The organism is Neobacillus sp. B4I6 (assembly GCF_050434045.1).
In the GTDB taxonomy this organism is placed as follows: Bacteria; Bacillota; Bacilli; order Bacillales; family Cytobacillaceae; genus Neobacillus.
The window spans coordinates 115,344-173,014 of record NZ_JBNPWB010000002.1 but is presented as its reverse complement, the minus strand read 5'-3'; the positions used below and the strand labels follow the sequence as shown (position 1 = coordinate 173,014).

At 40.4% G+C, this 57,671-nt stretch carries 42 protein-coding genes, 22 tRNA genes, 3 rRNA genes and 1 other annotated feature (2 of these 68 cut by a window edge); of the genes, 13 read left to right on the top strand and 54 right to left on the bottom strand.

Going from position 1 to position 57,671, the window contains the following annotated elements:
• Positions 1-216, top strand: partial view of a membrane protein insertion efficiency factor YidD gene (gene yidD, locus QF028_RS02645; protein WP_214717689.1) — the 3' portion only. Its footprint begins 12 nt before the window's first position; 216 of the gene's 228 nt are visible here — the last part of the coding sequence; the start codon falls outside the window, past its left edge; its stop codon occupies positions 214-216.
• Here the strand turns inward: yidD and QF028_RS02640 are convergent.
• Positions 213-785, bottom strand: coding sequence for a beta-class carbonic anhydrase (locus tag QF028_RS02640; RefSeq protein WP_429463963.1), 573 nt, complete (start codon positions 783-785; stop codon positions 213-215). The genes yidD and QF028_RS02640 overlap by 4 nt on opposite strands.
• Positions 786-998: 213 nt before the next feature.
• Here QF028_RS02640 and QF028_RS02635 point away from each other — a divergent pair, with 213 nt between their 5' ends.
• Positions 999-1,934, top strand: coding sequence for a metal ABC transporter solute-binding protein, Zn/Mn family (locus QF028_RS02635; RefSeq protein WP_429463961.1), 936 nt, complete (start codon positions 999-1,001; stop codon positions 1,932-1,934).
• 239 nt (positions 1,935-2,173) lie between these two features.
• Here QF028_RS02635 and menC read toward each other — a convergent pair whose 3' ends face one another.
• The 6 genes from menC to QF028_RS02605 form a co-directional block, all read right to left on the bottom strand.
• Positions 2,174-3,280 (bottom strand): o-succinylbenzoate synthase, encoded by a 1,107-nt coding sequence (gene menC, locus QF028_RS02630; protein ID WP_429463959.1) that lies wholly within the window; start codon positions 3,278-3,280, stop codon positions 2,174-2,176.
• Complete coding sequence (locus QF028_RS02625) at positions 3,280-4,773, bottom strand: o-succinylbenzoate--CoA ligase (protein ID WP_215007654.1); 1,494 nt, start codon at positions 4,771-4,773, stop codon at positions 3,280-3,282. Before QF028_RS02625 ends, menC begins: the two co-directional genes overlap by 1 nt.
• A gap of 90 nt (positions 4,774-4,863) precedes the next feature.
• Positions 4,864-5,682 carry a 1,4-dihydroxy-2-naphthoyl-CoA synthase gene (gene menB / locus QF028_RS02620; RefSeq protein ID WP_429463956.1) on the bottom strand — a complete coding sequence of 273 codons (819 nt, stop codon included), beginning with the start codon at positions 5,680-5,682 and terminating at the stop codon, positions 4,864-4,866.
• 18 nt (positions 5,683-5,700) lie between these two features.
• On the bottom strand, positions 5,701-6,513 hold the full coding sequence (gene menH, locus QF028_RS02615) for a 2-succinyl-6-hydroxy-2,4-cyclohexadiene-1-carboxylate synthase (protein WP_429463954.1): 813 nt from the start codon (positions 6,511-6,513) through the stop codon (positions 5,701-5,703).
• The gene (gene menD, locus QF028_RS02610; RefSeq protein ID WP_429463952.1) at positions 6,514-8,262 is read right to left on the bottom strand and encodes a 2-succinyl-5-enolpyruvyl-6-hydroxy-3-cyclohexene-1-carboxylic-acid synthase; all 1,749 of its coding nucleotides are present in this window, start codon (positions 8,260-8,262) and stop codon (positions 6,514-6,516) included. It abuts the gene before it with no gap.
• A 1-nt stretch (position 8,263) separates the two neighbouring features.
• A complete protein-coding gene (locus QF028_RS02605; protein WP_429463950.1) occupies positions 8,264-9,664 on the bottom strand; it encodes an isochorismate synthase in 1,401 nt (466 codons plus the stop codon).
• Positions 9,665-10,021: 357 nt separating this feature from the next.
• Between QF028_RS02605 and QF028_RS02600 the strand changes: the two genes are divergently transcribed.
• A complete protein-coding gene (locus tag QF028_RS02600; RefSeq protein WP_429463948.1) occupies positions 10,022-10,957 on the top strand; it encodes a 1,4-dihydroxy-2-naphthoate polyprenyltransferase in 936 nt (311 codons plus the stop codon).
• 36 nt (positions 10,958-10,993) lie between these two features.
• Here the strand turns inward: QF028_RS02600 and QF028_RS02595 are convergent, their stop codons facing one another.
• The 29 genes from QF028_RS02595 to QF028_RS02455 all read right to left on the bottom strand — a co-directional run bounded on the left by QF028_RS02595 (position 10,994) and on the right by QF028_RS02455 (position 26,560).
• Positions 10,994-13,390 carry a glycogen/starch/alpha-glucan phosphorylase gene (locus QF028_RS02595; RefSeq protein ID WP_429463946.1) on the bottom strand — a complete coding sequence of 799 codons (2,397 nt, stop codon included), beginning with the start codon at positions 13,388-13,390 and terminating at the stop codon, positions 10,994-10,996.
• Positions 13,380-14,831, bottom strand: a complete 1,452-nt coding sequence (gene glgA / locus QF028_RS02590; RefSeq protein ID WP_429463944.1) for a glycogen synthase GlgA — start codon at positions 14,829-14,831, stop codon at positions 13,380-13,382. The genes QF028_RS02595 and glgA overlap by 11 nt, the downstream gene beginning before the upstream one ends.
• Complete coding sequence (locus QF028_RS02585) at positions 14,828-15,859, bottom strand: sugar phosphate nucleotidyltransferase (protein WP_214717704.1); 1,032 nt, start codon at positions 15,857-15,859, stop codon at positions 14,828-14,830. Before QF028_RS02585 ends, glgA begins: the two co-directional genes overlap by 4 nt.
• Positions 15,860-15,881: 22 nt before the next feature.
• Positions 15,882-17,027, bottom strand: a complete 1,146-nt coding sequence (locus QF028_RS02580; RefSeq protein WP_214717705.1) for a glucose-1-phosphate adenylyltransferase — start codon at positions 17,025-17,027, stop codon at positions 15,882-15,884.
• On the bottom strand, positions 16,975-18,918 hold the full coding sequence (gene glgB, locus QF028_RS02575; protein WP_429463941.1) for a 1,4-alpha-glucan branching protein GlgB: 1,944 nt from the start codon (positions 18,916-18,918) through the stop codon (positions 16,975-16,977). Before glgB ends, QF028_RS02580 begins: the two co-directional genes overlap by 53 nt.
• Positions 18,919-19,507: 589 nt before the next feature.
• A tRNA-Glu gene (locus QF028_RS02570) sits at positions 19,508-19,579 on the bottom strand.
• A gap of 8 nt (positions 19,580-19,587) precedes the next feature.
• A tRNA-Ser gene (locus QF028_RS02565) sits at positions 19,588-19,678 on the bottom strand.
• A gap of 3 nt (positions 19,679-19,681) precedes the next feature.
• Positions 19,682-19,756 (bottom strand) — tRNA-Asn (locus QF028_RS02560).
• Between the two features lie 31 nt (positions 19,757-19,787).
• Positions 19,788-19,864, bottom strand: a tRNA-Ile gene (locus tag QF028_RS02555).
• A gap of 6 nt (positions 19,865-19,870) precedes the next feature.
• Positions 19,871-19,944 (bottom strand) — tRNA-Gly (locus QF028_RS02550).
• A gap of 17 nt (positions 19,945-19,961) precedes the next feature.
• Positions 19,962-20,037 (bottom strand) — tRNA-His (locus QF028_RS02545).
• Positions 20,038-20,064: 27 nt separating this feature from the next.
• A tRNA-Phe gene (locus QF028_RS02540) sits at positions 20,065-20,140 on the bottom strand.
• 22 nt (positions 20,141-20,162) lie between these two features.
• Positions 20,163-20,239 (bottom strand) — tRNA-Asp (locus QF028_RS02535).
• A 2-nt stretch (positions 20,240-20,241) separates the two neighbouring features.
• Positions 20,242-20,315, bottom strand: a tRNA-Met gene (locus QF028_RS02530).
• A 31-nt stretch (positions 20,316-20,346) separates the two neighbouring features.
• Positions 20,347-20,439: transfer RNA gene (locus QF028_RS02525), tRNA-Ser, on the bottom strand.
• A gap of 19 nt (positions 20,440-20,458) precedes the next feature.
• Positions 20,459-20,535, bottom strand: a tRNA-Ile gene (locus QF028_RS02520).
• Positions 20,536-20,561: 26 nt separating this feature from the next.
• A tRNA-Met gene (locus QF028_RS02515) sits at positions 20,562-20,638 on the bottom strand.
• Positions 20,639-20,656: 18 nt separating this feature from the next.
• A tRNA-Ala gene (locus QF028_RS02510) sits at positions 20,657-20,732 on the bottom strand.
• 17 nt (positions 20,733-20,749) lie between these two features.
• A tRNA-Pro gene (locus QF028_RS02505) sits at positions 20,750-20,826 on the bottom strand.
• Between the two features lie 6 nt (positions 20,827-20,832).
• Positions 20,833-20,906: transfer RNA gene (locus QF028_RS02500), tRNA-Arg, on the bottom strand.
• Between the two features lie 22 nt (positions 20,907-20,928).
• Positions 20,929-21,017 (bottom strand) — tRNA-Leu (locus QF028_RS02495).
• 10 nt (positions 21,018-21,027) lie between these two features.
• A tRNA-Gly gene (locus QF028_RS02490) sits at positions 21,028-21,102 on the bottom strand.
• A gap of 14 nt (positions 21,103-21,116) precedes the next feature.
• Positions 21,117-21,201: transfer RNA gene (locus QF028_RS02485), tRNA-Leu, on the bottom strand.
• A gap of 14 nt (positions 21,202-21,215) precedes the next feature.
• Positions 21,216-21,291, bottom strand: a tRNA-Lys gene (locus QF028_RS02480).
• A gap of 145 nt (positions 21,292-21,436) precedes the next feature.
• A tRNA-Thr gene (locus QF028_RS02475) sits at positions 21,437-21,509 on the bottom strand.
• 32 nt (positions 21,510-21,541) lie between these two features.
• A tRNA-Val gene (locus QF028_RS02470) sits at positions 21,542-21,617 on the bottom strand.
• A 9-nt stretch (positions 21,618-21,626) separates the two neighbouring features.
• Positions 21,627-21,743, bottom strand: a 5S ribosomal RNA gene (gene rrf, locus QF028_RS02465).
• A gap of 126 nt (positions 21,744-21,869) precedes the next feature.
• Positions 21,870-24,806: ribosomal RNA gene (locus QF028_RS02460) — 23S ribosomal RNA — on the bottom strand.
• A gap of 204 nt (positions 24,807-25,010) precedes the next feature.
• Positions 25,011-26,560, bottom strand: a 16S ribosomal RNA gene (locus QF028_RS02455).
• Together the 16S, 23S and 5S rRNA genes with 21 tRNA genes alongside form the textbook arrangement of a ribosomal RNA operon.
• Before the next feature lie 566 nt (positions 26,561-27,126).
• Here QF028_RS02455 and QF028_RS02450 point away from each other — a divergent pair.
• The 4 genes from QF028_RS02450 to QF028_RS02435 all read left to right on the top strand — a co-directional run bounded on the left by QF028_RS02450 (position 27,127) and on the right by QF028_RS02435 (position 30,184).
• The gene (locus QF028_RS02450; RefSeq protein ID WP_215002370.1) at positions 27,127-27,822 is read left to right on the top strand and encodes an MgtC/SapB family protein; all 696 of its coding nucleotides are present in this window, start codon (positions 27,127-27,129) and stop codon (positions 27,820-27,822) included.
• Between the two features lie 81 nt (positions 27,823-27,903).
• Positions 27,904-27,976 (top strand) — tRNA-Ala (locus tag QF028_RS02445).
• 343 nt (positions 27,977-28,319) lie between these two features.
• Positions 28,320-28,646 carry a DUF485 domain-containing protein gene (locus QF028_RS02440; RefSeq protein WP_168245418.1) on the top strand — a complete coding sequence of 109 codons (327 nt, stop codon included), beginning with the start codon at positions 28,320-28,322 and terminating at the stop codon, positions 28,644-28,646.
• The gene (locus QF028_RS02435) at positions 28,646-30,184 is read left to right on the top strand and encodes a solute symporter family protein (protein WP_429463938.1); all 1,539 of its coding nucleotides are present in this window, start codon (positions 28,646-28,648) and stop codon (positions 30,182-30,184) included. Before QF028_RS02440 ends, QF028_RS02435 begins: the two co-directional genes overlap by 1 nt.
• A gap of 53 nt (positions 30,185-30,237) precedes the next feature.
• Here the strand turns inward: QF028_RS02435 and QF028_RS02430 are convergent, their stop codons facing one another.
• Positions 30,238-31,578, bottom strand: a complete 1,341-nt coding sequence (locus tag QF028_RS02430) for a DEAD/DEAH box helicase (RefSeq protein ID WP_429463936.1) — start codon at positions 31,576-31,578, stop codon at positions 30,238-30,240.
• Positions 31,579-31,792: 214 nt separating this feature from the next.
• Here QF028_RS02430 and QF028_RS02425 point away from each other — a divergent pair, with 214 nt between their 5' ends.
• Together QF028_RS02425 and QF028_RS02420 are read left to right on the top strand one after the other, a co-directional pair.
• Positions 31,793-32,365 carry an RBBP9/YdeN family alpha/beta hydrolase gene (locus QF028_RS02425; protein WP_215002374.1) on the top strand — a complete coding sequence of 191 codons (573 nt, stop codon included), beginning with the start codon at positions 31,793-31,795 and terminating at the stop codon, positions 32,363-32,365.
• A gap of 136 nt (positions 32,366-32,501) precedes the next feature.
• Positions 32,502-33,413 (top strand): selenium metabolism-associated LysR family transcriptional regulator, encoded by a 912-nt coding sequence (locus QF028_RS02420; protein ID WP_429463934.1) that lies wholly within the window; start codon positions 32,502-32,504, stop codon positions 33,411-33,413.
• 37 nt (positions 33,414-33,450) lie between these two features.
• Here the strand turns inward: QF028_RS02420 and QF028_RS02415 are convergent, their stop codons facing one another.
• Genes QF028_RS02415 through QF028_RS02405 form a run of 3 tightly spaced genes read right to left on the bottom strand, consistent with a single transcriptional unit; the run spans position 33,451 to position 35,189 of the window.
• Complete coding sequence (locus QF028_RS02415) at positions 33,451-34,587, bottom strand: zinc-dependent alcohol dehydrogenase (protein ID WP_429463932.1); 1,137 nt, start codon at positions 34,585-34,587, stop codon at positions 33,451-33,453.
• An 18-nt stretch (positions 34,588-34,605) separates the two neighbouring features.
• Positions 34,606-34,965, bottom strand: coding sequence for a spore coat protein (locus QF028_RS02410; protein ID WP_215002380.1), 360 nt, complete (start codon positions 34,963-34,965; stop codon positions 34,606-34,608).
• 14 nt (positions 34,966-34,979) lie between these two features.
• A complete protein-coding gene (locus tag QF028_RS02405; protein ID WP_215002382.1) occupies positions 34,980-35,189 on the bottom strand; it encodes a spore coat protein in 210 nt (69 codons plus the stop codon).
• A gap of 137 nt (positions 35,190-35,326) precedes the next feature.
• Between QF028_RS02405 and QF028_RS02400 the strand changes: the two genes are divergently transcribed.
• Both QF028_RS02400 and QF028_RS02395 read left to right on the top strand, forming a co-directional pair.
• Positions 35,327-35,533, top strand: coding sequence for a hypothetical protein (locus tag QF028_RS02400; RefSeq protein ID WP_429463929.1), 207 nt, complete (start codon positions 35,327-35,329; stop codon positions 35,531-35,533).
• The gene (locus tag QF028_RS02395; RefSeq protein ID WP_429463927.1) at positions 35,530-35,847 is read left to right on the top strand and encodes a spore coat protein; all 318 of its coding nucleotides are present in this window, start codon (positions 35,530-35,532) and stop codon (positions 35,845-35,847) included. The genes QF028_RS02400 and QF028_RS02395 overlap by 4 nt, the downstream gene beginning before the upstream one ends.
• 35 nt (positions 35,848-35,882) lie before the next feature.
• Here QF028_RS02395 and QF028_RS02390 read toward each other — a convergent pair whose 3' ends face one another.
• The 10 genes from QF028_RS02390 to QF028_RS02345 all read right to left on the bottom strand — a co-directional run bounded on the left by QF028_RS02390 (position 35,883) and on the right by QF028_RS02345 (position 47,650).
• The gene (locus QF028_RS02390; protein ID WP_429463925.1) at positions 35,883-37,382 is read right to left on the bottom strand and encodes an acyl-CoA synthetase; all 1,500 of its coding nucleotides are present in this window, start codon (positions 37,380-37,382) and stop codon (positions 35,883-35,885) included.
• Positions 37,383-37,495: 113 nt separating this feature from the next.
• Entirely contained in the window at positions 37,496-38,392 is an 897-nt protein-coding gene (phaZ, locus tag QF028_RS02385; RefSeq protein WP_429463923.1) for an intracellular short-chain-length polyhydroxyalkanoate depolymerase, read from the bottom strand.
• Entirely contained in the window at positions 38,385-39,407 is a 1,023-nt protein-coding gene (locus QF028_RS02380; protein WP_429463921.1) for a 3-oxoacyl-ACP synthase, read from the bottom strand. Before QF028_RS02380 ends, phaZ begins: the two co-directional genes overlap by 8 nt.
• 18 nt (positions 39,408-39,425) lie before the next feature.
• Positions 39,426-39,605, bottom strand: coding sequence for a hypothetical protein (locus QF028_RS02375; protein ID WP_215002393.1), 180 nt, complete (start codon positions 39,603-39,605; stop codon positions 39,426-39,428).
• Between the two features lie 12 nt (positions 39,606-39,617).
• Positions 39,618-40,616 (bottom strand): branched-chain amino acid ABC transporter permease, encoded by a 999-nt coding sequence (locus tag QF028_RS02370; protein WP_374102991.1) that lies wholly within the window; start codon positions 40,614-40,616, stop codon positions 39,618-39,620.
• A 7-nt stretch (positions 40,617-40,623) separates the two neighbouring features.
• Positions 40,624-41,484, bottom strand: a complete 861-nt coding sequence (locus QF028_RS02365; RefSeq protein ID WP_168245429.1) for a branched-chain amino acid ABC transporter permease — start codon at positions 41,482-41,484, stop codon at positions 40,624-40,626.
• A gap of 18 nt (positions 41,485-41,502) precedes the next feature.
• Positions 41,503-42,210: an ABC transporter ATP-binding protein gene (locus QF028_RS02360; protein ID WP_214730895.1), complete on the bottom strand. Its 708-nt coding sequence runs from the start codon at positions 42,208-42,210 to the stop codon at positions 41,503-41,505.
• A complete protein-coding gene (locus tag QF028_RS02355; RefSeq protein WP_215002398.1) occupies positions 42,188-42,961 on the bottom strand; it encodes an ABC transporter ATP-binding protein in 774 nt (257 codons plus the stop codon). Before QF028_RS02355 ends, QF028_RS02360 begins: the two co-directional genes overlap by 23 nt.
• A 104-nt stretch (positions 42,962-43,065) precedes the next feature.
• Complete coding sequence (locus tag QF028_RS02350) at positions 43,066-44,247, bottom strand: substrate-binding domain-containing protein (RefSeq protein WP_429472159.1); 1,182 nt, start codon at positions 44,245-44,247, stop codon at positions 43,066-43,068.
• 154 nt (positions 44,248-44,401) lie between these two features.
• Positions 44,402-47,650: a BTAD domain-containing putative transcriptional regulator gene (locus tag QF028_RS02345; RefSeq protein WP_429463917.1), complete on the bottom strand. Its 3,249-nt coding sequence runs from the start codon at positions 47,648-47,650 to the stop codon at positions 44,402-44,404.
• Positions 47,651-48,069: 419 nt separating this feature from the next.
• On the opposite strand from QF028_RS02345, the gene QF028_RS02340 reads away from it, so the two are divergent.
• Positions 48,070-50,619 (top strand): bifunctional diguanylate cyclase/phosphodiesterase, encoded by a 2,550-nt coding sequence (locus tag QF028_RS02340; RefSeq protein WP_429463915.1) that lies wholly within the window; start codon positions 48,070-48,072, stop codon positions 50,617-50,619.
• Here QF028_RS02340 and thrB read toward each other — a convergent pair.
• Complete coding sequence (gene thrB / locus QF028_RS02335) at positions 50,612-51,529, bottom strand: homoserine kinase (RefSeq protein ID WP_429463913.1); 918 nt, start codon at positions 51,527-51,529, stop codon at positions 50,612-50,614. The genes QF028_RS02340 and thrB overlap by 8 nt on opposite strands.
• A gap of 98 nt (positions 51,530-51,627) precedes the next feature.
• Entirely contained in the window at positions 51,628-52,923 is a 1,296-nt protein-coding gene (locus tag QF028_RS02330) for a homoserine dehydrogenase (RefSeq protein WP_429463911.1), read from the bottom strand.
• 286 nt (positions 52,924-53,209) lie between these two features.
• Positions 53,210-53,422 (top strand) — a binding site (T-box leader).
• A 63-nt stretch (positions 53,423-53,485) separates the two neighbouring features.
• Here QF028_RS02330 and serA point away from each other — a divergent pair.
• Complete coding sequence (serA, locus tag QF028_RS02325; RefSeq protein ID WP_429463909.1) at positions 53,486-55,129, top strand: phosphoglycerate dehydrogenase; 1,644 nt, start codon at positions 53,486-53,488, stop codon at positions 55,127-55,129.
• Between the two features lie 45 nt (positions 55,130-55,174).
• Here the strand turns inward: serA and QF028_RS02320 are convergent, their stop codons facing one another.
• Both QF028_RS02320 and QF028_RS02315 read right to left on the bottom strand, forming a co-directional pair.
• Complete coding sequence (locus tag QF028_RS02320) at positions 55,175-56,299, bottom strand: HAD family hydrolase (RefSeq protein WP_429463907.1); 1,125 nt, start codon at positions 56,297-56,299, stop codon at positions 55,175-55,177.
• A gap of 290 nt (positions 56,300-56,589) precedes the next feature.
• Positions 56,590-57,671, bottom strand: partial view of an NAD-dependent succinate-semialdehyde dehydrogenase gene (locus QF028_RS02315; protein WP_429472157.1) — the 3' portion only. It continues 340 nt past the right edge of the window; only the last 1,082 of its 1,422 coding nucleotides appear in the window; the start codon falls outside the window, past its right edge; the stop codon is at positions 56,590-56,592.

The following is a 57,671-nucleotide window of genomic DNA, read 5'->3' as shown; positions in this document are numbered from 1 at the left end:
GCCTTCCTAGCGATTATACGTTTTTATCAAATTGTTATCTCACCTATAAAACCACCGACCTGCCGTTTTTATCCTACTTGTTCCCATTATGGTCTGGAAGCGATTGGGCGGTTTGGTGCTTTAAAAGGCGGCTGGCTCACTATCAAAAGGATATCAAAATGTCATCCCTTTCATCCTGGTGGCTTGGATCCTGTTCCTGAAAAAGAGAAGCTTTAATTCTTATTGCCATCAACAATTAGATCAAGCTTTCCTGTCTTTGGGTCGATGACCAATCCATGAACAGGAACACCCTTTGGCATTAATGGATGATTTTTTATGATACCTACACTGTGCTCAACACTCTCGGTCACATTATCAAATCCATGAAGCCATTTTTTAATGTTGATGCCAGAATATGTAAGCGTATCAATCGTTTCTTCTGATATTCCACGCTCCATCATACTCTCGATCACTGGTTCAGCTTTAAGACCGCTCATGCCGCAATCATAATGGGCAATGACTAAAACCTCTTGAGCCTTCAATTGATAAACAGCAATCAGTATACTTCTCATCACACTTCCAAAAGGGTGTGACACTAGGCCGCCGGCGTCTTTTATGAGCTTCGCATCACCATTTCCCAAATTCAATGCTTTCGGCAATAATTCCAATAGTCTGGTATCCATACATGTAAGAATCACCATGCGTTTATTAGGGAATTTAGTTGTTTCATACTTTTCATATTCGTGGTTCTCCACAAATTTTTTATTATAGTCTAACAGCTCATTCAATAATGTAGGGTTACTCATGATAACCATCCTTTCTATTGTTTCTTTCTAAGCATACCTAATTTTTAATGATGAAACAAAATTTTATACTTGCTTTTAAGGAATTTTTTTTGTAAGATACAAATGGAAATCGGAATCGTTCCGTATTATACATTCGTAATCATTCAGAATTCAAAAAAAATTTCGAAAATAAATCGTAATTAATCCGATTTAATTATATATAAAGGAGTCTTTATGAAAAAAATCATCCTTTTCCTTTCTTTTCTGTTACCATTAAGTCTTCTATTGTCCGCGTGTTCAAATGGTAAAGACCATGTACAAAAAAGGAAGGACCAGTTAACTATTTATACAACAGTATTCCCACTTCAATATTTTACTGCACAAATTGGTGGAAAATATGTAAATGTAAAAACGATCTATCCACCTGGGGCAGATGAACACACATTTGAACCATCCCAAAAGGATATGATGAATTTAGCCGATTCCGACTTATTTTTCTACATTGGACTTGGACTTGAAGGATTTGTGGAAAAAGCAAAGGGAACATTGAAAAATGAACATGTCACATTAGTCCCAACGGCTGAGGAACTAAAACTCCCAAAAAGCGACGATTCACATGAAGAAGAACATGACCATAGCAATTCGGATGTCAACCCACATGTATGGCTTGACCCCATTTATTCTAAGGAAATGGCTGCTGTCATCCGTGATTCATTAATTAAACAAATGCCGCAGCACAAAGAACTATTCAATGAGAATTTTAAACAACTTGCCCAAAAGTTAGATGAACTAAATACTAAATATAAGCAGACAATTACACATGCGAAGCATAAAAAGATTATCGTTACACATGCGGCGTTCAGTTATTGGGAAAAACGTTATGGGATTGAACAAATCAGCATATCTGGTCTTTCGACTGCTAATGAGCCAACCCAAAAGGAATTAGAAAAAATTATTTCTATAGCTGAACATGATGGTATACACTATATGCTTTTCGAACAAAATGTCCAATCAAAACTCGGAAAAATTGTTCAAAAAGAAATTGGGGCAAAGGCATTACACATTCATAATCTTGCTGTTTTGTCTACCGACAACATCAAAAACAAAGAAACCTATTTTTCATTAATGAATAAAAATCTTGAATCATTAGAGATAGCGTTAAATAACTAAATTTGAAGATGAAATGAACCAGGCCGCTTTTGACCTGGTTCATTTTTATATATTCTCTTTTAAATTTGGATGTTGATTTCCGCTTCAGACGCTTCGCTTTCCGCGGGCGGTCAGGGGAGCCTCCTCGGCGCTAAGCGCCTGCGGGGTCTCCCCTGCCCCGTCCTCCCGCAGGAGTCTTCGCGCCTTTCGCTCCAATCAACATTGTTCCAAAATTAACTATGAGCTGTATAATAGCATTTTTATAAAACAAATGTTTCTTTCAGTAGCAAGGTTTCCTGTAATCTTTTTTCGTTTATTTCAAATCCAATCCCAGGACCGGATGGGACTTTGACAAAACCGTTTTTAACGTTTACTTCTGGGGTAATAATATCTTCCTCCCAAAAGCGATTAGAAGCAGAGATATCTCCTGGGATCGAAAATCCTGGTAATGAGGCGAGTGCAATATTATGGGCCCTAGAAACCCCAAACTCGATCATACCCCCACACCAAACCGGTATGCCCTTTTCGAAGCAATAGTCATGAATTCGTTTCGCTTCATACAAGCCCCCTACCCTGCCCACTTTAATATTTATTACCTGACAACTTCCGAACTCGATGGCTTTTCGAGCATCATCATAGCTGACAATGCTTTCGTCCAAACAAATAGGTGTTTTAATTTCTTTTTGAAGCAAGGCGTGTTCAAGAATATCATCATATCCCAGCGGCTGCTCGATCATCAGCAACTTAAAGTCATCAAGAGCTTTTATTCGTTCTATATCCTTAATCGTATAGGCAGAATTCGCATCTGCCATGATTGGCAGTTCAGGATAAAAACGGCGAATTTCAGAAAGAAAAGCATAATCCTGCTGTGGATTTATTTTAACTTTAATCCTTTGATAACCGTCCTCTAGATATTGCTCAATTTGCTGGAGTGCATTTTTAGTGGAATCTGTGGCCACTACAACCCCTGACGCAATCAAAGATCGTGTTCCCCCAAGCAGTTTTGATAGTGGCAGCGAATGACTCTTCGCAAATAAATCCCATACAGCTGTTTCTAAGGCAGCCTTAGCCATATTGTTCCTTCTTACCGAGCTAAACAGCTGAGAGACCTCCTCAGGATGGTTTAAAGGTGCTTTTTGAAGGAGTGGAATCAAAACATCAGTTAACATATGTAAACTTGTTTTAACCGTTTCTTCTGTGTACCACGGAGTAGAAAAGGCAACGCCCTCTCCAAACCCTGATACACCATCGGAATTGGTTATCTTAATGATTATTCCCTCACGGTTCTTCACGGCTCCTAAATGGGTCAGAAACGGGTCATTTAAGGGCATTTGAATGACATTTAACTCTACTGCTGCTATCTTCATTACCGGATCTCCTCTTTCACCCACTCTCGGAGCTCTCGGCGGAGTATTTTTTTCGATGCGTTTCTAGGCAGTTCCTTAGTAAAATAAAATGCTTTAGGGACTTTATATTTGGCTAAACGCTCTTTACAAAATTGCTCAAGTGCTCCAACCGAAGGATTTGTTCCTTCTCTTTTTACAATATAAGCAATCGGCACTTGTCCCCACTCAGTATCCTCTAAACTTGTCACACCAGCCTCTGAAACATCCGGATGGGCTAACAAAACTGCCTCAATTTCTGCAGGGTAAATATTCTCTCCCCCTGAAATAATTAAGTCAGAACGCCGATCGAGTACATATAAGAAGCCATCTTCATCTAAGTAGCCCACATCTCCCGTGTGGAACCAGCCATTAATAAACTTTTCTTCAGTTACTTCAGGAAGGAATAAATACCCTGGGGTAACATTGGGTCCTTTTATGACAATTTCACCTGGCATACCTGAGGGAGCCAGACCACCATCTTCTGCAACTATTTGAAGCTGCGAGGTGAACAACGGCTTTCCTGCCGAGCCTAGCTTCGTCAGACTATATTCTGGAGCAAGCGTCACGATTTGCGAGGAGGATTCGGTCATTCCATAGGTTTGGAATACAGGAATTTCTTTTTCTATACACGCTTGGAGTAATGGTAATGGTGCAGGTCCTCCTCCAAGAAGCATACAGCGAAAATGATTAGGCAGGCGCCTCTCTCGAAGAGCATCAACTATTCGTCTCAGGGAAGTACCAACCACTGACATGATGGTCACTTTTTTATCATGAATATCATAAATGGTTTCTTCAACATCAAAATGGTCGTGGAGAACGATCGGCATTCCATATATGACACTGCGCATTAAAATTGAAAAGCCGCTAATATGAAAAAGCGGAACGTTACAAAGCCAGGAATCCCCTTCAATAAATCCTAAATTTAAGGCTGAACCAACGGAACTCCACCAGTGATTTCCATAGGTTTGGATTACTCCCTTGGGATTTCCTGTGGTTCCGGACGTATACATGATCGTACAAATTTCTGATAAGCTGATTTCTTCCTGAATATTGGGCGCGTTCTGACTGCCGAAAAATATCTCGGCCTTTGTCAGCGTACAAATTGATGGAATTTGATTATTTATGAAGGTTTTTGTTTCAGAAAAGGTATCTTCAATAATTAAAGAGACGGCCTTTGCATCAATTAGCTGCCATACTAGTTCCGACGGAGAAAGGCGGTTGTTCAAAATTACAGCCCTAACTCCTAACAGTTGAAGGGCAAATAATATTACAACTGTATCTAGGTTGCTATTTAATAACACACCAACATATTGGTTTTTATGCATTCCTAACCCTTGTAACTGTCCTGCCACTTGATAAGAACGTTGGTAGAGTTCGCCGAAGGTTATGGTTTGTTCCTGAAAATAAACAGCTGTTCGTTCAGGGGTTAGAAACGCTCTTTTCTTCAAAAAATTAGGCATCATTTCGCTTTGCATAATTGTCACCTTCCTAATCTGTCTTGCTTTTTCCCCGCTTTTCTATTAAAAACAGCCTGATGGAAACCATCAAGCTGCTGGTAAAAACTATCAAGGAAAACGAGGGAATTTACCAAAATCAGGCTTCCGCTTTTCTTTAAATGAATCACGGCCTTCTTTGGCTTCATCGGTTGTATAGTAAAGCAGGGTTGCGTCGCCAGCAAATTGTTGAAGACCAGCTAATCCGTCTGTATCAGCATTCATGGCTGCTTTCAAGAAACGAAGGGCAGTTGGACTTTTCTCAAGTATTTCACTACACCATTGAATCGTTTCTTCTTCTACTCTTTCAAGCGGAACAACCGTATTCACTAAGCCCATATCAAGTGCCTCCTGGGCATTGTATTGACGACATAGGAACCAGATTTCCCGAGCTTTTTTATGTCCAACAATTCTAGCTAGGTAGCCTGAGCCGTATCCAGCATCAAAGCTTCCAACATTCGGTCCAGTTTGTCCGAAAATAGCATTATCAGCTGCAATCGTTAAGTCACACACAATGTGCAGCACATGACCACCACCGATGGCATATCCTTTTACCATTGCGATAACAGGTTTTGGAATAACACGAATGAGGCGCTGTAGGTCAAGAACATTTAGACGAGGAATTTGATCCTCTCCAACATATCCCCCATGACCACGAACTTTTTGGTCACCACCTGAACAAAATGCCTTATCTCCTGCTCCAGATAAAATAATAACTCCTACACTAGAATCATCTCGTGCGAAGGCAAAAGCATCAATTAATTCCGAAACAGTTCTCGGTGTAAATGCATTATGTACATGTGGACGATTAATGGTAATTTTCGCAATACCATTATATGTTTCATATAGAATTTCCTCATATTTGCGTCCTGCAATCCATTCTACTGTCAAAATGATATCCTCCCTTATTTATTCTTTTGACAAAAAGTCACTTACTATTGTACCAAACTTTTCTGGTTCTTCCACATGAATTGCATGCCCACTACCTTCAATAACCACCCAAAAGCCATTTTTTAGCTCTTTCATCATTTTATCCGCTATATCACAAAACTTTTTATCTTCTTCACCCGTTAAGAGCAGAACCTCGCAAGTTAGTTCGTTTAATTTCGCCCACCAGTTAGGCTGAGATCCGGTTCCCATCCCATGCAGGCTGTTCGCGAGCCCAGTAGGCGAATTGTTTAAACGCTGTTCCCTTATGACCTGCTTTTGTGCTGAAGGCAGTCGTTTCATCGTTTGAAAAAGGGGGATCCCTTCCCAATAATCTACAAACGAGCTTATCCCCTGTTCTTTAATAAATTTAGCAAGTTCCGCATCTTTCATACGGCGAAATTGACTTTCATTTTCTGTTTCCAGACCTGGTGAGGCACTTTCAAGTATTAATTTACGGACCCGCTCAGGAAAAAGCAGGGCAAAAGTAAGGGCAAGTCTTCCACCCATTGAGTAACCAAGTAGATCTACTTGCTTAACATCTAAATGTTCAAGGATCGTTTTTAAATCCTTCGCAACTGACTCTATTTGATATCGACTAAGTACATCGGGTGATTCCGTTTTTCCATGTCCAATGATGTCAGGATTAATTAGATTCATTTGCTTCCCCCAAGCATCATAGAAAGGAGTCCATGTCGAGCTGTCCCCGGTAAATCCATGTAAAAGAACAAGCGGGATAGATCCTTCCCCGTAAACTTCGACATGATATTGAATCCCGTCACTAACAATCTTCATTTACTGTTCACCTTTGACAAAGTTCGATATTTCCCGGGAAACAAAGTTCCAAAATCCGCGGTGCTCGTCACGGTTAACGTCTCTGTTTGTCCTAAACTCAAATACTTTTAACCCCGTTTGATTCGTAGCCTTCATCATTTCTGACCCCAAATGGTCCCAATCTTCAATCTTCGTAAATTCACCCTTAAACATCTTAACCGCATGCTCAAATTCTAGATCTAGTGGAGTTCCAAACAGCAGTTCAAAATTCTTAGAATGCTCCGATTGAGGAAGGAAGGAAAAAATTCCGCCACCATTATTGTTAACCAGAAGAATATTAATATCTATATTGTACAACTTTGCTGCAATCAGACCATTTAAGTCGTGGAAAAAAGTTAAATCGCCAAGGACAAGGTATAAGGATTTTGAGTATAAAGCTGCACCTAAAGCGGTCGAAACAGTACCATCGATCCCATTGGCTCCCCTGTTCGCCATTACTTTGATTGCTTTATTATTGTTAATAAAAAAACTATCCAAGTCGCGAATTGGCATACTATTGCCAACAAAAAGGGTAGCACCATCTGGCACCAAATCGGCTAATTGATAAAATAGTTTGCCTTCACTTAATTCTTTTATATCTCTTAGAGAATTCATATTTTCTTTGGTTAGCCCGTTTACCTTTTTCCATTTCGATAAAAATTGGGATGAGGGGTTCTCATTCATATATGACAATAGCTTCTTGCAGAATACCGATTCATCACAAAAGATCATACTGGTTGACAAGGATGAAGGATCACGCCAGCCTCCGCCGCCATCAATCACAAATTGTTCAGCATCTCCATTTTCTTTTAAGAAGATCGTTAATGCTTTTGATATTGGCATCGCACCAAATCGAAGAACAACTTCTGGTTTAAGGAAGTTTTTTGCATCTTCATTCCTTAGGAAGGTATCATAAGTTTCAATGATATTTTTAAGGCTATGCTGCCCACTTCTTAATTGTGATAAGGGGTCTGCAATGATTGGAAAATTTAATTTCTCAGCTAATTGCGTAACCGCGTTAGGAAATTCAGCATCTCCCATGTTTCCACAAATAATAACACCTTTATTTGTCTTATTAAGCCTTTCAGCTATTTCCTGAAAATGTTCATCTGAAAGGGTTAAGTCCCCGTTTTGAACTTTTATATATCCATTTGGTCGTTCATTAAGCTGGAAGAGCTCATCATCCATCTTTGGAATTAGCGGCTCTCTGAAAGGAAAATTCATATGTACAGGACCAGAAGGGGCACTAGTGGCAATCGCAACTGCCCGGGCACAAACGGTCCTGGCATAGCGAATGATTTCATCACTTTTTTCAGGCAATGCCATTTCGGAGAACCATTTCACATGCTTCCCATATAAATGAATTTGGTCGATTGCCTGTGGGGCACCAACCTCTCTCAGTTCATGCGGTCGATCCGCTGTAAGTACAATCAATGGTACCCGAGCATAACGCGCTTCAACAATCGCAGGAAAATAGTTTGCTGCGGCTGTACCTGAAGTACAAAGTATGGCAACTGGCTTATTTAACGACTTTGCTATTCCCAACGCAAAGAAAGCCGCTGACCTTTCATCTACATGGATATGGACTTTCAGGTCAGGATGTTCTGCCATGATCATCGCCATTGGAGTTGACCTTGAACCTGGGCTAACAACTACATCCGTAACTCCCGAAAAAATAAGTTCAGCAACTACGGCGGCTATATAGGCTGTTAATGATTCTTGATGATTCATATTAATTTCCTCCAAGGGCTCGGAGCATTGGTTTAAATTTCAAACTCGTCTCCAAATATTCACTTTCTGAGTCAGAATCTGCTACTACTCCACAACCTGCAAACAACGATACTTCATCCCCCTGAATCAGCCCAGATCGAATCGAAACAGCAAATTCGCCATTTTTTCTGTAGTCCACCCACCCTAAAGGGGCAGCATAGAATCCACGGTCCAGTTCCTCTACTTGTCTAATCTTTACAACTGCTTCATCCTTAGGCAATCCGCCGAGTGCTGGTGTTGGGTGAAGTCGTTCGACTAATAACAACAAGGAAGCATCTTTATGGCACTTTCCGATAACAGGGGTATATAGGTGCTGAATATCCCGGATCTTCATCAACTGCGGCTTGTCAGGCAGGATTATTTCATCACATGATTCTTCAAGTGCTTCCTTAATCATTTCTACAACGAAACCATGCTCAATCAGATTTTTTTGATCATTTAATAACATTTGACCTAATTTCAGGTCTTCTTGTTCAGTTTTTCCCCGTGAAATAGAACCGGCAAGGCAGGTAGAATAAACCTCATTTCCATGTTTTTTCACTAGTCTTTCTGGAGATGCCCCAATAAAACAATCACCATTCGATTCAAATGCGAAAATAAAGCTTTCATGCTGCTGCAGATATAAATTATTCAATACATCCTCTGCCTCTACATAATCGTCAAATACAAGCCGCAATTCTCGGGCTAGAACGACCTTCTTAAGCGGGCCTTCTGTTAATTCCTTCACAACTCCATCAACAGTTTTTTTCCACTTTTCTGGTTCAATCTCCCGCGTTTCTAGAAGTGACGCTGTACTCATCCGTTCATTCTGATGGAGCGAATTTAATAGCTGATTTCTCTCTTCGCTCACTTTCTTAAATATATAAGGATCCTCATGTGGAGTACAAACTGTATTCGTGGTTAAATACGTTTGACCGCGAATGATACTCAATAAAAATTTGGGTATGTGGAACAGTGAATCAGCGTACTTGGACCAGAGGTCTGTTTTATCCTTGTAGGGGTCAAAAGAGAAGCCCCCGAACATGACTGGCCCTACACCAACTTCTATATTTGGATTAAAAATGAGGCAGTCCTCTAAAAATTTTTCCCATTCCTTTTCAACATGAAAAAAGCGGTCAGAAGCCTGATCCGTCTGAATTTGTTTAGAAATCCCAAGTCCAATAAGCATCGTCTCGTCCGTTGGGTCCTTCCAGAAAAATCGTTCCCCGCGATAATGTTTTTTTCCTATATTAAAAAATGATAGTGGGTTAATCGTGTCCATTTTATGAACTTCACTAATTAAAATGGGCCGGCCAAGTTCTTTTGCCCGATTAACAGCCAAAAGACCTCGTTCCATTATTTCCAATTCTTGAATGGTAACCAAACAAATCCCTCCAAAACAGCCGAAATGACTGTTATCCATTCATATTAATGCAAATTTTAACATACTACTCTCATTGTAAAGAAGTCAGTAATACTTGTCACTAGCAAACCTGCATCATTCCGTATTATATCTTAAGTTTTCATCTTACTGATAAAAAAAGCCTTCTCATTTGATTAGTTTCATTTTCCCACCAACCATCCAATAATAATCAAACAGGTATAATCTTCTAGATTTGATAAGAAAAATTAATTGACACTATTCCTTGAATTTCATACACTTAGTTTTGGGCAAAGCCCATTAAATAATCGATTCTAAACCTTTAAATAGAGAGAAAAAAACTAAAAAGGGAGAGATACTATGCAACCAAATATACAGCAAAGCTCGAATCATGTAGTTGAATCAAACCGCGGCTTTCAAGTTTGGTGGCAAATGACCCGCCCTCATACATTAACCGCTGCATTCGTGCCAGTTCTGCTTGGTACGGCATTAGCCCTTAAGTATGGGAAAATCCATTTTGGTCTATTTTTTGCCATGCTTTTAGCGAGTTTATTGATTCAAGCTGCAACCAATATGTTTAATGAATATTTCGATTTCAAACGCGGTCTGGATACTGCCCAATCCGTTGGGATTGGCGGTACGATTGTACGTGACGGAATCAAACCCAAAACAGTCCTAAATCTTGCGTTTGGATTTTATGGAATTGCTCTATTATTAGGGATCTATATTTGCGCTAATAGTAGCTGGTGGTTAGCCGTTGTAGGCCTAATTTGTATGGCTGTGGGATATTTTTATACTGGAGGTCCTTTCCCGATCGCCTATACACCATTTGGTGAAATTCTTTCAGGTTTCTTTATGGGGATGCTGATTATTTTAATCGCCTTCTTTATTCAAACGGGAACAGTCAGCAGCACAAGTATTCTCGTTTCAGTTCCAAGTATGATATTGGTTGGTATGATTATGTTATCGAATAACATCCGTGATTTGGATGGCGACAAGGAAAACGGCCGTAAAACAGTTGCCATTCTATTAGGTAAGAAAGGTGCTATTTACTTATTAACAGGGATGTTCACTTTTTCATTTCTTTGGGTTTTGGGACTCATCATTATTGGTGTTTTACCAATTTGGACAGCACTTGTAATTCTTAGCGCCCCAAAGGCTATTAAAGCAATCAAAGGATTTATAGAAAATACCCTGCCAATTCAAATGGCACCAGCGATGAAAGCGACTGCACAAACCAATACGATATTTGGGTTTTTATTAGCAATCGGAATCTTTGCTGGGCACTTCTTATAAAAAAAAGCTTCTGCCGCAACTGGCAGAAGCTTTTTTTTATTGTAATGGCTTAATTCCCCATATGTCGTCTGCGTATTCCTGAATCGTACGATCACTTGAAAAATAACCAGCCTGGGCGATATTATTTAGACTCATTTGCTGCCAACGTAATCGGTCAATAAACGCTTCTCCAATGGAACGTTGTGTTTCTGCATAGGAAGCAAAATCCTTTAAGACAAAATATTGATCATTTTCCTGAAGGAGTGAATCGAATATTGGTTCAAATTCATTATAAACACCAGGGAAAAAGCCATTCATAAGCTGGTCAACGGCTTGACGAATTCGATAATCGTGGTGGTAATATTCATCGGATTGATATCCGCCATGTTGATAGTAGTGAAGAACTTCATCTGCAGTTAGTCCAAAAGTGAATATATTGGAATTACCGACTAATTCACGAATTTCTATATTGGCACCATCCAAGGTTCCCACCGTCAATGCCCCATTGATCATAAACTTCATATTACCTGTTCCAGAAGCTTCCTTACTAGCCGTGGAGATTTGTTCACTGACATCTGCTGCAGGGAAGATCTTCTCCGCAAGAGAAACACGATAATTTTCAAGAAAAATCACTTTAATTTTGTCGTTGATAAATGGGTCATTGTTGACTTTTTCAGCAACTGTATTTATTAACTTAATGATTTTCTTCGCATAATAATATCCTGGCGATGCTTTCGCTCCAAAAATAAACACCCTTGGAACAACCTTGAAGCTTGAATCTTCTTTGATCCGATTATAGAGATGCATAATATGTAAGACATTTAAAAGCTGCCGCTTATAAGCATGGAGCCGCTTCACTTGTACATCAAAGATTGAACCAGTATCAACGGCAGTTCCCGTCTTATCGAAAATAATCTTGGCAAGTGTTTGTTTATTTTCATTCTTAATTTTTAACAATTGATCTAAAAACGAAGTGTCGTTTTGATAATTAAGTAACTGGGAAAGCTCGGTAGCTTTATAGGTCCATTCAGACCCAATCGTATCTGTAATCAATGAAGATAGTTTTGGATTCGCTTTTAACAGCCAGCGGCGGTAGGCAATTCCGTTCGTTTTATTGTTAAATTTATCAGGAAACAATTGATAAAATTGATTCATCTCGCGTTTCTTTAATATTTCAGTATGCAGTTTCGCCACACCATTCACACTAAAGCTTCCGACGATAGCCAAATGAGCCATTTTTACATAATTATCAGCAAGGATGGCTAGTCCCTTAATCCGCTCCCAATCACCTGGTGTTTGCTCCCAAAGTTCCTGGCAAAATCGTTCATTGATTTCTTCTACAATCATAAATATTCTTGGAAGCAACGGTTGAAAAATATGTATTGGCCATTTCTCTAACGCTTCTGACAAGGTGGTATGATTGGTGTAAGAAATAGTATGTTTTGTAATGTGCCATGCCTGCTCCCAATCAAATCCTTCGTCATCAATTAGGATTCTCATTAACTCGGGAATGGCCAGGACAGGGTGTGTATCATTAATGTGAATACAGATATGTTCATGGAGTTGTTTTAAGCTGCTGTGTTGTTTCCGATAGGTCTTTAAAATAGATTGTATACTAGCGGATACCAAAAAGTATTGCTGTTTCAATCTTAAAACCTTTCCTTCGTCATGTGTATCATCAGGATATAAAAACTCAGAAATCATTTCCGTTTCCCGTTTATATTTTAAAATATCCTCGTGTAAGGGAAATTGGGAAGGCTCTGCATTCCAAAGTCTTAGTGTATTGATGGTTTTTGACTGATAGCCGATGACCGGCATGTCGTGAGGTACTGCGGTGACCGTTTCAGCATGTAGGTGATGAAACACAAGTCGGCCATTTTCCATCTTCGTTTCCACCTTACCCCAAAATGGGATTTTGATGGAACTATCGGTTTTACGGATTTCCCAAACATTTCCGTTCCTAAGCCATTGTTCCGGCAATTCTACTTGATAGCCATCAACAATTTTTTGTTCAAATAAGCCATGTTTGTAACGAATGCCATGACCATGACCCGGCAGATTAAGTGAAGCAAGTGAGTCTAGAAAACAGGCAGCTAATCTTCCTAAGCCGCCGTTTCCTAAACCTGCATCTGCCTCATATTCCTCTAATTCTCCAAGATCGATTCCTAATTCCTCTAGGCCTGCTTGCACCGTCTCTTCCACACCAAGGTTAATTAGATTTTGTCGTAGTAATTTCCCCAAAAGATATTCAATAGAGAGGTAATAAACCTGCTTTCCCTTTGCCGCCAAATGACGCTCGTTTGTAGTAATCCAAGCATTACTTACAAATTCGCTAATCATTGTTCCAAGGGTTTGATAGTGATCCCTGGCTGAGCTTTCAGGGAAACTCTTCCCACATACCATCTCAATCCTTTTTAGAAAAGTTTCCTTAAACTCGACCGTATTAGAAAACATGTGTTTCACTCCTTGCAACGATCTCTGCATATAACTGGTTATAGCTATATGCTGACTGTGCCCAGCTATAATCCATTTCCATTGCTTGTTTTACAATCGATTTCCACGATTTTGAATCGTGATAAACGCCTAGTGCTCTTTTAATTGTATAGAGCATATCATGGGCATTAAAATTTGAAAAAGAAAATCCATTTCCTTTTCCAGTAAATTCGTTCCAAGGTTTTATTGTATCATTTAAGCCGCCAGTTTCCCTAACGATCGGGATCGCACCATATTTCATTGCAATCAACTGTCCAAGCCCGCATGGTTCGAATTGGGATGGCATCAAAAATAGGTCTGCAGCGGCATAAAGTTTATGGGCAAGCCCTTCATTAAAACCGGTATGAACCCTTAATTTTTCAGGATAAATACGTGCGGCCTGTCTTAAATGTTCTTCGTATTCATAATCACCAGTTCCAAGGATAATCACCTGCAGATCCTCCTGCAATATTTCACGAAGGACACATTTAACTAAATCAAGTCCTTTTTGCCTTGTCAGCCTTGTAATCATGACTAATAAAGGTGTACGCGCAGATTGTGGTAATCCAAAATGTTTTTGAATCTCACTTTTGTTGATTGATTTTTTTTGATGATTATCAGCAGTATATGTTTGATATATTAATGGGTCGGAAACAGGATTATAGAAATCTTCATCAATCCCATTTAAAATCCCAATTAAGTCATCATTTCTTTCTCTTAAGAGACCGTCTAACTTTTCACCAAATACAGGTGTTTGAATTTCTTCTTTATAGGTTGGGCTAACTGTCGTAATTTTGTCTGCAGATACAAGAGCACCCTTCATATAATTGATATTTCCGAAAAACTCTAAGTGACCAGTGTGAAAGGCATTGTAATCCATTCCTAACAAGTCTCCCAAGACCTCTTTTGGAAAGATCCCTTGGAATTGAAGATTATGAATCGTAAAAACAGTACGCATTAAGCCGTAACCTTTTCTTTTATAATATTCAGTTCGTAACAGAAAAGGAATCATCGCCGTGTGCCAGTCATGGCAATGTAACACATCTGGAAAAAAGTTTAGCTGGGCAAGTGTGTCTAAGACAGCCCTATTAAAATAAGCGAATCTTTCCCCATCATCAAAATATCCATATAAATTTTCTCGTTTAAAGTAGTATTCATTATCGACGAAATAAAATGTAACTCCCTGGTGTGTGAGCTCTTCAATTCCGCAATACTGATTTCTCCAGCCAACAGAAACAGTAAATTCTTTAACCTTTTTCATCTCACTCTTAAATTCTTCTGAAATTGTTCCGTATTTAGGTAGAATAACTCTGACATCAGTTCCCAAACTCTTTAATTCTTTTGGAAGGGAACCAGCAACATCGGCAAGTCCTCCCGATTTTGCAAATGGTCCACATTCCGAAACGGCAAATAGTACTTTCACGAGTTCATCAACGCTCCTTGTTTTGTCCCTTTACGAACCACAAATGGTGACCCCGCTGTTCCAGTTAAGTGAGTTCCTGCTTCAACTTTCACATCTTTATCTAAAATAACGGAATCTAGATAACAATTATCTTCGATCTGGCACTTTTGCATAATGATACAGTTCTTAATAACTGCACCTTTTCCAATCTTTACACCTCGGGATATAATACTATTTTCTACTGAACCGCTAATTAAACATCCATTGGCAATCATTGCATTTTTTACAACAGACCCTTTAATATATTTCGTTGGCGGCTCATCCTTTACCTTAGTGAAAATCGGCTGTTCTTTAATAAAAAGTTTTTTCCAAACATCCGACTTTAGCAAATTCATACTAGTAGAAAAATAGTTTTCGATCGAATCTATCATCACGGAATAACCGTCATATTCATAGTTACAAATCGAGTAAAGATTTTCAATATCATTTACAACATCCTTCATACAGGTATACCCTGTTTCATTACGCGTTTCAATCAGCTTAATAAGTAGGGATGTTTTGATTAAGTACATCTCCATCGAAGCTCCATCCTTCTGATGGATTTCGGTAATGTCACATCTTGAATTGCTGTGCCAATCTAAGATTGGTCTAAAGTTCATATTAAAAACCGTATAGCAATTGGAAATAATCGAATACTCTTGCGTGCTGCGATAAAAGAAGTCTAAATTTGCTGCAAAATTCTCAAACGAACCAATTGTATTTCCATCATAATCAACTATTGGAGATGGGAAAAAGAAAAGGCCATCCCGTTTTCGATTCAAATCCCAGTTTTTCCCTGAACCTAGATGATCCATTAGTGAACGGTACTGCATTTTTGGAAATATTGCCACACTTCGAATACCTGAATTCACCATATTCGATAGCACAAAATCAATAATACGATATCTTCCTGCAAAAGGCAGGGCAGCAAGTGCGCGATGTGTTAATAAATCTTCCAAATCTTCATGGTATGTGGTGGCATCAATGACTCCTAGTAGCTTTTTTTCCAATCCAAGTCCCTCCTGTATTATATTAAAAAGCAGGGTATAACCCGCTTAACATTTCATTAGTAACTAGAATAATCTCTTCATCGAACGAGCGGATAACAGTCCCGTCAGGTACATTCACGTCAGAAGGTACAATGGCTCTTTCAATCAAACAATTATTACCAATGATCGCATCCGGCATAATGACCGACTCTAAAATAGTTGATCCTTTTCCAACAGTAACCCCTTGAAAAAGAACAGATTTCACTACTTCCCCTTCTATTGTACATCCCTCATTAATAAGTGACTCTTTAACCACCGCACTCGGCGAAATATATTGTGGCGGCTGATTCGGGTTAACTGAATAAATCCTCCATCCGTGGTCAAACAAATCTAAGTCACATTCTTCTCTTAGTAGATCCATATTAGCTTCCCAGAGGCTTTGGACCGTACCGACGTCTTTCCAATAGCCTTTAAATGGATAAGCAAACAATTTTTTATTTTCCTCTAAAAGCATCGGAATCACATCTTTACCAAAATCATGACTCGATTCAGGAACACGGTCATCCATTTCTAAATATTCTTTAAGTATATTCCAGTTAAAAATATAAATGCCCATCGAAGCAAGATTATTTTTTGGATTCGCTGGTTTTTCGTCAAAATCGACAATTCTTAGCTCTTCGTCTGTATCCATGATTCCAAAACGACTGGCTTCATTCCAAGGAACTTCTATTAAAGAAATAGTTACGTCAGCCCTTTTTTCAATATGATATTCAAGCATGCTCTCATAGTTCATTTTGTAAATATGGTCACCTGATAGGATTAGCACATATTCTGGCTGGTATTGTTTAAGGTAATTAAGGTTTTGATAAATCGCACTTGCAGTGCCTGTATACCATTTTACTTCGGAAGATTCAGCATACGGTGGTAATACAGTTACCCCGCCATCCTTTCGGTCAAGATCCCATGCACTTCCAATCCCAATATAGGAATTTAATAACAATGGTTGGTATTGTGTTAATACCCCAACCGTATCGATGCCAGAATTGGCGCAATTGCTCAATGCAAAATCAATAATTCGATATTTACCTCCAAAAGGAACAGCTGGTTTCGCTAGATCCTTTGTCAGCGAATTAAGCCTACTTCCTTTCCCTCCTGCTAATAACATGGCTACGCACTTCTTCTTTGCCATTTCCTTTTCGCTCCTTCCTCTTTTTAACTGGTCTGATGATTTGAAATCCAAATGGGGGAATTGCTAGATTTAATGAAAATGGCTGGCCATGGAATGGTTCTTCTTCTGCAATAATAGTCTTTTTATTAACCAATCCAGCTCCACCGTATTCTATATGATCACTATTGAAAATTTCTCGATACTCACCGGATTTAGGAACACCAATTTTATACATTGGGTAATTGACACCAGTAAAATTACAAATAACCACTAATGTTTCTTCAGACTTTTTTCCTTTTCTCATAAAAGAGAAAACAGATTGGTGGCTATTATTGGCATCAATCCATTCGAATCCGTCCTGTAAATGATCGAGTTCATATAGTGCCTTTGAACGTTTATAGAATTTAGTTAAAAACTTTACGTAGGCATTTAATTTTTGATGCATCTCATAGTCCATTAAGTTCCAATCGAGCTGTTCTTTATCTTTCCATTCAGAAAACTGGCCCAGTTCAAAACCCATAAATAAAAGTTTTTTTCCAGGATGAGCAAACATATACCCTAGCAAAAGTCTAAGTTGTGCAAATTTCTCCCAATAATCGCCTGGCATCTTATCGAGCAGTGATTTTTTTCCATGTACCACTTCATCGTGAGAAAATGGCAGCATAAAGTTTTCTAAAAAGGCATATAAAAATGAAAACGTTACATTAGAATGAACATGTGAGCGCGAGTAAGGTGGAGTTTCCATATATTCAAGCATGTCATTCATCCAGCCCATATTCCATTTATAATCAAAGCCAAGCCCACCGTATGCAACTGGTGTTGTGACATTAGGAAATTCTGTTGAATCCTCACCAATCATTAAAAAGTGTGGTTCATACTCATGAACATGTTGGTTTAGTTTTTTCAAAAAGTTAATTCCAAATGGGTTTTCACGCTTTTCATTTGAGCCATTCGGCCAGTAAATGATATTAGCTACTGCGTCCATTCGGAAACCATCAATATGGAAATAGTCAATCCAAAACTGGGCATTTGAGATTAGAAAACTTTGTACCTCTCCTTTTCCAAGGTCAAAGTTGGCCGTTCCCCAAACAGCATTCTCTCTGTCGCTAGCTGTGCTATAGGAATAAATATGAGTCCCATCAAAACGGTAAAGGCCATGAGCGTCCTTGCAAAAATGACCAGGCACCCAATCAAGAATAACCCCAATACCATTTTGATGAATCAGATCAACAAATTCTCTAAATTCATCTGGTGTCCCATACCTGGATGTAACAGAAAAGTAACCTGTTCCTTGATAACCCCATGAGGCATCGAGAGGGTGTTCGACTAGAGGTAATAACTCTATATGTGTAAATCCGTGCTCAATTACATATGGAATAAGTTCCAATGCCAATTCTTTATAATTTAGATATTCGCCGTCTTCCTTATTTTTCCATGAACCCAAATGCAATTCATAAATTACCACTGGCTCAGAAAGGAGGTTCTTTTTTCCTCTTCGATTCATCCAATGATTGTCTTGCCACTCATAATGGTTTAACGAATAAACAATAGAAGCTGTATTCGGTCTTATTTCAGAATAAAAAGCAAATGGATCTGATTTTAGCAGCCTCTCACCAGAATGTGTGATAATTTCATACTTATAAAGCTTCCCTGTTAGATCCCTATTAACAATCAGAATCCAAACTCCCTCATCATTAACCTTTTGCAATTCATACCCTTCACCATTCCAGTTATTAAAATCCCCCGCAAGCCTAACCTGCATTGCATTAGGGGCCCATACGCAAAATCGTGTATAAACCTTATCGGAATTCTTAAAGATATGAGCGCCAAAAAGCTGATGACTTTGGAAAAAATTTCCCTCGTGAAATAAATGTAACTGATAGTCAGTCGGAAAAAACGTATTCACTGTCATGGCTCTCCTCATTCCCAATGAAAATATGTATTTCAAAGACCAATTATAATGGCTATTAATCAATATTCCTCATAAAACTTTTTTATCTTTTCTGACAATAGCTGAGGCTATATGCCATAAAAACCTAAGGTGCGACAAGTTTCGACACTATACACCAATTTTTCTATCAGTAATCGCCAAAAATATATAAATTTTTTTTAGTTTTTTTATCATTTTCATTCAAAAATGTTATTTGAATGATAGTTCAAAATTAGGGGAAATTGTTGCAAATGTAAGCGTTATCAAGGCTTTCACTAAGGAGAGGAGGTCGCTAAAAGTTATATCAATATAAAGATCCTTGTATAAAAGGCGTCCTCGTTTGGTTCTAAGAATTTGGACATTCAAGCGGATTTATTGGTTTTGACATCTCATGGAAAAAGCGGAGAGTTTCTGTAAAATGGAGCCAAAGGGACTTATTGGCGTCAATAGTTCGATAAAAAGTCTTTAAAATGTATCCAATAGCTCTTTGAAATCATAAACGTAATCTATATCTTTCTTTCTTTAATAGATCAAAAAAAAACTGATAACATATTGTTATCAGTTTTTTTTATGACCCCTACGGGACTCGAACCCGTGTTACCTCCGTGAAAGGGAGGTGTCTTAACCGCTTGACCAAGGGGCCTTAATATATGGCGGAGAAGGAGGGATTTGAACCCTCGCGCCGGTCACCCGACCTACACCCTTAGCAGGGGCGCCTCTTCAGCCACTTGAGTACTTCCCCGTTTGGCTCCGCAGGTAGGACTCGAACCTACGACCGATCGGTTAACAGCCGATAGCTCTACCACTGAGCTACTGCGGAACAATTAAAGTTGCTGCTGTGAAAAGATATATGGTGGGCCTAAATGGACTCGAACCATCGACCTCACGCTTATCAGGCGTGCGCTCTAACCAGCTGAGCTATAGGCCCATAAATTGGAGCGGGTGAAGAGAATCGAACTCTCATCATCAGCTTGGAAGGCTGAGGTTTTACCACTAAACTACACCCGCATATAATAGATTTATTATGGGGCGACTGATGGGAATCGAACCCACGAATGCCTGAACCACAATCAGGTGCGTTAACCACTTCGCCACAATCGCCACAATAAAAACTCTATTTAATTAAAATGGTGGCTCAGGACGGAATCGAACCGCCGACACAAGGATTTTCAGTCCTTTGCTCTACCGACTGAGCTACTGAGCCATATTACTTTGCCAAATGAAAATGGCGGTCTGGACGGGACTCGAACCCGCGACCTCCTGCGTGACAGGCAGGCATTCTAACCAACTGAACTACCAGACCAATTGCGGGGACAGGATTTGAACCTGCGACCTTCGGGTTATGAGCCCGACGAGCTACCAGACTGCTCCACCCCGCGACAATAGAAATTATTATTTTAGTGAAAAATATGGAGGAGGAAGAGGGATTCGAACCCCCGCGCGGTATGACCCGCCTGTCGGTTTTCAAGACCGATCCCTTCAGCCAAACTTGGGTATTCCTCCGTGTTAACTATGAAACTAATGGTGGACCTTGTAGGACTCGAACCTACGACCGGACGGTTATGAGCCGTCTGCTCTAACCAGCTGAGCTAAAGGTCCAAATTAAAATACATCTTTAAAATATTTGGTAGCGGCGGAGGGGATCGAACCCCCGACCTTACGGGTATGAACCGTACGCTCTAGCCAGCTGAGCTACACCGCCAAATATACAATTTAATTATGGTGGAGCCTAGCGGGATCGAACCGCTGACCTCCTGCGTGCAAAGCAGGCGCTCTCCCAGCTGAGCTAAGGCCCCATAAGAAGTAAGAAGAATGGTCGGGAAGACAGGATTCGAACCTGCGACCCCTTGGTCCCAAACCAAGTGCTCTACCAAGCTGAGCTACTTCCCGTTAAAGTGCGCCCTGAGAGATTCGAACTCCCGACCTTTTGATTCGTAGTCAAACACTCTATCCAGCTGAGCTAAGGGCGCATATAAATTTAATGAACTAAAATGGTGCCGAGGACCGGAATCGAACCGGTACGGTAGTCACCTACCGCAGGATTTTAAGTCCTGTGCGTCTGCCAGTTCCGCCACCCCGGCTTAAAATAATTGGAGCGGAAGACGGGATTCGAACCCGCGACCCCCACCTTGGCAAGGTGATGTTCTACCACTGAACTACTTCCGCATATGAAAATTAAATGGTGCGGGTGAAGGGAGTCGAACCCCCACGCCTTGCGGCGCCAGATCCTAAGTCTGGTGCGTCTGCCAATTCCGCCACACCCGCATATTCATTTAAAATGGTGAGCCATGAAGGACTCGAACCTTCGACCCTCTGATTAAAAGTCAGATGCTCTACCAACTGAGCTAATGGCTCATCGTAAGATGATTTTCTAATCTTTTATTAGCGTAAGTCAGATGCTCAAAAGAACTTACGTTCTTTCTCGCAGATTGCCCGCAGAAGCTCCTTCAATGAAGTACGCAATCTGCTCTACCAACTGAGCTAATGGCTCATACAAAGGTGCCGGCGAGAGGACTTGAACCCCCAACCTACTGATTACAAGTCAGTTGCTCTACCAATTGAGCTACCCCGGCAAATAGTTTGGAATAATATTTATAGGTAAATATGGTGGAGGATGACGGGCTCGAACCGCCGACCCTCTGCTTGTAAGGCAGATGCTCTCCCAGCTGAGCTAATCCTCCATATTTACAGCCTGGCAACGTCCTACTCTCACAGGGACGCGTGTCCCAACTACCATCGGCGCTGAGAAGCTTAACTTCCGTGTTCGGTATGGGAACGGGTGTGACCTTCTCGCCATTATTGCCAGACCATTTATTCGACACTATTTTATTATAATGTCTTTTTCATATTTTTCAAGAGGAAAATTATTTTTTTTCATTCCCTCAAAACTAGATAATGCTGAAGAAGTTGTAAAAACGAGTATGCCTTAAAAATTGGTTAAGTCCTCGAACGATTAGTATCAGTCAGCTCCACATGTTACCACGCTTCCACCTCTGACCTATCAACCTGATCATCTTTCAGGGTTCTTACTAGCTTGCGCTATGGGAAATCTCATCTTGAGGGGGGCTTCATGCTTAGATGCTTTCAGCACTTATCCCGTCCGCACATAGCTACCCAGCGATGCCCTTGGCAGAACAACTGGTACACCAGCGGTGCGTCCATCCCGGTCCTCTCGTACTAAGGACAGCTCCTCTCAAATTTCCTGCGCCCACGACGGATAGGGACCGAACTGTCTCACGACGTTCTGAACCCAGCTCGCGTACCGCTTTAATGGGCGAACAGCCCAACCCTTGGGACCGACTACAGCCCCAGGATGCGATGAGCCGACATCGAGGTGCCAAACCTCCCCGTCGATGTGGACTCTTGGGGGAGATAAGCCTGTTATCCCCGGGGTAGCTTTTATCCGTTGAGCGATGGCCCTTCCATGCGGAACCACCGGATCACTAAGCCCGACTTTCGTCCCTGCTCGACTTGTAGGTCTCGCAGTCAAGCTCCCTTGTGCCTTTACACTCTGCGAATGATTTCCAACCATTCTGAGGGAACCTTTGGGCGCCTCCGTTACTCTTTAGGAGGCGACCGCCCCAGTCAAACTGCCCACCTGACACTGTCTCCCACCCCGATCAGGGGTGCGGGTTAGAATTTCAATACAGCCAGGGTAGTATCCCACCGACGCCTCCACCGAAGCTAGCGCTCCGGCTTCTCAGGCTCCTACCTATCCTGTACAAGCTGTACCAAAATTCAATATCAGGCTACAGTAAAGCTCCACGGGGTCTTTCCGTCCTGTCGCGGGTAACCTGCATCTTCACAGGTACTATAATTTCACCGAGTCTCTCGTTGAGACAGTGCCCAGATCGTTACGCCTTTCGTGCGGGTCGGAACTTACCCGACAAGGAATTTCGCTACCTTAGGACCGTTATAGTTACGGCCGCCGTTTACTGGGGCTTCGATTCAGAGCTTCGCTTAGCAGCTAACCCCTCCTCTTAACCTTCCAGCACCGGGCAGGCGTCAGCCCCTATACTTCGCCTTGCGGCTTCGCAGAGACCTGTGTTTTTGCTAAACAGTCGCCTGGGCCTATTCACTGCGGCTCTTCGAGGCTATTCACCTCAAAAAGCACCCCTTCTCCCGAAGTTACGGGGTCATTTTGCCGAGTTCCTTAACGAGAGTTCTCTCGCTCACCTTAGGATTCTCTCCTCGCCTACCTGTGTCGGTTTGCGGTACGGGCACCTTTTATCTCGCTAGAGGCTTTTCTTGGCAGTGTGGAATCAGGAACTTCGGTACTAAATTTCCCTCGCTATCACAGCTCAGCCTTCGCGAGAAGCGGATTTGCCTACTTCTCAGCCTAACTGCTTAGACGCGCATATCCAACAGCGCGCTTACCCTATCCTCCTGCGTCCCCCCATTGCTCAAACGATAAAGAGGTGGTACAGGAATATCAACCTGTTGTCCATCGCCTACGCCTTTCGGCCTCGGCTTAGGTCCCGACTAACCCTGAGCGGACGAGCCTTCCTCAGGAAACCTTAGGCATTCGGTGGATGAGATTCTCACTCATCTTTCGCTACTCATACCGGCATTCTCACTTCTAAGCGCTCCACCAGTCCTTACGGTCTAGCTTCAACGCCCTTAGAACGCTCTCCTACCACTGACATCAGAGATGTCAATCCACAGCTTCGGTGATACGTTTAGCCCCGGTACATTTTCGGCGCAGAGTCATTCGACCAGTGAGCTATTACGCACTCTTTAAATGGTGGCTGCTTCTAAGCCAACATCCTGGTTGTCTAAACAACTCCACATCCTTTTCCACTTAACGTATACTTTGGGACCTTAGCTGGTGGTCTGGGCTGTTTCCCTTTTGACTACGGATCTTATCACTCGCAGTCTGACTCCCACGGATAAGTCTTTGGCATTCGGAGTTTGTCTGAATTCGGTAACCCGATGAGGGCCCCTAGTCCAAACAGTGCTCTACCTCCAAGACTCTTACTACGTGAGGCTAGCCCTAAAGCTATTTCGGAGAGAACCAGCTATCTCCAAGTTCGATTGGAATTTCTCCGCTACCCACACCTCATCCCCGCACTTTTCAACGTGCGTGGGTTCGGGCCTCCATCCAGTGTTACCTGGACTTCACCCTGGACATGGGTAGATCACCTGGTTTCGGGTCTACGACCACATACTCATACGCCCTATTCAGACTCGCTTTCGCTGCGGCTCCGTCTCTTCAACTTAACCTTGCATGGGATCGTAACTCGCCGGTTCATTCTACAAAAGGCACGCTATCACCCATTAACGGGCTCTAACTACTTGTAGGCACACGGTTTCAGGAACTATTTCACTCCCCTTCCGGGGTGCTTTTCACCTTTCCCTCACGGTACTGGTTCACTATCGGTCACTAGGGAGTATTTAGCCTTGGGAGATGGTCCTCCCTGCTTCCGACCGGATTTCTCGTGTCCGGCCGTACTCAGGATCCACTCAGGAGGGAACGAAGTTTCGACTACAGGGTTTTTACCTTCTATGACGGACCTTTCCAGGTCGCTTCATCTACCCCGTTCCTTTGTAACTCCACGTTGAGTGTCCTACAACCCCAAGAGGCAAGCCTCTTGGTTTGGGCTATGTCCCGTTTCGCTCGCCGCTACTCAGGGAATCGCGTTTGCTTTCTCTTCCTCCGGGTACTTAGATGTTTCAGTTCCCCGGGTATGCCTTCAATACCCTATGTATTCAGGTAAAGATACTGTTCCATTACGAACAGTGGGTTCCCCCATTCGGAAATCTCCGGATCAAAGCTTACTTACAGCTCCCCGAAGCATATCGGTGTTAGTCCCGTCCTTCATCGGCTCCTAGTGCCAAGGCATTCACCGTGCGCCCTTTCTAACTTAACCTAAAAGGTTATTCTCTTACTTACATAAGAGAGAAAACTAAAATGGCATTGACTCGGTTCTTACATTGACTTCTTCATTACGATTATCTAGTTTTCAAAGAACGATTAAAAAAAGCTTTGAGAGAATTGTACTCTCAAAACTAAACAAACAAAGATCGTGCCACAAACTGTTTTGTCTGGCTCACAGGTCCAGCTTTATCCTTAGAAAGGAGGTGATCCAGCCGCACCTTCCGATACGGCTACCTTGTTACGACTTCACCCCAATCATCTGTCCCACCTTAGGCGGCTGGCTCCTTGCGGTTACCCCACCGACTTCGGGTGTTACAAACTCTCGTGGTGTGACGGGCGGTGTGTACAAGGCCCGGGAACGTATTCACCGCGGCATGCTGATCCGCGATTACTAGCGATTCCGGCTTCATGCAGGCGAGTTGCAGCCTGCAATCCGAACTGAGAATGGTTTTATGGGATTGGCTAAACCTCGCGGTCTTGCAGCCCTTTGTACCATCCATTGTAGCACGTGTGTAGCCCAGGTCATAAGGGGCATGATGATTTGACGTCATCCCCACCTTCCTCCGGTTTGTCACCGGCAGTCATCTTAGAGTGCCCAACTGAATGCTGGCAACTAAGATCAAGGGTTGCGCTCGTTGCGGGACTTAACCCAACATCTCACGACACGAGCTGACGACAACCATGCACCACCTGTCACTCTGTCCCCCGAAGGGGAAAATCCTATCTCTAGGAGTGTCAGAGGATGTCAAGACCTGGTAAGGTTCTTCGCGTTGCTTCGAATTAAACCACATGCTCCACCGCTTGTGCGGGCCCCCGTCAATTCCTTTGAGTTTCAGCCTTGCGGCCGTACTCCCCAGGCGGAGTGCTTAATGCGTTAGCTGCAGCACTAAGGGGCGGAAACCCCCTAACACTTAGCACTCATCGTTTACGGCGTGGACTACCAGGGTATCTAATCCTGTTTGCTCCCCACGCTTTCGCGCCTCAGCGTCAGTTACAGACCAGAAAGCCGCCTTCGCCACTGGTGTTCCTCCACATCTCTACGCATTTCACCGCTACACGTGGAATTCCGCTTTCCTCTTCTGCACTCAAGTCCCCCAGTTTCCAATGACCCTCCACGGTTGAGCCGTGGGCTTTCACATCAGACTTAAAGGACCGCCTGCGCGCGCTTTACGCCCAATAATTCCGGACAACGCTTGCCACCTACGTATTACCGCGGCTGCTGGCACGTAGTTAGCCGTGGCTTTCTGGTTAGGTACCGTCAAGGTACCGGCAGTTACTCCGGTACTTGTTCTTCCCTAACAACAGAGCTTTACGACCCGAAGGCCTTCATCGCTCACGCGGCGTTGCTCCATCAGACTTTCGTCCATTGTGGAAGATTCCCTACTGCTGCCTCCCGTAGGAGTCTGGGCCGTGTCTCAGTCCCAGTGTGGCCGATCACCCTCTCAGGTCGGCTACGCATCGTCGCCTTGGTGAGCCGTTACCTCACCAACTAGCTAATGCGCCGCGGGCCCATCTGTAAGTGTCAGCCGAAACCGACTTTCAGCTTTTCCTCATGAGAGAAAAAGGATTATCCGGTATTAGCACCGGTTTCCCGGTGTTATCCCAGTCTTACAGGCAGGTTGCCCACGTGTTACTCACCCGTCCGCCGCTAACCAACAGGAGCAAGCTCCTATTGATTCGCTCGACTTGCATGTATTAGGCACGCCGCCAGCGTTCGTCCTGAGCCAGGATCAAACTCTCCAAGAAAGTTGATTAGCTCATTTTGTTACGTTGGCTTAGTTTCGTAATTGAAACTAAAATTTTGTTTGTTTGCACGATTTTGTTTGTTTAGTTTTCAAAGATCAATTTCTCATTCGCTCGTAAGCGACTTTATTAATTTATCATATCCAACATCTTAATGTCAACAACTTTTTAAAAATCTTTTTTTCGTTAGTTGACTCTCTCGATGAGGACGAGATTTAATATAACATGATAAATTAATGTTTGCAATATAATTTTAAAAGTTTTTTTGAAAAGCTCATTCTTATTACTAAAGTAAGGACCATATAAAAAACAGGGAAATGTAAACCTCATTGATATAGCCTTTTTTGATCCTTCTTATCATATAATAAATAGACGGTTATTGATTAATAGTAAATAATTTCCATAGTACATAAAAATATAAGTTCCCACTTGTACTTCCATTAGATACTCGTTTATGTGTAGAATCAACATAGGAAAACCTTTAATTTTTTCCAATGCTCTATATTTTCTACCACCACAACAAACAAAACTTCAGTCAACAGACTGTGTAATTGGACGTGAACCTAAAGATGAGTAGTATCGATATCCATATATTAATTAAGTTAGGTGTTTCTGCTGTTTTTGGCCTTATTATCGGCCTAGAACGAGAATTAAAAAGGAAACCAGTTGGACTTAAGACAAGTCTGGTTATCTCGGTTGTGAGTTGTTTGCTGACAATTGTATCGATTGAATCGGCGTATATGTTTCCCAATTCGGATAATGTTAAAATTACAATGGACCCTCTTCGCTTAGCAGCACAGATTGTTTCAGGAATTGGTTTCTTAGGTGCGGGTGTTATCCTAAGACGGGGCAATGATAGTATTTCAGGATTAACTACTGCTGCGATGATATGGGGAGCCGCAGGAATTGGCATAGCTGTCGGAGCTGGTTTTTTCATAGAGGCATTTGTTGGTGTTGCGCTACTTATGATTAGTGTGGAATTTGTTCCATTTTTAATGAAGATCATTGGTCCCAAACAATTACGGGAAAAAGAAGTCATGTTGCACTTGTTTATTAGAGACCAAAATCAAATTGATAAAGCGATTTCTTTCTTATTAGAAAAAAATTATATTGTTCGTAGACTTAAGATTAAAGATTTAGACAACGGGGACCATCTTGTTCAAATCTTAGTTGCAGTGGATTACCGTGAAAAGACAACCGATGTGTATTCCTCTGTATCGAATTTAGAAGGTGTTCAGAAAGTTGAAATCGAAAGTATTGGCTAGAAAAAAATTTTATGTTAAATCAAAATTTTCTCTTGCAAGATAATAGCAATACAGATATAATTTTTCTTGTACCAATAAACTGGGGGATTAGCTCAGCTGGGAGAGCGCTTGCATGGCATGCAAGAGGTCAGGGGTTCGAGCCCCCTATTCTCCATATTTCGAAAACCTTTGCGCTGCAAGGGTTTTTTTTATTTCTCTGATTTACAAAATAACATCCAACCCTCTCAATTATTTCTCCTAATAAATTTTTAATGGGTATTTTTACCTTTTTTTGAAATTTCCTATTGCAAATTCCCTTCTCAATATAATAAAATCGAAAATGTAATTTTAAAATTTAGAAAAATCTGTATTTAAAGGAGCGAATTTTAAAAAATTAATTTCTTCCAGTATAATTACCGCCACGATCTATTTTTCCTCAACAAATGACCAATCAGCATTGTCTTTTATTTGACCTCAGATTTGAACAAAGGGCTTTTATATGAGAGGGGGAACTACCATTGGAGGCAAAAAAAACTAAGGTTAATTCTGAAAGCGATTACACTGCAATTGTTCAATCATCATCATTTCAAAAATTACTCTCCGAAAAGAAAAAATTCATCGTGCCAATCACCATATTCTTTTTTTGTTTTTATTTTGCATTGCCTGTATTAACTTCCTATTCGACAGTGTTAAATCATAAGTTTATCGGAAGTATAACATGGGCATGGGTCTTTGCTTTCTTACAATTCGTCATGACATGGGTTTTATGTATGCTTTACTCGAAAAAAGCAGCAAGATTTGATGAATTAGCTAATAAAGTCATCCAAGAAGGAGGGACTAACTAATGAATACAGCTGCATTTACTATGTTTCTATGTATCGTTTTTGTTACGTTAGTGATTACATACTTCGCTTCAAAACGGACGAAAAATGCAAGTGAGTTCTACACGGCTGGCGGAGGTCTTACTGGCTGGCAAAATGGACTTGCCATCGCTGGGGATTATATGTCCGCTGCATCCTTCCTTGGAATTGCAGGGGCAGTCGCCTTAACGGGATTTGATGGCTTCTTTTATAGCATTGGTTTCCTAGTTGCCTATCTTGTTGTACTTTATTTGGTAGCTGAACCTCTAAGAAACCTCGGAAAATATACCTTTGCAGATATGATTGCTGCAAGATTTGATGCAAAAAAAGTGCGTGGTTTTGCCGCCATGAACACGGTAACCATTTCGATTTTTTACATGATTGCTCAGCTAGTTGGTGCAGGTGCACTTATCAAATTATTATTAGGCTTAGAATATACCACATCCGTTTTAATTGTTGGCGTACTAATGACTGTATATGTTATTTTTGGAGGAATGCATGCAACAAGCTGGGTCCAAATCATTAAAGCCGTCCTATTAATGGGCGGTACCTTAGTCATCTCCATAATTGTCTTTGCCAAATTTAACTGGAGTATTACCGATATGTTTGCACAAATGAAAACTGCAACACCGTTAAAGGAGACCTTCTTAAATCCTGGCGTAAAATACAAAATTGGCCTAGATACGATTTCGTTAAACATGGGACTAGTTCTAGGAACAGCTGGTCTGCCCCATATTCTTGTTCGTTTCTTTACAGTAAAGGATGCCAAAACTGCTCGTTCCTCAGTCGTTTATGCCACATGGATCATTGGGATTTTTTACGTTATGACCATTTTTCTTGGCTTCGGTGCGGCAGCTTTTGTAGGTAACAGTACAATTGTTGCAGCTAATCCAGCGGGAAATATGGCTGCTCCGCTTTTAGCCCAAGCTCTTGGTGGAAATATGTTATTTGCTTTTATTTCAGCAGTCGCTTTTGCAACTATTCTAGCTGTTGTTGCTGGCCTTGTTCTGACGGCTGCCTCAGCGTTTGCCCATGATTTCTATAACGTTATCCTTAAAAAGGGAAATGCAACAGAAAAGCAGCAAGTAGGTATGGCACGCTGGGCAGCAGTTGGAGTTTCTGTCATATCTATTATACTTGCGTTAGGTGCACAAACTCTTAATGTTGCCTTCCTAGTTTCACTTGCCTTTGCCGTCGCAGCGAGTGCAAATTTACCTGTTATTCTGTATACAATTTACTGGAAACGCTTTAATACAACCGGTGCCGTTTGGGCTATGGTGGGTGGGCTTATTTCAGCAATCGGCTTGGTGCTAGTCAGCCCGAATGTATTCAGCCCTGAAGTTGGAAAAGCTATTTTTGTAGGCGAGCCTTGGTTCCCGTATACAACTCCAGGAATTGTTTCTATTCCACTCGGATTTATTGCGGGCTATCTTGGAACTATTTTCTCAAGCCAAAAAGCCGATGTAAAAAGATATGAGGAAGTACTGGTTAAATCAAATACTGGCATTAGAATTGGTAGTTAAATAAGCGAATGGGACTGAATCATTTTCAGTCCCATTTGTTTTAAAAATGTATATTATCTTGGTCCTTTTCTACCTGAACCTGTTTTCGTACTGTTTCTTCCTGACGTAACTGTTTGGGACCTTCTTTCAGAGCTGCCTCTTCCTCCAGACCTATTTTCCCTTCTACCTGTATCGTTTCGATTTCGTGATGTACTTGTTCTTGCTTTACTCATTCCACGTTTATCTATATGAACAGTATTACGTTCTTTTTTAATGTCTTCTGTTTCTGATTTCTCTTCGCTATTACCATTATTTTGTTTCGGAATGATGATGTTTAACTCTTGTTCAATCGTTTCAAGCATAGGCCTGTCCGCCGAAGTATAAAAGGTAATTGCAAGACCTGTCATTCCAGCTCTGCCTGTTCGGCCAATTCGATGAACATAACTGTCAGCATCTTCAGGGATATCATAATTAAACACATGCGTGACGCCTTCAACATCTAGTCCTCTCGCCGCCACATCTGTAGCAATTAACAATTGCACTTCGGCATCCCTAAAACGCTTCATCACTCGTTCTCTCTTCGCTTGAGACAAATCACCATGCAATTCATCGCAAGAAAAGCCGTTTGCTTTCAGGACATCAAAAAGTTTACTTACTCTTCGTTTCGTCCGACAAAAAACTACCGCTAAATAGGGACGATACGTTTCCACTAATTGAATAAGCGTGGCTTGTTTAGCACGATCCGTTGTATGAATCGCAATCTGCTTAACATTTTCAGCCGGACCTTGTGTTTTTTCTACTTGAATATATTCAGGATCAAGCATATGCTTTTTTGCTAGTTTGCGAATTTCAGGAGGCATCGTTGCTGAAAACAGCATCGTTTGCCTGCTTGCTGGAGTTTCTCTAATAATATCCTCCACTTCATTAAGAAAGCCTATATGGAGCATTTGGTCTGCTTCGTCTAAAACAAGGAAGGATATTTCCGATAAACGGATGGTTTCTCTTCTAATATGATCTAAAAGTCGGCCAGGAGTCCCAACAACAATTTGCATTCCCCTCTTTAATTTTTTTAACTGTTTATCGACATCCTGCCCGCCATAGACAGCCAGGACATCTACACCGTTAATGTCTGCTATCAATTTTTCAAATTCATCTGTAATTTGCAGTGCTAATTCTCTGGTTGGAGTCACGATAAGCGCTTGAACCTGTTCTGCATCATGATTAATTTTTTCAAGTATCGGTAGAATAAATGCAAACGTCTTCCCTGTTCCCGTTTGCGCCTGTGCAATTATATCGTTACCATTCATCACAAATGGAATCGCTTGTTCTTGAATCGGTGTCGGTTTTGCTATACCGTGGCCGCGTAATTTATTCACTAATGTTTCTGAAATACCCAATTTTAAAAAATCTGACAAAAAAACCCCTACTTTCATTTTTAACCTATCCATTTATTTTGATTGTTTATCATTCCAATTGCAAATATACTTTTCCTGTCGATATTCAAAAAAATATATAAATGTTCAGACATTAGTTGCCTTTTTCTTTTAAAACAACTATAATTTTTGTATCACAATATAATACCAACTTATTCCATCGGAATAGTAAACTTTGGAGGTGGAGAATAAAAATATGAACCAAAACAGTTTTCTCATCATGCATGGCCTAGGAGGGAGCGGACCTGATCATTGGCAAACATGGCTGGCTCAAGAATTAACACAAAGGAATCATCATGTTTGTTACCCAACTTTCTCTAACTTTGATTCACCTAATAAGAATGTCTGGTTGGAGGAACTGTCCGCTACGATGAAGACGATTCCTGAGGAAAATAACTTAACGATTATCACACACAGTCTAGGATGCTTGCTATGGCTTCATTATGCCTCTACTCTAAACAAACAAATTGCCAAACAAGTTATACTCGTTGCACCGCCATCTCCATCACATATTCTCACTGAAGCGAAATCCTTCTTTCCGGTACCGCTGGATGGAAACCATTTAATGCGAACATCTGCGGAAACCTTATTTGTCCATTCTTCTAATGATCCCTATTGCAGTTTGGACGATTCAAAAAACTATTTAAATCTCGGGCTGCCTTCCGTTACCATACCAAATGCTGGTCATATTAATACGCAGTCCGGACACGGGGAATGGCCATGGATCTTAGATTTATGTCTTTCTCGTAAAGAAATTGTTCAATATTGATAAAAAGAAGGAGTGAGACATCACTCCTTCTTTTTATTGACGTTTCTTCCATTCTAAGCCATTATATAAATTAATTTTATCTGTTTTATCAATCACAATTAATCGATTATATAAATATTTCAAGGAGGAAATACATTTGGATTTGCATCAGTTGTATGTTTTTACAAAAGTGGTTGAACACAAAAGCTTTTCAAAAGCAGCAGATGATATTTTTTTAAGTCAATCAACCGTTAGCTCTCATATCCAAGCATTAGAAAAGATGTTAAATATGAATCTTTTTGATCGTGTCGGAAGAGAAAGCATTCTTACTCCTCAAGGGGAACGCTTATATCAGTGGGCACTCAAGCTTTTGCTTATTAAGGACCAAGCATTGCTTGACCTAAAAGAGGGGATGACAGACCTCCGTGGAATGATAAGGATTGCAGCGAGCTCTGTTCCTGGGCAATTTATGGTTCCGCGAATGGTCAAGCAATTTAGAGTACAGTATCCTGAAGCGACGTTTCATATCAATCAATCTTCCTCTAAAATTGTGGCCGAAAAGGTTTTAAATGGATCTGTTGATGTTGGAATACTGGGTGATAAATACGAAAACGACAAACTTCACTATATTCCTTTATTAAAAGAAAAGCTAGTCTTAATTACATCGAACCAAAACGAGATTGTGGGACCTGTCAATATCGAGGAGGTTTTAGATTATCCATTTGTGATGCGTAATTCTAGCTCAGGAACGAATGCTCTTTTGGAACGTTTCCTTAAGAAAAGTAAGATTCATAAGGACAAATTAAATATCATTGCTTATATAGAAAGCGGCCAGAGTTTAATGCAATTTGTCCTACAGGATATTGGCATTTCGATTATATCTGAAATTGCTGCAAGCGAATATTCCTCTAAAAATATGCTTAAGATGCATGATATAAATGGCTTTGATGACGAAAGATATTTTTATCTTGTTTACAACATTAATAAAACGCAATCACTCCTATCAAAATTATTTATTGAAGGTGCCTTGGATTTGGTTGGCGGTAACCACACAAAGTGGGCTGAGTAAATACTCAGCCTATTTTATTTTATCAAGGAACAGGGTATTACGGTTTCAGGATAACTTTAATACAATCTTCCATTTTTGTATCAAATACTTCATACCCATGTTTTGCTTGGTCCAAGGGCAGTACATGGGTGATAATGTCCCCAGGGTCAAGCTTTCCTCCATTTATCATATCGTATAGGAACGGCATATAAGGAATAACTGGGGCCTGTCCAGTCTTAATATTCACATTTCGTTGGAAAATATCTCCTAGAGGAAAAGCATTATATCGACCACCATATACACCTGTTATTTGAATGGTTCCGCATTTTCGGACTGCTTGACTAGCAATGACAATCGCTCCCATCGCCCCACCATGAAGTTTCATGCCCGAAGCAAGAAATTCAAGCGGTGTCCATTTTCCATCCATTCCGACTGCATCAATCACGATGTCGGCCCCGCCTTGGGTAATTTCCTTTAAGTATTCTCCAGTGTTAGCATGTTGTTCAAAATTAACAATTTCTACCTTATTTGTTCTTTTGGCATGCTGCAATCGGTAATCAATATAATCAACTGCAATCACTCGTTTTGCACCATTTAACCATGCAAATTTTTGGGCTAGCAATCCCACCGGACCGCAGCCAAGAATAATAACCGTATCACCATCTTTTACACCAGCATGATCTACACTCCAGTATGCAGTTGGAGCTGCATCAGCAAGTAACACTAGTTTTTCATCTTCCACCTCACAATTTTCTGGAATCTTAAATGGGGTGAAATTCCCATATGGGACGCGCATGTATTCAGCCTGTCCCCCTGCATAACCACCGGTTAATTCAGAATAACCGAAGAAACCTCCAATTTCTCCATGAGGATTGGAATTATCACATTGACTTGTTAGGTCATTAGTACAATACCAACAATGACCGCAACTAACATTGAATGGAATTATCACTCTGTCACCTTTTTTAAGTTTAGTAACTTCTGGGCCAACCTCTTCGACTACTCCCATCGGCTCGTGACCAATAACATAGTCTGTTGGCAAACTTGGAATCATCGCATGAATTAAATGTAAATCGGAACCGCATATCGCTGAAGAGGTAATTTTCACAATGATATCATCAGCATTTTTTATTTCTGGATCTTTGACCTCTTTTACTTGAACATTTTTTATGCCTTGGTATGTAACTGCCTTCATTCAGTTTTCTCCCTCCTATTATTTGTTTGGTGTCGCGAACATGCCAAGGCGATCCGTATCGTTAGGGAAAAGGTTTAATTGGGCAATTTGCACGGCTGTTTCAGCAGACTTCAAATCAATAGGGAATTGTTCCTTTAGATTATGAGGATGAAGCCAGCCCTTTTTAACCATTAAGTCAGAAATTTCCGTGTGCAAATCAATCGCTGCTTCCATTTGTTTATGTAAAGCCCTTCTAAGTTCAGGATTGGCGGTTTCGGTTATCGCAAAACCATAATTACGTATTCCTGTTTTCACCGCAAGTAAAAAATCCATGGCAAAAGCTGAATCAGCCAAATTCGGCATTCCTTCTGCATTCCTTGGATCTAAATAGTCCTCCAATTTTTCCACCTCACTTATTGTAGTAATTGGCTTTGTTTATAGAAACCGATAAGTTCATTAATATCTTTAATCGTTTGCTGTACATCTTTTTCCATTAGTGCTTTTAGTTCATTATCGAAACAGATTCCTTGCATTAATTTTGATTTAAGCAAGCAAACCGTTTTAAAGTTTAGAATTTCATGGGTTTCCATCGTCTCATGTAAGCCCAAGCTGCCTACTTCCATATAAGCACCTCCAGTTTATAACATATGTATTTTCCCCTTATGCCGTTTCCTTTTATGCAGATAATAAGGTGAATAAACTGGGATTACCTAAGAAAATATAATGAGGATAAAGTATGTTCGTGTTGGAGGGAACAACAATGACAAAGTATTTAGGCCTTCATGAAACATTAGACCTTCATGAATTGTTATCATTTAAAAATCTTTGCCTAACTAAAGCGACAACGATGAGTGTTTTGGCCCAAGACGAGGAACTGAAGGCAATACTTTCAGGGGATGTCACTACAGGAACCCAGCATATACAACAGCTACAGCAGTTTTTGACAGATCGGAGGGAAAAGCAGTGAATCATTTCATTCAAAATATGATGGGAATGGGCGGAATGACTGACCAAGTCATTGCAACTGACTTTCTCATTTCCGCAAAGGCCGGTGTGAGAAATTATGCTGTTGCGATTACGGAGACCGCTACACCAGAATTGAAAGCAGCCTTACGAGCACAATTAAATGACGCCATTGCTACACATGAAAAAATAACCAACTTTATGGTAGCAAAGGGTTTTTATCATCCACATGATTTAAGTGAGCAGCTGCAGGTGGACCTAACGGTGTCAGATACGGCATTAAATCTTGCACAAAAGAAGGAAAATGCCTCGAATTAGATTATTAGAAAAAGGGAGAACAGTTTGTTCTCCCTTTAAATGACCGTGCTCATTTCCTTTAATTTCTTTTTATCTATTTTTCCCACATGGGTTTTTGGCAGTTCTTCTAAGAAAATGAATCGCTTTGGAATTTTGTATCGGCCTAGTTTAGCCGCGCAATAAGGTCTCAATTCTTCCTCTCCTACAGTTGAGGAGTCTTTTAACACAATAAAAGCAGCTACACTTTCTCCCCATTTTTTATCCGGCAATCCGAGGACTGCGACCTCATCTATGTCTGGGTGTTCCGCGAGCCATTGCTCTATTTCAAGCGGATATACATTCTCCCCGCCTGTGATAATCATATCTTTCTTTCGGCCGACAATATAATAGAAGCCTTCTTCATCCCTTTTGGCTAAATCCCCTGTATGAATCCAGCCCTCCATCAACGTTTCCGATGTTGCTTGTTCATTATTCCAATAAAACGAAAACGCATGCTTCCCTTTAATTAATAACTCACCAACCTCATTGTTTTCTGCTTCTCGGCCATCTGGTTTTACTAATTTAATCGAATTAAACAGCATCGGTTTACCGACAGACCCACGTTTTATTTGGGCATCTTCCGGGCTAATATAAAAATTATTCGGCCCTGCTTCCGTTAACCCATAACCCTCTTTAAAGGCTAACCCCTTTTTTTGAAAAGAATCATATATTTGTAAAGGACAGGGCGCGGCACCTGATAAAAAGATTTTCATTGTCGGAAAATCACTGCCTTGAAATTCATCGGTTTGAATGAGCAAATGATACATGGTAGGAACCAAGAGAATAATTGTACAGCGATAACGATTGATGGATTCCACAGCTTTTTGCCCGGTAAATTGATCGCCTATAACGACAGTCCCACCAATCATAAGGACAGGGATACTAAGCGCATTTATTCCACCCGTATGAAACATCGGTAAATAATTTACCGTAACATCCTCAGCTGTTAAGCTCCAACTTATTATTGTGTTCATTGCATTCCATAAGATTGACTGATGACTTAACACTACACCCTTAGGTTTACCGGTTGTTCCCCCTGTATAAATCATCGCCAACGGGTCGGTTTCAATGATTTCTTCTGTAAAACTATCTCTAATTGGATACGAAGAAATTTCAAGATAATTTTCCGCTCTAATTAAAAAGGAATTCGGGTAAACGTTGGTTAATTGTTCGTAGATCGTCTCAAATTGCTGATGGATTCCAATTAACACGGGTATACAATCCTGCAATATTTCGCTGATCTCATGCTGCGATAAACGCCAATTCAGAGGAACCAAGATGGCTCCTATTTTTCCACAGGCAAATAATAAATCAAAATAGCTAATATCATTAGGTGATAAAAGGGCAACCCGATCGCCTTTTCTAACACCTTGGGACAGGAGCCAGCTTGCTACAGACTTTGCCCGTGTATTTACTTCTTTATACGTCCAAGCTTGGTTTGTTTTTTCATCTATAATTGCATCCTTTTCCGGAGATAATCTTGCTCTACTATCAAGCCAATCCAGTTCCCACCTCACCGAATAATCGCTCCTTCACTACTAGATGCAACTATCTTACTTATTTCCGGTTACAAGGGAGTTACATAATCAGACTCTAATATCGGATATGAATGGTTATCGACACATTTTTCTTAAACATCACTATCTATAAATTGTGTAATTGCGTTTACTAACTGTGGAAGATCATCCACCAATGGGGAGTGACCACAATTCTTTAACTCAATAAACCTAGCTTTTTCCCCTAGGTCCTCAAGTAATTCCTTCGTCATGTTTCCAGTTACCACAAAATCACGGTCTCCGCTTAGTACCAGTACTGGTACCGTAATATCATCTACTTTCCCATTTCCTTCAACAAGTCCATTATGATGGTGGCTAATATTAAACGTGTTATTGGAATGATGCACCTCAGCTAAGTTCCGCTGGGTTCTCATATCCTGAACATACTCATCATAAAGGTCAGGTGCAGGCTGATTGTGAGTATAGATAACAGCGTTCCAAATGAGCTTCAATAATTCAGTGTTATTCGTGTCATAGGCAGTCTGGACAGGAATAGTTTTAGTAACATCCCTTTTAATCTCTTCATGTAACGCAAATCTCCGCGGCTCATCATTTTCATTTAATTTCCCGTCAAATGGATAGCCACGGGTGGATTCAGATGCTAACAAAATAAGTTTGTTTGCATACCCAGGGTAATCTGCGACAAACTGCATGGCAACCGCACCGCCGGTTGACCATCCAACAACCGCAAAATCCTTTAAGCCTATTTCATCAACAAACAGCTTTATATCATCTGAAAAATCTTTTATAGACATCACTAGATTGGTATAGGTTGAACCGCCAAATCCTCGTAAGTCAACCGCATATAGTTTATATTTGGCATCCAAATTCTCAAGCACCAAATCCCAGTGCTTCGATGAAGTCATATTTCCGTGGATTAACAAAACTTTTATTTCTCCTCCAGCCCTTTCCCGATAAGTAAGTGTTTCGCCATTTGTAAGTTTAGCTTCCTTTAATGTCACATTAATCATCCAGATCAACCTTCCCCCATTTAATAGTAGTAGCTCCCCACGCATAGCCAATTCCAGCACTAACTAAAACGACAACATCGCCTTCTTTAACTTTTCCATCTGATAAGGCCAACTCCAAGGACAATATCTGATCAATTTGCCCGATATGACCATAATCTTCTAGATAAATAGACTGCTCTTCGGACAAACCCAGTTCATTTAAAACATATTCATGTGCGGACTTTTTCATGTGAAGGATACCAAGATAAGAAATATCCTTCTCGCTAAACCCACTTTTCCTTAAAGATTCACGAATGACCTTTAGAAAATTATTCATTGATTTCTGTTCGAGGCGCTCCTTCATACCTTCTGGATCGAGAACATCGAGCTTATTAAGCCGCTGAGCTATAGCCTCTTTTGTAATGGGGTTCTTAGTCCCTCCGGAAACAACGACGACGTCATCTGAAAAAGAACCATCAGTAATTATATCCGTTTCCATTAATAGGTTTTCGTTATGGCCACTTTTTAAAAGTATGGCTCCACCGCCAGCACCGAGATTAAACATGAAACGGGTCCTTGGATTGTCGTAATCAATGAAATCCACATTCCGATACCCACCTGCAAGAAGAACCGTTTGAATACCTGGATCAGCAATCATCATAGATTTTGCTACTTTTAATGCCATGACAGTTGTCCCGCATCTTAAGGCAACATCAAATGCCCATGCATTCAAAGCTCCAACTGCTTCTTGAAGTTTAATACCAGCGGTCCACAGAGGGTATTCCTTATGTTCCTCACCAATATAAATGACAAGGTCAATCTCCATTGGATCGATTGCTGCTTTAGCAATAGCTTGTTTTGCAGCGACGATCCCCATTTCACACGTATGGTCTTCCGGTCCTGGGATATACTTTTTCTTTATGCCCATTTTTTCTTCAACAACTGAAACAGGGATATCGGCCATTTCTGCAATCTCTTTTCCAGTCAAAAATTGTTCAGGCAAATAAATGCCCGTGCTCAGGATCCCGATTTGCAAAGCTAATCACCTACCTCTCTATGCTTTTTCCGCCATAGCCTTCATAAAAATCAGCGCTTCTTCAATTGATTCAAATAATGTTTCTTTGTCTTCTTGAACATGGGTAACTTTTATTCTCCATTGTTTCTCGCCTGTTTCCTTTTCAAAAGCGGCCAACTGAAACCGAACAACAAAAGAAGCAATTTGATTTAGCTCCATTCCTTCCTCCCTCTATCCCGCCAGTTTCCCCTCTTTTTTTGCGGATGGTTGTTTTTTTCTTTTCCATGAAAGCGTACTTAACGTACCAACAATTCCACGAGGGAAAAACATAACCACCAAGATATAAATTATCCCGAAGAAGATTATCCAACGCTCAAAAATCCAATGCTCTTTCGCTAATTCTGTCAGCCAATCATGAGCAAATTCAATTAATCCTGCCCCGATAATTGCCCCAATTAATGTTCCAACCCCGCCAATGATCGTCATTAATAAGGCGTCTAAGGTGATATCCATTGAGAACACACTCGTATTCACAAATCGGAGCGAAATCGCATATAAAATCCCTGCAACACCCGCCAGTACTCCAGATACAACACTTGCGGCAATTTTATAATGAAGAACATGATACCCTAATGATTCCGTTCTCTGCTCATTTTCCCTAATTGCCTGCAACACGCGTCCCAACGGTGAATTGGTAAATCGCTTCAGGATGAGAAAAACGGCAACCATAACAATAAGACTGAGGAGATAAAAATTAGTTCGGTCAATAAACAATTCTGGGACCCGAAAAGTGAACCCATCATTTCCATAGGTCAAGGTCCGCCACTTTTCCGCTAGAACGAGGAAAAGACCAGATAAAGATAGGGTTAGCATAGCGTAAAAATGGCTTTTCAAACGTAGTGTAAGCAACCCAACAATGAAGCTGACCACAGCTGTAAGCACAATTGTTGTTAAGACTGCCAGTAAGAAGAAAATAAGCGTTGGTTCAAATCGTTTCATAAAAATGCCCATAGAATAAGCTCCAATTCCAAAAAACATGGCATGCCCAAAGGAAACGATTCCCGTAAAGCCCAATAAGAGGTCATAGCTCATCGCAAAAATTGAAAACACAAACACTTGTGTTAACAAAATCAATAGGTTTCTAGATTCATAAACAAAAGGTAATAGCAGCAGAAAAGCGGCGACGACTAAAAAGATCGCTGTCATTCTATTCCCTTGAATAAATCTCAATGTATTTTCACCCCTTCGCTCCAAATAAACCCTGCGGCCGAATAATAAGGACAATTGCCATTAGGAGCATATTAACTGCCAGTGAGAGGTCCGGGACATAATAGGCCATAAAAGAACCGGAAAGCCCTACTAAGATGGCGGCTAAAACGGAGCCCTTAAAATTGCCCATCCCCCCAATGACGACAACAATGAACGCTAAAATGGCAAACTCCATTCCCATACCCGCATGGATTACTCCCGAATATGGTCCAAGGAGGACACCACCTAGAGCAGCCATTCCGGCACCAATCATAAACACAAACATAAATACCCTTTGAATATTGATTCCAAGCGCCTGAACCATTTCTTTATTCATGACGCCAGCTCGGACCACTAGACCAATTTTGGTCTTTTTGAGTAAAAATTGAACGCCGGTAAAAATGAGAAATCCCACAAAAATGATAAAGACTCGATACTTAATAATAATGACGCCGCCAAGCTCCCAGCTTCCTTTTAAATAATCGGGGGGAGATGCGGTTATTTGATTAGGACCCCAAATGACTTTCAGCATTTCGGATAAAACCAGCATTAAACCAAGAGTAATTAATATTTGCTGGACATGATTTCCATACACCGGTTTAATGATCCACTTTTCGGTAATAATCCCTAACAGGAATCCTGTTAGGATGGCGCCAATAATTCCAATCATAAAGCTGCCTGTTTTCGAGTAAATCCAAAGACCACTATAAGCTCCCCAGGCAAATAACCCGCCATGAGCAAAATTCAGCACGTCCATCAAACCAAAAATGAGGGTTAAACCGGCGGCTAATAAAAAAATCAGCATCCCTGTTGCCAAGCCATTTAAGGTTAAATTCATGAGTAATTCCACAAAGATGTTCCCCCTTCCTTACGCAATCCCTAAATATTTTCGTTTCATTTCTTCATCTTCTTTTAATTGCTTCATTGTTCCCTGACTTACAGTTCTTCCATCATCGATAATATAAAAACAATCACCAATCGTGCTTGCCATCATGAAATTTTGTTCCACTAACACAATGGTGGTTTGATCTTTCATTTGTAAAATAGATTCCATCACCTTCTCAACCACGATGGGGGCCAAGCCTTTACTAGGCTCGTCAATTAACAAGAGCTCGTTTTCATTTACATAGGCTCTGGCAATCGAAAGCATTTGTTTTTGCCCGCCGCTTAAAAGGCCGCCTGGTTTTTTCCAAAACTTTTTCAAGTCTGGAAACAACTCTAAAATCGAATCCATCCTTTTAGCCGTTTCTTCATTTTCTTTCTGAATCGCCACGCGCATATTTTCCTCTACGGTTAAACCTGCAAAAATCCCTTGATCTTCGGGGACATAGCCGATACCCTTTTTAGCAATGGTATAGGTGGGCAGTGTTTGTATTGTTTCTCCTTTAAAAGCAATACTTCCCTTCGAAGCTGGATTTAGTCCCATAATGGTTCGTAATGTCGTCGTTTTTCCTGCTCCATTTCTTCCAAGCAGTACCGTTACTTCGCCTTTTTTCACCTCAAAGGAAACACCTTGTAGAATATGGTATTGACCAATATGTGTTTCTACTTGATCAAGCTTCAACAGGTCGTTCATCAAAATGACCTCCTAAATAGGCAGACTGAACGGTTTCATTTTTCATGATTTCTTCAGGAGTTCCGTCTGCTAGCAGTTTTCCATTAAATAACACCATCACTGAATCCGATAGATCCAAAATCATATCCATTTTGTGTTCAATCAGGACAATCGTCCGGTTCGCTTGTTCTTTTATTTTCTTAATAACTTCTAATATCGCTGGAACTTCTTCAAGCGACATCCCCGCTGTTGGCTCATCTAATAAAAGTACTTCAGTTTCAAGAGCCAGCAGCATCGCAATCTCAAGCTTCCGCTTTTCCCCATGTGCGAGGTTACTTGCTAGTGAATTCTTTTTTTCATCTAATAGGACCAATTTCAGCCACTCAAGCGCCTTTTCTTCAAATACCCGGTACTTTTTATAGTGGAAAAACATTTGGTAACGAATTCCTGCTTGCGATTGAACGGCTAACCTGACATTTTCTAAGACTGTTAGATTTGGAAAGACATTAGTGATTTGAAAAGAACGGCCGATTCCCACCCTTGTTCGATTCGTAGATGAAAATTTCGTAATATCTTTACCGCGGTAATATATTTTTCCTTTAGTAGGGTTTAATTGTCCGCTTAACAGGTTGAAAAAGGTTGTTTTCCCGGCCCCATTTGGTCCTATAATTGATTTGAAGTGTTTTTCAGGAACGGAAATACTGACGGAATCCACTGCAGTATGACCGCCAAACGTAATTGATAAATCATCGGTTTCAATAAGTGTAGACATTCGTTTCACCACCTAAGTTCTTAGCATAAAATAAGGAAGAGGGTGACCAGCAATTTATGTCGGTCAAACCCTCGTCATTTTTTATCAGTTGAGATGACTTTAACTTATTTATTCCGTATTGGCGGTGCAGTTTCTTCAGGAGATAGCTCCCTGATCAGTACTGGGACCGGGTATGGAACACCATCTTTTTTCTCTAGCTTAATTGCATACAAGGTTTGCAGTGCCTGGTGATCCTCTGGTCGGTAAGTCATCTTTCCTTTCGGTGTTTCAAAGGTCATACCTTCCATGGTTTCGATTAATTTATCAGCATCTGCAGAACCTTCCGTTTTCTTCAATGCCTCTACAATCGAAATAGCAGCACTCATCCCCCCTGGGGTAAATAAATCAGGAACTTCGTTGTTAAATCTCTTCTTATGTTCCGCTACGAGCCAGTCGTTAATTTTATTTTTCGGCAGGTCATGATAATAAACAGTAAAACCTTCCATCCCAATCAACGGCTCCATTGTTGATAAAGCAGCAATATCCGGGGCCCCAGTCGAAATTTTAATTCCTTTTTCTTGAACCTTCATATCGGACAATTGTTTCCAAGGGGAGTTTGCTCCTGCCCATACCACAAATAAGTAATCAGGTTTTGAGTCAACAATTTTTTGAATATTAGAAGTAAAATCTGTCGCTGCTGGATCCGCATATTCTTCCTTTACGATTTCAGCACCCAGCTTTTGGGCGGCTTCTTTAAAGGCGGCAACACCATCACGACCAAACGAATAATCCGGAGCAAGTGTCGCTATTTTCACTCCTTTTTTTGCAATCGCTGCAGCACCTGCTACGGCATCTTGAGAAGAGTTACGTGCTGAACGGAACATATACTTATTAAACTCTGAACCTGTAATGCTATCAGCTGCTGCAGGTTCAACTACCATTATCTTTTGATATTCTTCAGCGAGTGGTAAGACGGCCAAGGTATCCGCAGAACTGGAGGATCCAACAAGGAAATCTACCTTATCTTCCTCTAAAAGCTTTGTTGCTTTTTGCACAGCTACTTCCGGCTTCGTTTCTGTATCTTCCACAATGAATTCGATTTTTCTTCCAGCAACCTCCAATTTACCTTCGGTTGCATAATCAAGGCCTAGCTCAAAACCTCTTAAGGTCTGCTTTCCATAGGCTTCTAAAGCCCCCGTTTTGGAGGCAAGCACGCCAATTTTGATTGGATTTTTATTTTCCGAACCACCATTGTCTTTCGAGTCTGATGATGATTGATCTGAACTGCATGCACTGGCAAACATCATCACAAAAATAAGTAAACCTAAAATTGCCCATTTCCCCCTATTACCCTTCACTCTTTTTCCCCCTTAAAATGTTTAATATCAAAATGGCATAGCTTTGATTTTATGATAGGAGATGGAAGTTACAAACTAGTTACAAAATAGAAGCAGCCTCTTATTAAGGCTGCTTCATTGGATGGATGACTTTTTCTGATTCAATGATCATCTGATACATATGCTTGGTCGGTTCTAACGGAGTTACTCCTAGTTCTTCCTCTAATACTTCTGTACATTTTTTATACCATTTCATCGCTTGAGGACGGTTATTTTTCCGGTAATAACAATACATAAGCAAACGATACGCTTCTTCCCATGTTCGGTCACGTTCAAGGATTTTTTCACACCAGAAGATTGCTGTCTCGTAATTTTCCTTGCGGACCATTAACTGGGCCATTTTCTCGGCCCCTCGTAAAAAATAAACGAGCATGCTCTCTCTTTTGTTAATACACCAATCATCATAACGGCGGTCAGGTAAGTATTCTCCTTGATAAAGTTGCAAGCCCTTTTCTAAAAAGTTAATGACTTTATCAGGATCAGATTCTTGTAATCCTTCTAGAATCCATGTTTGAAATTGGGTCGTATCTAATTCAATCACAGCATTCGGATTTAGCCCATAGAACAAGCCTTCCCTTATTATAAAAAATGGTGCAGCTCTCGCCTTCCGTAATGGTTCCAGCACATTTTGCAGACTATTTAAGGCCACTTTAAAATCACGGTCCGCACTCTTTTTATCTTGATAGGGCCAAAGGATCTGAATGATTTCATCCTTGGCAATCGATTCACTTACTGTAATTAATAACTGAAACAACTCCTTGGCTTTTTCTCTTTGCCAATCCTTCTCCCCAACTTCCTTCTCACCGAGCCATAGTTTGAACTGACCAAGAGTTTGAACCCGAATTGTGTAACCTGGATGTGCATCAAACGTGGCCACTCCCATTTCCCGAAGGATTTTCTCGACATATGATTTTTGAATTTCCACTTTCCTGCATTCAATTAACAAAGGTACAAACACTTGCAAATCCTTTGGACTAAATACAGATCTCTTCTGAAAAAAGAATTCAAAATCGTGAACTTGGACGGAACGTAAGAATTCAGTCATCGTTTTCATAAATAAATCTGTTTCTTTCTGTAAATAAAAAATATAGGAAAACCAGAAATTACTTAACATTAGCCCAAATGAATCTTCACATTGTTCGAATAAAGAATTGGCTTTTTCTAAAAACAGATGGGCCTTAGGCAGCCGTTGATTATAAATACAGGCGATCCCCATGCAAAGAGTAATTAATGCAGAAAGCCAGACATCATGGACTTTCTCTGTCTCTTGAAGAGCTTTTTCGCCTGCATCTAAGGCCCGTTGGAGTTCTCCACTCGTTCCATATAAAATACAGAGACCCATTAGTGGTTCCGCTTTCCCTCTGTCGACATTCAATTGATCCATAATTTCTAAAGCAGTCTGGTAGCAGTTTTCTGCTAAGTTTAATTCATATTTATTTAGAATCTGTACGGAATGACCCATTCGAATCCAGCCACAAGCCTCAACAAATGGGGCCTTTAGGCTTATTCCTTGCTGAATTCCCGCTTGTGCAAGTTCTTTTGCCTTTAATCCCTCGCCCGTAAACGCTTCAATTAATGATAGTAATAAATTGGTTTCACGGTGTGCTTGCGGCAGGGACGCAACCTTAGTCCCGTTCTTTTCCTCTTGAAACAGATAAAGCAATTTCTTCGCCTCATCAAAACGCCCGGTTCTTAAATACAATCTTGCTTGTAAATTTCCGTTCGGACTTGAAGACTTCGATTCCTGTGTCTTTTTGATCCATTTTTCTGCCTCTGATGATTTACCCGAGTTTAGCAGATTTTCCGATAGCAATTGATAAAGTTTACCCTTTTCCTCAACTGAACCATTGGTTTTTTCTCGATAGGTTATTGCCTCATATAAATACCTCTCAGCATGCTGCGGCTGAATTGTATCTAGATAAATTTTGGCTTTCCCTTCTAATGCTTTACTCATCCCAAGATAATCTTGCCTTTTTTCTGCCATAGAATAGGTCCGATTATAACAATCCTCTGCCTCTGTATAGTGGGAACGATAGCGATGAATTTCTGCCTTTAAATACCAAAGATGGTAATAAACATCCATATCCGAATCAGGAATTACCGTTAACTGATCATATAAGCTTTCCAATTTTCCGCTTTCAAGCATCGTTAAGCCATTCAATTGTAAGATGGAGGCAATCGCTTGATAGTGATTGATTTTTTTATAATGATGGAGTGCTGCCTCCCACAGTTTCCTTTTCTCATAAAAACGAGCACATTTTTCGTGGAGACTAGCATAGTTTCCCGGGTTATTTTTTTGAAAAACATTTTCGAGAAACTCTTTAAATAAGGCATGATAACGGTAGTGGGTTAATCCAATCTTTTGGATAAATAAATTCCGGTCTTTTAGCTGTTCAAGCATACTGGAGGCTCCTTGAATCCCAATTACCTCATCACATATTTCTTCCTCCATCTCTTCAAAGATTGAAGTTTGTTCTAGAAACTGCTGGATTATTAGGGGCTGCTTTGAAAAGACTTCCATTACTAAATACTGAAAAAAGTCTTGAAGGGAATGCGAAGAGTGTTCAAAAAGCTCAGATATATCATTCTTTAGTGGAATCTGAGTGGCAATCATGCACAAAGCTATAACCCAGCCTTCTGTCATTTGGTAGATGGTTTGGAGGTGTTGGGATTCAACTTCTAATCCGTAAAGATCTGTTAATAACAGGTCCATCTCTTCAATCGTAAGGACTAGGTCATCTCTTGTAATCTCTAATAATTGCCCACAGACCTTCATTTTCGTCAGATGCTTCCATCCTGGACAGCTCCGGCTTGAAATAACTAAATGAAAATTGGCAGGGATGTGTTCAAGTAATTTTTCAATCCAGCTATTGATGGCATAGGAATGTTCAATTTGATGGAAGTCATCGAGGATTAAAGTAATCTCTTCATTTATCAATAAGATTTCATTAATAAATAGGGAACACAAAACACCTAATTCCTCATCGCGAATATAACGATCCATTGATTCGATGTATGTAACTAGTTCGGTTCCAAAGTCAGGAGTAATTCCGCGAATGGAATGGATGATATAGGTGAGAAAAGGCAGGATATCATCATCGATCGATGAAATGGAGTACCAGCAGCCTGGAATTTTTTCATCCCTCATAAACAAAGCAAGTGCCGTACTTTTCCCAAAACCAGCCCCAGAATGAATAAGGGTCAAAGGGTATTCAGTGATCTTCTTCATTTTCTGAGTGAGCTTAGCCCTTCTGATAAAGTCATCTTTTACAACTGGAATGCGCAGCTTTGTTTGAATGATCGGCAGATTCAAATGATCGGCCCCCTTTCCATTTTCGCAATATTTACACTATTTTACCATATTGGGAGTAATAAGTGTACGAGGAGGAAGGAAAACACAATCAATTGTTAATTTAAACATAAGTGGGGATTTTTTCTATGTAATAAAAATAACTAATGGAAAAAACTATAGAAATAAGAACTAAGGAGGGTTTCTATGCTTGAAAAATGTTTTTATTGTACCACTGAGATTGAAGAAAGACAGTTGCACTATGTCTCATTTGTATCCTCAAACCAGGAAAGAAATGAATCACTTTGTGATGAATGTTATAAAGAATGGTTGGAAGGTTTGAAAGGTTAAAATCCTATTTGGTAGTGAAGTTAAAACAAAACAGCTGTGACTCCTCCCCTATTAAAATGGGTGGGTCACAGTTTAATTGGAGTGTCGCGTCATTGTCCATCAAAAAAAAGATGCCATTGATTTTTTGCTTGTTGGTTTTTTTGATTTTATTAACCAATAATGCCTTTCATTATATTCGTTCAAAAAACCAGCTGCTCGAAACTAATGAAAGAGAAATTGAAATGATCACTCAAGAAGTGTCATTCCAAGTTGAGAATATAAGAGAAGGCACATTGTATGTTGAAGATATTCATGCCAGAGAATTAAGGACAGCATCGTTAGCGATAAAACATGCACTGCCACCTAACTATCAAGATATTACAAATGAGCAACTAAAGAAACTTGCCCAAGAAGTAAGGGTATCGCATATAACCCTGTTAGCGAAAACTGCAGATGATATTATTGGTGTTCGGTCATCAGACCATAAAGAAATTAATATGTCTACCAAGGGATGGGGATATTGGTATGATGCATTTCACCAATTGTTTGCGTTAACGCCTGTTTCTGTTGGAAAAGGTTTAACCTTGCCTTACTTTTGGTCTGGGCCGATTGAAATTGCTTCTTCCAATCCCAAGCATACGGATAAATGGGGCTATTATTTTGATGGCACGACCAACTATATTATCAATCCTTATTTTCGTGACAATGAAGTATTAGAGTATGAACGACGATTTGGACCTGGGGAAGTAATAAAAGGTTTTACAAAAGAACGAGGCATCTTAGAACTGACAGTGTTCAATCCAAAGAACTTCGGTAAAAAGAAAGAAGTTGTCACTTTAAACGGTAATAGTTATATTCGTATTTCTGCCAAACCAGTATGGTACGGATCATATAGATATAAAAACTATCAAGTTGATGCAAAATTTATTAAACAGGCGATAAATTCAAAAAAAGTGCAATCCTACAGAGATGATCTTAATGGTAAAGATATAATGAAAACCTTTGTACCAGTTTTCTCCACACCCTCTGAACCATTTGTCATCGGCCTTGTTTACAATTATGGGCTCATTGAGAAAGAACTCACACATGAACTTTTTGTTCATATTTTATTTTCCTTCTTTATTATGATTATCGTATTTATTATCAGTTTGATTTTTTCCCGTTCGATTACACAGCCAATCGGATATATCGTTGAGCAAGTGAATGAAATTGCACAAGGTAACTTTAATAATAAATTACACTTAAAACGAAAAGATGAATTAGGCCTGCTTACGGAAAATGTAAATGCCTTATCTAATGATTTGCAGAACTATGTGAATGATTTGAATAAGAGCAAAGAATTAATTGAATACCAGGCATATCATGATCCATTAACTGGTTTGTCAAACAGAAGATATTTTTCAGAAAAATTAAAACCTACCATCGAACACGCAAAAGAAACTGGTGAAACGGTTTCGGTTTTATTCATTGATATGGATCGTTTTAAACAGGTGAATGACTCCTTTGGACATAACAAAGGGGATGAAATATTGAAAATCGTTGCCGAGCGGATTACTGCGTGTTTGCCTAGTGACAATAGTATCATTACTAGACAAGGCGGTGATGAATTTATTATTTTGCTAATGAATCTTGATCTCTCAGCAACAAAAGCTACAGCAGAAAAAGTTGTCAATACTCTTAAAAAAACCTATCTATTAGATGGCAACGAAATTTATCTCAGTGCAAGCTGCGGTATTAGCTTATTTCCAGAGCATACAAAAAATATGGAAGCGCTCGTTGTTTATGCTGACGTTGCAATGTACTCTGCCAAAAAGCAAGGTGGTAACAAAGTCATTGTTTATACCGAGAAATTAATAGAGTCGAACATTGAAAGACCAAAGCTTGAAGCTAGGTTACGGAAGGCCATTGAAAAAGGCAAGGTAGAAGTTTATTATCAACCGAAGGTTACTGTTGATTCCGGTAAAATTTATGGAGCTGAGGCACTATTAAGATGGAATGATGATGAACTTGGATTTGTCTCACCCGAACTGTTTATTCCTATTGCTGAAGATATCGGCTTAATCCATCCTTTATGGGAATTTGTTATGAAGGAAGCTTGTTATCAGGTGAGCAAGTGGAATCGTAACCGTCCCAACCCGATATCAGTTTCAGTTAATTTCTCGACCCATCAATTTCATGAACCTTATAGCATGGTAAAACATGTCACAGAGATTCTGAAGGAAAGTCAATTGGGTTCTAATAATTTTGAAATAGAAATTACCGAAAGCATTCTCTTGAATAATTCAACGGAAATTATTCAATCACTTAAATTGCTTAAAAGCATGGGCATTGCTATTTCGATTGATGATTTTGGAACAGGATATTCTTCCTTAAGCTATTTGAGAAATTTACCAATCGATACCTTGAAAATTGATAAATCATTCATTCAAGATATCCATGAAGATTATGCAAATTCAGAGATCCCAGAGGCGATTATTAACCTTGCTCGAAGTCTCCATCTCAATGTAATCGCAGAGGGCGTCGAAAAAGAGTATCAAAGAGATTTTTTACTATCGAAAAATTGCATTCAAATGCAGGGCTATTTATTTAGTAAACCGTTAAACACAGAGGAATTTGAGCAATACCTTCGAACGGATCAAAATAAAAGTGGAGAGATTAATTAATAAATCTCTCCACCATATTAACCCTGCTTCCTCTATAATCTATATTTAGTATCTTCGCTGACATAGTTGAAAATGCACTTTGGATTCCTAGTGCGAGCTTGTTTCCTTTTCCCTTCTCCGTAAAACAAAGAACAGTTGGTCCAGCGCCGCTTAGTGCCACTCCGAATGCACCATTGGATTTAGCGATATCTACTATTTCTTGATAGAAGTTAATCAATGGTTTTCGGTAGGGTTGGTGAAAAAGGTCCTGCTCCATCATTTTCCCTGCCATCTCCCAGTTTTGTGTTAATAGGGCCGCTACCAAAAGATTAGCAGTAGAAGAAGCTTGAATGGCCTCTTCACGGGAAAAAGCTGCTGGAAGTACCCCGCGTGAGTCCTTTGTTAAGAGGATCTCATCTGGAATAACTGCTACCATCTCAAAAGTAATATTAGAAAAGCTTAATATATCTACTTCGTTTTGTTTATATGAGCCGATGACCAGTCCACCGAAAAGAGAAGCACCCACATTATCTGGATGACCCTCAATCTCTGTTGCGATTAGCAGCTTTTCTTGCTGTGTTAGACCTAGCTTTCCTACCGTATCCGCTAGTTCAATCCCCGCAACTATCGCTGCAGCACTTGAACCAAGCCCACGTGCTAGTGGAATATCACTGTCGACTTTTATTTTGCAAGGATGTAATTCGATGCCATAGTTAGATGCCGTTTTAATAGCAATCTGACAGATAAAATGGGTCTCATCAGTTGGGAGGGATTTCAATTCATCACAAGCAGACCGAATATCCCACTTTTGGCTCTCCTCCACCTCTAACGTCAAATACAAATCAACAGCTAGTCCCATTGAATCAAAGCCTGGGCCTAGATTTGCTGTACTTGCAGGTACTTTGATGGTAAAACGATCATTTAATGTCACTATAGACAACTCCTCGAATATGTTCAGTCACTGCCTTTTCATCATTTGGTAATGGGATTGGCTTACGCGTATATCTTCTTCTAATAATCCTGGCCAGCTTATAACGATTTCCTCACTACCCGATACGCACTTTTTATTTCCTTAACTGCCTTGAGATCATTTAATTCTTGTAAAATTTGATCATAATTAGTTAATGATGCTCGATGTGTTACTAAAACAATTTCTGAGGTTTCATTTTTCTTAACAGGCAGCTGTAAGATCTTTTCAAAGCTGACTCCATATTTTGCAAAGATGGTGGTGATATCAGCGAAAACACCAACCACATCTTGCACATGAATCCTTAAGAAATATTTAGAGTATTTCTCCCCATTATCTTTTAATTGCTTTGGATATTGAGGTGTCACAGCACTTCGTCCATTTACCCCAAGCCTTAGATTTTTGATTACCGCGACTAAGTCCGAAACGATTGCAGTTGCAGTTGGCAAGCTTCCCGCACCTGGTCCATAAAACATAGTTTCACCAACCGATTCACCATAAACGTAAACAGCATTATATTCATTTTGAACCGAAGCAAGTGGATGATTATTTGATAAGAACGTAGGGGCCACACTTACCTCTACTTTTTCCCCTTCACGATGGGCATAGCCAATTAGTTTCATCGTATATCCTAATTGTTTTCCATAGCGCAAATCTTCATCGGTTACCTTCGAAATACCGGACACCTGTACATCTTCCAAATCAATATGCATCGAAAAGCCTAATGTCGCTAAGATTGTCATTTTACGGGCAGCATCTAGTCCTTCTACATCCGAGGTAGGATCTGCTTCGGCAAACCCAAGGTCCTGTGCTTCCTTGAGGACCTCTTCATAGGAACGGCTTTCGTCGCTCATTTTGGTTAGTATATAATTGGTTGTTCCATTTACAATTCCCATCAGCTGCTTAATTCGGTCAGAGGCAAGTCCATCGACTAATCCTCGCAGAATTGGGATCCCTCCAGCAACACTTGCTTCATAAAACAAATCACAGCCGTGTTCAGAAGCTACGGTTAACAGTTCCGAACCATGCAAGGCCATTAGATCCTTATTCGCAGTAACTACATGCTTACCTTGACGAAGGGCAGTGATTAAATAATCTTTTGTATCATGTACTCCGCCCATTACCTCGATTACAACATCAATTTCCTCATCGAAAAGGATTTCTTCCGTGTTTGAGGTTAAAACCTTAGCATCTATTTCAACTGGTCTAATTTTATGTATATCTTGGACAAGTATCTTTTTTATTACAACCGGGCAGCCCACCTGGTGGATTAATTTATCTTGATTTTTTTCAATAATCTTTACTACCCCACAACCTACAGTGCCTAAACCCAATAACCCAATCGAGATTGCTTTCATGTTTTACCCTCCCACTTTTTTGTCCACTCAAGACATACAATTGTTTCTCTGTTGTAGACATTATATGATTCTCTTTATTTTTTTACAATAGGTTTATTTCTAGTAATTATATTTTAACCGCTTACTACCGTATTATAAAGGGATTACTATTATTGAGCAAAATTTTTTAGCAAAATTTGAAATATTTTTTCTTTTTTATCCCTTTACAATATTGAAGGTATGGTTGTAGAATAATCACTATATTCAGTTATTTTTTGAAATTTCAATCTTTTAGATATTCCATAAATGAAAAGTGATGACGAAGACGGTATTAAGAAAATGCTTCAGAGAGCTGGTGCTTGCTGCGAACCAGTGCAGTTTTCTTAAGATGCCCAGCCCTTCTGAACTGGCCGCCGAAAGTTTTAGTAGGTGGTGCCCGGTTGAAACCGTTAACTTGTTGAGGCTGCTTTTATTTTGCAGCAAAAGAGGGTGGCACCACGCGTTTATTCACGTCCCTCATAACAAGACAATTCTGTCTGTTATGAGGGACGTTTTTTATTAGAAATTAAAGGAGGATTCAAAAATGTTTAAAGTCCTTGTTACCGATGGAATTAGCAATACGGGGTTGAAAAGCTTAATAGATCATCCTAATTTTACGGTAGACCGACAGCCAACACTTCCGACAAACGAGTTAAAAACGATCATTGGCGAATACGATGCTCTTATTGTCCGGAGCCAAACGAAAGTAAGTGAAGAACTGCTCAAAGCAGCTGGCCGTCTCCGTGTGATCGCTAGAGCAGGTGTCGGTGTCGATAACATTGATGTGAATGCGGCAACTAGAAAAGGGATTATTGTCATCAATGCACCTGGTGCTAATACAATTGCAGCAACCGAGCATACCTTGGCAATGATGTTATCATTAGCAAGAAAAATTCCCCAAGCCCATCAGAAAACGACCTCCGGCGAATGGGACCGTAACTCCTTTAAAGGGGTGGAATTATATAAGAAAACACTTGGCGTAATTGGTATGGGTAAAATTGGAACTGAAGTGGCGAAACGAGCAAAAAGCTTTGGGATGAACATTTTAGGGTTTGATCCCTATCTAACTGAAGAGCGCGCAAAGAAACTGGGCATGACGAAAGCCAGTCTCGATTTAATTGCTCAAGAATCAGATTTTATTACGATTCATACGCCCCTTACCAATGACACAAGAGGACTTATTAATGATGACTATTTGCGAAAAACCAAAAAAGGGGTCCGTTTTGTCAATTGTGCCCGCGGCGGTGTTATCGACGAAAAGGCACTAGTTAGAGCCATTCAGACAGGACATGTGGCTGGAGCAGCCCTTGATGTTTTTGAAAAAGAGCCTGTTGCCGATCCAGAATTACTGCAAAATCCAAATATTATTGTAACACCGCATCTTGGGGCTTCCACGGTTGAAGCTCAAGAAAAAGTGGCCCAAGAGGTAAGTGCAGAAATCATTGAGATTTTCGAATCTCAATCCATTCAAAATGCGGTTAATATGCCGCAAATGTCAGGAGAAACACAGGCGAAACTGCAGCCATACTTACTGCTTGGTGATCAAATGGGGCAGCTTGTCATTCAATTATTAAACAAACAGGCACCTACTAAAATTGAAATTAATTATTATGGCGAATTAATCGGTGAAGATACAGAATTGTTAACTCGTACGATGCTTAAAGGTGTCCTTTCTTATCATTTAAGTGATTCGGTCAATTTAATTAATGCTCTTCACCTGTTGAAGGAACAAGGAGTCTCTTATAATGTTGTAAAAAACGCTTCGAATAAAGGCTTTGCAAATTATATGGAACTGAGTGTTACCAATAATTTTGAGACGGCCAAAATTGGTGCTACGGTCTTAAACGGCTACGGAGCTAGAATTCTAAAAATCAATCAATACCGGATTGATGTCAAACCAGAAAAATACCTGTTATATATTAAGCATCGTGACGTACCAGGGATGGTTGGTAAGGTCGGTTCTCTATTGGGTGATCACCAAATCAATATTGGAACAATGCAGGTTGGTCGAACAGAGGTCGGCGGCGAAGCTATCATGGTTTTAACCCTGGATAAGACATTAAATGCTAATGTCATTCACGCCTTAAAATTAATTGATGGACTAGAGGAAGCACAAGTCTTGGAGTTATCAAATCTGGATTCTTTTGAACCGGGACGTATGGAAATAGAAAAAGTAGAAAGTATCTAGGCAGAGGAAGAGGGATTGCGATCAAGCAATCCCTCTTTTTTGCACCTATAATATCCCTTTCAAATCGAGCACCGTATCAAGAATATATTCTGCTTCATGCTTTTCAAAATCACTTCTCGCATCTTTTCCTGACAGACCAGTTAACACCGCGGCAAACGGGCAGCCCAGTTGTCTAGCCGCTAACAAATCCGCCAATGAGTCGCCAACCACTAGAACGGTCTCCGCATTTTCAAGCGGTAAACGCATATTTAAACAATCCTGAACTGATGCTTCTTTTCCGAGAAGTCCCATGATATATGTAAATGGATGCGGCTTCGACAGCGACTTCCTTTCGGGCAGCTCTTTTTCCGCCATTAGCACTTCATCAGCGGTGACGATCCGATTCACTTCAAAATGCTTTAACCAATCTAAATGCTGGAACGGCTGAATTGTTTCTAATTCAGGCCTGCCTGTCCCGATTCCAATCGTGAAACCTGATGAATTTAAGAATTGAAATAACTCATCAATTTCCTGCCTCGGGGCTAATGTGGTTTCATTTGCCAGAAAGCCCTTTTTCCCCTTTTGAACCGAGGGTCTTCCCGTAGAGGCAAGAACATGTTCATCCCCCACATACCATTCTTGGGATACATGCTCACAAACGGACCAAAGTTCTCCCTTTTTAAAAATAGAAGTTTCGACCCCAAGCTTCTCCTTCGCCAACTCATTCAAATAACTAAACAACTCCTGCTTCGTTGCTTCTGAGCGTGAAAACTCTTTCACAAACAAACTGAAGTTCAACTTTACACGATAATTACTCAACACCCTGCCAATCTCCAATAATGTTTCTCTAGTTATTGGTGCCTGACACCATTTAGTGATTTTTTCAAATTCAGTATCCTTAATTTGTGACAACAGGTGGATAAGTTGGTGGCAGAATGATAGATAGATCATGTCCCAGTTGGCGTTTAAGCCGCGTGATTTCATAAACTTGAGAACTTTATCGTTTTCAAATACTAACTCTCTTATTTCCTTGATTTCATCTTCACTATAATCCGTTATAAACTGCTCTGGTTCAAGTCCCAAGTAATTACAGCTAATCAACATCTCCCAAACGGTTAAGGCGGAAGCATCAAAATAATGCTCCTCGCTTAAAAGTACCCCATCTACGTCAAACAAAATTGTTTTAATCACTTATCCCACCCTCATTTCCCAGTTTGCTTTTATACGCTATCGTAACACAGTAGGACGATCAATTTGAAGTAAATTGTTTAAATTAAAATAAAAAGAACAAGCCGTATATGAGGTTCTCAAAATGTACGGCTTGTTCCTATTAAAATAGATTTACCCTTTTATTAAACTTTCTTCAAAAGGCCAAGTTGGTAGCATTCTACTTAATAGTTTGTCCTCGCGATACCCGAGTGCATACTCCCCTTGATGATTGTAGCTTTTAGTCGTGGTTTCTCTCGAAGAAAAAATGACTGCTATAAATCCAAACCTATCGATATATATTTTACTTCTAAAAACTCTTCGATGCCGTAATGTCCACCTTCTCGTCCAAGGCCGCTCTCTTTAAATCCCCCAAATGGGGCTTGAACGACTGAAGGCAGGGCATCATTCAGGCCAATGATTCCGTATTCCAGTTGTTCTGTAATTCTAAAGGAACGACTTAAATTTTCTGTATACACATAGGCAGCTAATCCGTAACAAGAATTGTTTGCCCGTTCAATAACTTCCTCTTCCGTTTTAAAGGTGGAAATCGGAGCGAGTGGGCCAAAGATTTCATCCTTCATGCATTCCATTTCGTCATTAATATTGGTCAAGATTGTTGGAGCATAGAAATAGCCGTTGTCTTCCGCAGGCTTGAGCCCGCTATATGTGACTTTTCCACCCTTTTCAACTGCATCCTTGACTAGTCCTTCTACTTTTTTATAAGCGGCTTGATCGATTAGTGGACCGATATCTGTTCCCTCTTCCAGTCCATTACCAACTTTAAGCTTTTCTAATTCTGCTTGAAAAAGGTTAATAAATTTGTCGGCTATTCCTTCTTGAACAAATACTCGGTTTGTACAAATACAAGTCTGACCTGCATTACGAAATTTTGATTGCACAAGTCCTTCAGCAGCTTTCGCTAAATTTGCATCATCCATCACAATAAATGGAGCATTTCCGCCTAGTTCTAGCGATACCTTTTTGACAGTTTCTGCGGCACCGCGCATCAACGTTTTTCCAACTTCTGTTGATCCTGTAAAGGTAATTTTTGTCACGCGCGGGTCCTTCAGCCACGCTTCACCTATTTCTGAAGACCTTCCTGTAATCACGTTTAACACACCTGCAGGAATTCCAGCTTCATGGGCAAGCTCCGCCATTTTTAATGCCGTAAGCGGTGTTTGATTTGCCGGCTTCACCACAGCCGTACAACCTGCAGCTAGGGCTGGTGCTACTTTTCTCGTAATCATTGCCGCCGGGAAGTTCCACGGGGTTATCGCCGCTATTACACCAACTGGTTCCTTTCTAACTAGGATTCTTTTATTTGGATGCGATGCCGGAATCGTTTCACCGTACA

Coding starts and splice junctions, on each gene's coding strand:
- QF028_RS02330 (WP_429463911.1), bottom strand. CDS start 52,923: ATGAAAGCAATCTCGATTGGGTTATTGGGTTTAGGCACTGTAGGTTGT.
- QF028_RS02580 (WP_214717705.1), bottom strand. CDS start 17,027: ATGGCAAAGAAGAAGTGCGTAGCCATGTTATTAGCAGGAGGGAAAGGA.
- phaZ (WP_429463923.1), bottom strand. CDS start 38,392: ATGATTAATGTGACATTAAAGGAAGCTAAACTTACAAATGGCGAAACA.
- QF028_RS02360 (WP_214730895.1), bottom strand. CDS start 42,210: ATGAACGACCTGTTGAAGCTTGATCAAGTAGAAACACATATTGGTCAA.
- QF028_RS02600 (WP_429463948.1), top strand. CDS start 10,022: ATGCAACCAAATATACAGCAAAGCTCGAATCATGTAGTTGAATCAAAC.
- QF028_RS02435 (WP_429463938.1), top strand. CDS start 28,646: ATGAATACAGCTGCATTTACTATGTTTCTATGTATCGTTTTTGTTACG.
- QF028_RS02625 (WP_215007654.1), bottom strand. CDS start 4,773: ATGCAAAGCGAAATGATGCCTAATTTTTTGAAGAAAAGAGCGTTTCTA.
- QF028_RS02595 (WP_429463946.1), bottom strand. CDS start 13,390: ATGTTTTCTAATACGGTCGAGTTTAAGGAAACTTTTCTAAAAAGGATT.
- QF028_RS02415 (WP_429463932.1), bottom strand. CDS start 34,587: ATGAAGGCAGTTACATACCAAGGCATAAAAAATGTTCAAGTAAAAGAG.
- QF028_RS02640 (WP_429463963.1), bottom strand. CDS start 785: ATGAGTAACCCTACATTATTGAATGAGCTGTTAGACTATAATAAAAAA.
- menH (WP_429463954.1), bottom strand. CDS start 6,513: ATGAAGATTGTTAGTGACGGGATTCAATATCATGTCGAAGTTTACGGG.
- QF028_RS02355 (WP_215002398.1), bottom strand. CDS start 42,961: ATGTCTACACTTATTGAAACCGATGATTTATCAATTACGTTTGGCGGT.
- glgB (WP_429463941.1), bottom strand. CDS start 18,918: ATGACAGTGAATACGTTTTTTCCGACTGACTATCAGTTACATTTATTT.
- QF028_RS02375 (WP_215002393.1), bottom strand. CDS start 39,605: ATGGAGCTAAATCAAATTGCTTCTTTTGTTGTTCGGTTTCAGTTGGCC.
- QF028_RS02425 (WP_215002374.1), top strand. CDS start 31,793: ATGAACCAAAACAGTTTTCTCATCATGCATGGCCTAGGAGGGAGCGGA.
- QF028_RS02400 (WP_429463929.1), top strand. CDS start 35,327: ATGACAAAGTATTTAGGCCTTCATGAAACATTAGACCTTCATGAATTG.
- menD (WP_429463952.1), bottom strand. CDS start 8,262: ATGAATCATCAAGAATCATTAACAGCCTATATAGCCGCCGTAGTTGCT.
- menC (WP_429463959.1), bottom strand. CDS start 3,280: ATGAAGATAGCAGCAGTAGAGTTAAATGTCATTCAAATGCCCTTAAAT.
- QF028_RS02350 (WP_429472159.1), bottom strand. CDS start 44,247: ATGATGTTTGCCAGTGCATGCAGTTCAGATCAATCATCATCAGACTCG.
- QF028_RS02450 (WP_215002370.1), top strand. CDS start 27,127: ATGAGTAGTATCGATATCCATATATTAATTAAGTTAGGTGTTTCTGCT.
- serA (WP_429463909.1), top strand. CDS start 53,486: ATGTTTAAAGTCCTTGTTACCGATGGAATTAGCAATACGGGGTTGAAA.
- QF028_RS02635 (WP_429463961.1), top strand. CDS start 999: ATGAAAAAAATCATCCTTTTCCTTTCTTTTCTGTTACCATTAAGTCTT.
- QF028_RS02405 (WP_215002382.1), bottom strand. CDS start 35,189: ATGGAAGTAGGCAGCTTGGGCTTACATGAGACGATGGAAACCCATGAA.